This window comes from Paenibacillus chartarius (assembly GCF_042432825.1).
Classification (GTDB): Bacteria; Bacillota; Bacilli; order Paenibacillales; family NBRC-103111; genus Gordoniibacillus; species Gordoniibacillus chartarius.
The window spans coordinates 57,672-115,342 of sequence record NZ_JBHLWN010000025.1; the positions used below are offsets into that span (position 1 = coordinate 57,672).

Below are 57,671 nucleotides of genomic sequence, written 5' to 3' on the forward strand. Positions count from 1 at the left end.
GATTAAGTGCTAAACAACGTCAACTCGTAACACTAGGAGCCTTAACGGCTCAAGGGGGCTGCGAGCCTCAGCTGCACGTACATCTCCATGCTGCCGTCCGCGCAGGTTTAACGAGAGAAGAAGCGATAGAGGCATTATTGCAATGCTCGCCATACACGGGCTTTCCTAAAGTGTTGAACGCCATAAAAGTTGCGAAAGAGATCTTCGTAACCCATTAATTCTAACGTGAATGTTAGGTTTGATTGAATAGCACCCAGCTGGTGATCGGGGATAGAACTTCACCCGGTTTATGCTGAAATGTCAGTTAGAAAACGACTTGTCATTATCCCAATTATGGTGGTGTATCCTGTGGGAACTTGGGGATATGGGATCTTTGAAGATGATTTTACGCTGGATATACAAGACTATTATAGACAGTTCAGAAAAGAGGAAATTCCCGTAAAACAAATTGAAGCCAGGATCTGTAGAATATATTCCGATATAATCAATGATACTGATCTTGAACCTTTATTTTATATAGGTCTGGCTGCTACAATGATTATGTTTGGGGAATTAACTGACAGCATAAAAGCTAACGCAATTAGGCATATTGATCAAGGAAATGGATTAGAGCTATGGAGAGAAGCAGGACTTATTCCGTTGTTAAGAAGAAAGTTGGCTCTAAATCACTTTAAGAAGAAGTTGCTGAAAGCAACATGCATACTGGATACAGGTACAATTGATGAAGAAGATCTTATGGAAGACAGATTTGATCCGCAGAATCAACGTTATTTTGTTTATGAAATCACTTTTTCTTCCGGTAAAAAACTAATTGGCAATACAGCGCATAAGGAACAAAGAGCTATGTATTTTGAACAAAATCCATTGAAATAGCATTGCTTTGAACATCCGATTGCTCTTACGAAGAACATCAGTTCAAAGTTCTAGCTCTGCAATATGCCGAAAAAGCGGTATTCCTGACGACGTCCGGAGTGCCGCTCTTTTTGTTTCTATAAATATAGCTCCACAAGATACTTAGCCAAGATCAGGGGAAAAATAAAGCTGCAGCAGCGGTTCCTTAAGAACTTACGTTAGAACAAACCGGGGGGCCAGAACGACCGGCTGCATTTCATTTTAATAAGGGGCAGGAAAATTTGAATTATATCGTGAATATTTCCATAATACGTATTGTTTTGATAATTGAGCCGATTGAGAAGCAAATTCGCTGAAAAATCGATATACCAAGATTTTGGCGCGAAGAAGAGGAACATGTCTTCTCGGTGGGCGGTTACCGAGACCGGGGGGACATAGCCGGTCATTCTAAACATCCAAGCGCGAAGCGAGGCGTCAGGCGATGTTCAAACGGTGGAGAGCCAGCTTCAAAATCAAGCTGATGCTCGGCATTTCGGCGATCATCTTGTTTACGTTCTGCATAACCGGAGTCGTATCGTACCGAACGCACTTGCAGCTGTTCGAGGAAGAAGTGAGCGAGCAGTACCGGCGCTCGAACGAGCAGGCGATGGCACAGTTTGAGCTGCGCGTGAAGGAGCTGTACCGGATATCTAATTTCATCGTATTCAATCAGACGATTGAAGAGATTGTGACGAAGCTAGCTAGCGCGGACCATGTGCCTGCTGCGGAGAGATATTTTGAACAGGACCGCATCTTGACTGAGCTTCGGCAAATCAAGTTCGACGCACCGCAGGTGCTGTCCATGTACTTGTTCGACTTGAACGGAACGAATTATTACAACGGACTTATGCGGGAATCCGTGGAGCGAATCGGCGACGACACGTTCCGGGAAATTCGCGATAAAGTGAAGGCGTCCAACGGCGAAATGGTATGGATGAGGAAGCGGCTCGAGAGCGCCATCGAGAAGTCCGGCTACCGCGAAGTGACGATCGCTGCCCGCTGGATGCATAACAATACGCTGGGGATGTACGGGTTGTTGGTGATGGTGATCGATCAGGATTTCATGACCCGATCGTTCCGGGAGATTACTAGAGACGGGCACGGGGTGGTGTATTTGTTCGATCGCCACTCCTCCCTGTTATACACAAGCGATACGGATGTGCCGCTAACGAACGAACGGCTGCTGGCGGTACGGGACGGGACCAGAGCTACAATCGACGGGACGGGATATTATTATGCGAGGAACGATTCGAAGGAAATTGATTTCGTCCTGGTCAGCCGGATGTCGATGGCCCGTTTTCTGGAAAAGAGCCAGCTCATTCTCCGCATCAGCGTGATTTCGGGAGCGGTCAGTATCGCGCTCAGCGCTTTGCTCATCTTCCTGCTCAGCCAGCGCCTGCTGCGGCCGCTGCGGGAGCTGGTGCAGGCGATGAGAACGATGCGGGGCGGCAAGTTTGATACCCGGATCAAGCCGCGGTCAAGCGACGAGCTCGGATTTATCGCGGACAGCTTCAACTCGATGGCTTCGAATGTAAGCGCTCTGATTAACGAAGTGTATCTCCGCCAAATCAGTGAGCGGGAGGCCGAGCTGAAGGCGCTGCAGGCGCAGCTCAATCCGCACTTCCTATACAACACGCTGAACGGGCTGTACTGGAAGCTGTATTTGCAGAACGACCGGGAAACGGCAAGTCTTGTATCGTCGCTGTCCAGCCTGCTGAAATATTCGCTGGAGCGTGTCCGGAAGCGGACGACGCTGGCGGAGGAAATGAAGCAAATCCGAAACTACCTGCATGTACAGGAAGCGTTTGTGGAAAATAGCTTCGAGGCAGTGATCGAGATGGATGACGAGGTCGCGGAATGCACCTCGCTTCGTCTGATCCTGCAGCCCATCGTAGAGAATGTGTTCGTTCACGCGTTCCGCGAGCAGGAAACGCCCAAGCGGCTTACCATTCGGGCTTACCGGTCGGAATCGTATTTGAAAATCGAAATCGCGGACAATGGAAACGGCATGACACCGGAACAATTGAGCCGTGTTCTTGCCGAGGAGCCCGCCGGAGAACGAGCGCCGCTCGGCGTCCGCAGCGTGATGCGCCGCATCGACCTTACCTATGGGCCGCCATATCGGCTGGAGCTGGTTAGTGCTGCAGGTCAAGGAACGACGGTCCATTTGTATTTGCCGTTCGAGAAGGCGGAAGCGGACAAGGAGGCAAGCGCATGAACGGAACGCTGCTGATCGTCGAGGACCAATCGTATTTCCGCAAGGGTATTCGCAAAATGATCGAGGACCATCCCATCGGCTGGACCGTCGTCGGAGAAGCGGAGAATGGCAAGGAGGCGCTGGAGCTTATTCATCACAGGCGGCCGGATCTCATTCTTACCGACATCAGAATGCCGGCGATGGACGGGATTGAGCTGGCCGAGTATATTCACCGGAACAAGCTTGGTATTGATTTGATTATTTTGACGGGGTACGAAGATTTCAGCTATGCGCAAGCGGCGCTTCGTTACGGGGCGATCGATTTCTTGCTCAAGCCGTGCGACGAAGAGACGCTGATCCAAGTACTGCAGAAGGCGTACGGGCATGTTTCTGGCAAGCGTAAGGAGTTGCAGCGAATGAAAGCGGCGGAGAAGGCGAACGAGGAAGCGCTGCTGCGGGCGTTCATGCTGCGGCTGCCGCAACAAGCGGCAGACCTGGGAATGCTGACGGATCGCTTGCTGCATCGTCATCTAATGCTCGTTATAGTGAACAGCTTCTTCCCGGCCGGAAAGCGATACGAGCCGCAGGATATCGGGCTGCTGCAATTCGCTATGTTCAACATTATTTCCGAGCTCATGGTTCAAGGCGGATTCAGCTTTCAATCGATCCCGCTCGAATATGACCAATTCGCCTTGATCATCGAAGAGGGAGAGGCCAGCGTGCTCGCTGCAAGCGTCGAACAGCAAATCCGGAGCTGCTTAGGCATACAGGTTACCGCTGCCACGTTCGGACCGATACGGAAGACGGACGATGTGCGGGAAGCATACGAACGGATACGCGGCAACGCGCCTTACGGTCCGGCTGCGGCAGCATACCGCTTCGGCGCCGGCACGATGCCGCCTGGTTTGAGCAGGGAGGGAATCCCGTCGAAGGTGAAGGAGCTGCAGACGCAGCTCACCTCCGATATTGCGCTCGGCCGTCCCGATCAGCTGAGCAGGACTTTGGGCGCAGCAATCGAACGAATCGCGGCACTGCCGCTCGAAGACGCGAAGCTGGAAACGGCGGCGCTTGTTCTCGCGCTGAACGGCGCGGCGAAGCAATCGCTCGAAATGCGGGAGGAAGCGGCGGCGGCTTCACTCAGTGCCGTATTCGAACGTCTGCAGAGTGTCAAGACGACGGCAGAGGCGACGGATATGGCAAGCCAATGCAGCGCTGCGTTCGCAGCCGAGTACGACAGATGGAGGGCAAGCAAAAATCACAATATCGTCGGCAAGCTGCTCGACTATTTGGACCGGCACTATATGGAATCGTGTACGTTAACGGAGACGGCGGCCCGCTTCCATATCAGTACGGCGTACCTTAGCAAGCTGTTCAAGAAGGAGACCGGCGACAACTTTAGCAGCTACGTCACCAAGCTGCGCATGCGGAAAGCCGCGGCGCTTCTGCTCAATACGGATATGAAAGTGTTTGAGATCGCGCAAGCCATCGGTTATGACGACCCGAATTATTTTACGAATGTATTCCGCATGATCCATCAGTTGTCGCCGAGCGAATACCGTAAGCAGCACAAACCATAATGCGCCGCAGCCGTCCTGCCGTCCGGCAGGGCGGTTTCTTTGTGCGCATGGCAGCGCGATGACGCTGGAGCGTCGCAAGACGGCCCCAAATGGGCCGTCCTCTCGGCGCGGTGCCGACGGAGTGACGCAATACGGCCCCAACCGGGCCGTCCTCTCGGCGCGACGCCGCCGGAGCGACGCAAGACGGCCCCAAATGGGCCGTCCTCTCGGCGCGGTGCCGACGGAGTGACGCAATACGGCCCCAACCGGGCCGTCCTCTCGGCGCAACGCCGCCGGAGCGACGCAAGACGGCCCCAAACGGGCCGTCCTCCCGGCGCGACACCGCCGGAGTGACGCAAGACGGCCCCAAACGGGCCGTCCTCCCGGCGTTACGCCGCCGGAGCGACGGAAGACGGCCCCAACCGGGCCGTCCTCCCGGCGCGGTGTCGCCGGAGTGACGCAAGACGGCCCCAATCGGGCCGTCTTCTCAGCGCGACGCCGCCGGAGCGACGCAAGACGGCCCCAAATGGGCCGTCCTCCCGGCGCTACGCCGCTGGAGCGACGCAAGACGGCCCCAAATGGGCCGTCTTCCCGGCGCGACGCCGCCAGATCGTCGCAAAACGGCCCCAAACGGGCCGTCCTCTCGGCGCGACGCCGATGGAGCGACGCAAAACGGCCCCAAACGGGCCGTCTTTTCAGCGCGGCTCCGCCGGAGTGACGCAAAACGGCCCCAAACGGGCCGTCTTTTCAGCGCGACTCCGCCGGAGTGACGCAAAACGGCCCCAAACGGGCCGTCTTCTCAGCGCGACGCCGCCGGAGTGACGCAAGACGGCCCCAAACGGGCCGTCCTCCCGGCGCGACGCCGCCAGATCGTCGCAAAACGGCCCGATCGCAACGTGAACATGACAAATAATTCTAGATTCCGGTCATGGAATTCAAGGAAAACCCGGACGGAGACGCGGTATGATGAAGGCACGACCGGACAACATTTTCCCATAATCAACGAGGTGATCAACATGGCCGTACCTGCCGGCGGCGCAACCCGCGAAACGGCGCATTACCTTACGGGGCGTTCCCGTGCGAAGGCCGGACGAACGAAGCGAAACATCCCGCTGTATCTCATGTTTTTGCCCGGCATTTTGTTTTATCTGCTGTTCAAGTACTATCCGATGGGCGGAATTGTAATCGCATTCAAGGATTACAACTTGTACGACGGAATTTTGAACAGCCCGTGGGTCGGCTTCGATAACTTCCGCACCTTGTTCAATCAGCCGCAGACGCTGAACGTGATCCAAAATACGCTGCTGCTCAGCGTGCTCGGCATCGCGGCCGGCTTTCCCGCCCCGATCGCACTGGCCGTTATGCTGAACGAAGTTCGCCGCATGTGGTTTAAGAAGTCCGTTCAAACGCTCGTCTATTTGCCTCATTTCTTTTCATGGGTCATCGTGTCCGGCATTGTGCTGGAACTATTCTCGCAGGAATCCGGCGTCATCAACCATTGGATTCGGCAGTTCGCGGGCGAACCGTACCCGTTTCTTTATAAACCGATTTCGTGGATCATGATTTTCATCGGTTCGGGCATCTGGAAGGAGATGGGCTTCGCTGCGATCATTTATTTAGCCGCCCTCACCGCGATCGATCCGCATCTGTACGAGTCGTCCGCCATCGATGGAGCGAGCAAATGGCAGCAAATTCGCCATATCTCCATTCCGGGCATTATGCCAACGATCGTGCTGCTGCTCATTCTGAATGTCGGCAAGGTGATGGACGTCGGGTTCGATCCGGTTTACATGCTGTCGAACGAGAGTGTATCCGAAGTTTCCAATGTCATCAGCTACTATAACTACACGATAGGCATACAACGGGCTCAATTCAGCCTAACGACGGCAATGGGATTGTTCGAGAATGCGGTCGGGTTCATTCTGGTGCTCGGCGCCAATTATTTGGCCCGTCGCTCGAATCAGTCATTGTGGTAGGAGGTGGCGGAGATGAAGGCTTCATTCAGCGATAAAATGTTTTACACGTTCAACTACACCATGCTTACGCTCATCGGCCTCAGCTGCTTGCTCCCGCTGCTGCATATCGTATCGCTGTCGTTCAGCGAATCGCATGCGATCCATTCGGGCTTCGTCTCCATATGGCCGGTCGGGTGGGAGCTGGAATCGTATCGGGTACTGTTCGACAATACGCGAGTCATACCGGCGCTTTGGAACAGCGTCCAGATCACCGTCGTCGGTACGGTGCTGTCGATGATCGCGACGACGCTGACGGCGTATCCGCTGTCGCGGAACTATTTTTACGGCAGAAGGGTGTTCACGCTTGCAATGGTGTTCACGATGATGTTCGGGAGCGGTTTGATCCCGCATTATTTGGTCATGAAGCAGTATGGCTTGATCGATTCGTACTGGGTGCTGTGGCTGCCGTCGCTCATCAACACGTATAACGTGCTGGTCATGCGAACGTTTTTCGACAACATTCCGGAGGAGATCGATGAAGCGGGGCGGATGGACGGCTGCGGGGAGTGGACGCATCTGATTCGAATCGTTCTTCCTCTATCCATGCCGGTCATCGCCACGCTTACGTTGTTCAACGCTGTCGGGTATTGGAATTCATTCATGAACGTGCTCATCTACATCAACGATACGGAGAAATACAACCTGATGGTCATGATCCAGCAGATGATCAAGAAAGATTCCGTACTGTCGGAGGTGATGGCGCTTCAGCCGGGGGACATCGCCGATGTGACGGGCGAAGGTATTAAAGCGGCCGGTATCATGGTCGTCGTCATTCCGATGCTGATTATCTATCCGTTCCTGCAGCGGTATTTTGTGAAAGGGGTTATGCTCGGCTCGGTGAAAGGTTGACGGGCTGTCCCGCCGCGCCCCGCCAGGATTCAACCAGCATACCTGAAATACGAAGAGAACCGATTGAGAGGGGTATCCTGATGCCAGCTTATCGAAAATGGTTAACCGTGTCCACCGTCCTCATCCTTGCTTCCGCCGCGCTTCTTGCAGCCTGTTCCGACACGAACCGTGCAGCTCCGGGCGATACGGCGGCAAGCGGTGACGCAGCGGCTGTCAAGCCGGTTCGGCAACATATTTCGTCGACGGTGTACGACCGCTCGAACGTCCCGTCTACGGAAGGGTCGACGGAAAACAACCGCTGGACGAAGTGGCTGAACGAGAACGGGCCTGCGAACGTCAATTTCGTTGCTGTGCCGCGTTTCGAATCCCGTCAGAAGCTGAACGTCATGTTTGCATCGGCAAGCGCGCCGGACTTGATTTTCGAATACGACCCGTTCATCAAGAATCCGCTGTACGACCAGAAGATGCTGATGCCGATCGACGATATGATCGAAAAATACAGCACGGAGTATAAGAAGCTTCTGAAGCAGTATCCCGCACTGAAGAAGGTTGGCACGAAAGCGGACGGCAAGCTGTATGAGTTCGGCCGGCTGCAGGAAGTATTGCCGATCCATGCGATCCTGATCCGCGAGGATTGGCTCAAGAAGCTGAATCTGCAAGCGCCGACAACGACCGAGGAGCTGTACCAGGTCGCCAAAGCATTCGCCGAGAACGACCCGGACGGCAACGGCCAGAAGGATACGTACGGGATGGCGATCAGCTTGCAATCCGGATATGTCATTAACCAGGTGTTTCAAGCGACCAGTTGGGTCGTAAAAGACGGCAGCTTAACGAGAAACTTCGAGAACTTCAAGGCGGCCGCGGAGTTTAAGAAGCGTTTGTTCGATGAAGGCATCGTCGACAAAGATTATTTGAACGATAAGAACGGCGCTAAAGCGAAGCAGGATTTCATCAACGGCAAAATCGGCATTTACCCGCTCCAGATCGACTGGTACGGCTTTACGATCAATGAGCTGGCTTCGTTGAAGAAAAATGTGCCGGACGCCGCCGTGGCCCCGCTGCCCTATCCGCGAAGCCCGGCGGGACAATTCAATCCGGCTTATACGAATCCGGTCCAGGCTACTGCCGTCGTGAACGCCCATGCGAAGCATCCGGAAGCGATTATGAGCTATGTTGACTTCCTTGTGAAGCCGGAAACGATGAAGACGCTGAAATACGGGATCGAAAACGAGCACTGGAATCCGGGGCCTAACGGCTGTCCGCTCATTATCGACGCCGGCAAGCAGAAGACGGAGGTCAGCTATAACGGCGATCTGCAAATGCTGAGCTCGAGCATTCTGGACGCGAAGTGCGGCAAGATCGAAACCAAATTCAATCCGGACAATCCGATTGAAAAGGAAGGACTTGCTTTATTTAAGAAAGCGATGGACATATATACGGACCCTGCGAAGCCGTACGTGGAAATTACGCATCCCGAGCACCTGCCGCAGCTGCCGAAGGACATCGAAGCGATTTCCGTGAACTTGACGAAGCCGATTGACGACTTGTGGATTAAAGCGATTCTCGGCGGGAAGGGCTATACACCCGAGCAGGCGATGAGCGATGCGATGGCGGCATGGGAGAAAGGAAGCGGCAAGAAGGTCGAAGAGTGGTTCGCGAATTGGTGGAAGAACGACAGCAAGAACAGCTTCCTGGCCAAAGATATCATTGACATGATGAAGCAGCAAACCGGCAAGTAGTGAGCGTTCAGGCAGATAGAGGGATCAGGCACAGAATGAGGGGGGATGTGGGCATGTCGGGTTTCGGAACAGCATTGTCAGCCGAAGACTTGAACCGGTGGCATGAGGATAGGCTTCATCAGCTCGTTCATTCGATTCAGGATAAGTACGACCCGGAGCTCCGGTTGTACCGGACTCCGTTCAGCAGTCCGGGCTACCATACCCGGATTAAGCAGGCGGAGTACGTTCATGGCACGAATCCGAACACCATCTATGCTTTGGCGCTGCTAGACTCCGGTGTTCACGAATATACGCAGCGAGCCTGTGAAGTACTGGAAAGTATCGTATCTCTGCAGGATACGGATCGAAGCAGCGCTACCTTCGGCGTGTGGCCGTGGTTCTACGAAGAGCCGCTGTCCGAGATGGCGCCGCCGGACTGGAACTGGGCGGACTTTATCGGCAAGAACCTGTTACTCGCACTGAAGAGGCATGCGGAGCAGCTCCCCGGGCCGCTCCGCGGCTCGATGCGTCAGGCGGTAGCCCGCGCCGCCGATGCGATTGTGAAGCGGGATGTCGGCCCGAGTTATACGAATATCGCCATTATGGGCGCATTCGTTACTGTAATCGGCGGCGAGCTGCTGGAACGGGCCGATTACACGGCATATGGTCTGCAGCGTCTGGAGAAGCTCCGAACGTATACGACGGCGCTCGGCGCGTTCCAGGAATACAACAGCCCTACCTACGCGACGATCACGATTGTGGAGCTGTCGAAGCTGAGGCTTGAGACGAAGCTGGAGCCGGTAAAGGAGCTTTGCGACGATATGCTGGATATGGCTTGGAAAATGGTTGCCGAGCACTTCCATGCATCGACGGGCGAATGGGCGGGACCGCACAGCCGCAGCTACGGGACGCTGCTGAAGCATGAGATTAAAGCGTTCCTGCAGATGGCAACTTCCGGTACGGTTTATTATGCGCCTTGGCAGCAAATGCATTATTCGGCGGAATGGTACCGCTCCGGCGCCACATGCCCGGCCAAGTACGCAGCGCACTTCCGGGAGAGCGCCGCACGCACCGTATATGAGCGGTTCATGAAATACGAGAAAACCGGCATCGAGAAGTGGGCTTACTGCCACATCACGCCGCAGTTTGCGCTCGGTTCATTTACCCGGGAAATTATGTGGAACCAATGCCGCAGCCTGGTCGCTTATTTCACAAATAACGGTGCGGCAACGTATATGCATGTGCGGTTTTTGAACGACGGCGGCGATTTCTCTTCGGCGCTGCTTCACAGCTTGCAATCGGAAGGGCATGTGCTGTTTGGGCTGAACCTGTTTACGAACGGCGGCAATGCGCATCCCGTGCTGGATCCGACGAACGGTACGCTGGTGTCCTCGGATTTGCGGATTCGATTCGAGTTCGGGGGCGTCATGGATGGGGTCGAGGCTGACCTCGATGACGGTCGCAATGTTCGTGTGCGAATATCGGAGCTGACCGCTGCCATTCATTTGGCTTACAGTGCGTTTGAAGAAGAGCGGAATAGCGATGCGGCCATCCTGCATCCGCCGTATTGGGATATTCACCGCGAACCCGGCAAGCTTTGCGTCGATTATGTGCTATATGCCGGACAAGAGAAAAAGTTCGATCTGGGAAGCATCCAAAAAGCCGCGGCCATCTTCGCTTTATCCATAAGCCAAACGGGCGGTCCGCATATGACAGTCTCCGTATCTGAACAGCCTCATGGTGTCATAGCGAGTTGTCGTGTCGACAATCATTCATTATCCGTAACGATGCATGTGAAGCCTTGCGACGTGTAAAGAGCGGAGGTGTGCCGAATGCTCGGTTCGTGGCTGAAGCCTACGGTTCGCCTGCAAATTTGGCTCGGTGCGGTTGCGGTCCTGATCGCGGTACTATCCGTGACGGGATCAGCCGCTTACCAGCCGATCGCAGAGCTGCTGCGCAGCCATACCGACCGTTATGTGCATGCGTTAACGAGCCATATCCATTCTTCAGTGGAAGTGTCGTTAAGCAATGTCGATACGGTGACGTTTCAGCTGGTTGCCGACAGCAGCATGCAAGAGCTGCTCTACGCCATCAAATATTCGGAATCGAAGGAACCGACCGTCGAGCAGCGCATATCCGCGAAGCTGATGGTCGATGAGTTCCGTTACTACACCGCCTCGATCGTGTCCATCGAACTGTATGCGGGCGATAAGGCCGTATACCCTCTGCAATATGCATCGCTGCGCAGCCGTGTTGATCCGGAATGGATCGACGCGGCTGACCGGCGTCCCGGCGAACTTGTATGGATCGGCCTCGACCCGAAGGACGGGGAGACGCTGTTGTCCATAAGGCAAATCCGTCTGGAGAACGACCGCTTCAACGCGGGCGGGTATTTGGTCGTTCGCGTCAGCAAGAGCATAATTCCGTTCTACAGCGCAAATGTCCCCCAAATCCCGGACAGCTACATGTATGTGTTTGACAGCCATGGGCGAATGCTGGTGTCAACGCAAACGGATGTCAAGCAGACTCCGCCCGGTATATTTTCCAACTCAAACGTTGTCCGCATGAACGGCAATACGTATGTGCCGATCCGAATCCGGTCTTCCGTAACAGGCTGGACGCTCGTCAGTCTGGCACCGCAGCATTGGATTGCCGAAGGCATGGACGTCATCAAGGAGGCGCTGCTTTGGGCGGGGGCCATCGGCCTCGTTCTGTCGGTCGTGCTTGCGCATATGCTCTCGACGATGATAACGCGGCCGGTCCGCAAGCTTATTCGTACGATGCGCAGCGGCAAGGGCGGCATCCCGGACCGCAATCATGGAACGTTCCGCACATTGGAGCTGAGCGAGCTGAACGCTGCATACAACCGGATGGTTGACCGGGTCCGCGAGCTGGTGGAAACCGTTTACGAGCGGGAGCTTATGCAACATCAAGCGGAGATGCAAGCGCTCCAGGCGCAGATTAATCCTCATTTTCTGTATAACTCGCTGGAGACGTTCTATTGGCTCTTAAAGGAGCGAGGGCAGGAGGAGCTTGCAGGTACGGTCATCGCTTTATCCCGGATGTTCCGCTATGCGGTGAGAAGCCCGGCTTCCGGCGGGGAGTGGGTCACGGTTTCGGATGAACTGAACCATGTGAGCCAGTATATGTCGCTGATGCTCAAACGGTTTGACGACCGGTTAACCTGGTCGGTTGAAGCGGATCCGCGGGCGGTGAACGCCGTTCTGCCCAAGCTGCTGCTGCAGCCGCTCGTCGAGAATGCGGTATGCCACGGCATCGAGCCGGCCGGGCAAGGAGCCATCAAGCTGCGCATCGTTTTATCGGAGTCGGGCCGGGAAGTCCGCTTCGCCGTCGCCGATAATGGCTGCGGGATGGAGCAAGGGTTTGCTGAAGCGATACTCGCCGGCCATCCCGCCCGAAGCGGCGATTCGAAGGGCACGGGAATCGGACTTGTCAATCTCCACCACCGTCTCCGGTTGTATTACGGCGATGGTCATGGCTTGCAAATCAGCAGCAGGCGTGGCTCGGGTACGGCTGTTTCCTTTGAAATCCCTTATATCATAAGGAGCGAATAACGATGCACGGTAAAATCTTGATTGCCGACGACGAACGATTGACGCGCAACGGCATCGTGCGCTCGCTCTCCCGCTGGGCGGGAGACCGGTATGATGTGCTGACGGCCGAGAACGGCTGGACTGCGCTGCAGCTGCTGCGGGAGCATCGTTGGGCCGTCGATCTGCTGATCACCGATATTCGCATGCCGTCGCTCGACGGGCTCCAGCTGATTCGATATGCATGTGAAGAAGGAGCCCGGATACCGGCCATCGTGCTGACCGGCTATGCCGACTTCGAATATGCGCGTACCGCGCTGCGTTACGGCGCAGTCCGGTATTTGCTGAAGCCGGCCGAAGAGGAGCATATCGTACAGGCGGTGGAGGAAGGGCTGGAGCGTGCGTCTAGCGAGCAGCGTCAAGCCGGAGAACGTTCCGATGATTCGAACGCAGAGATGGGGCCGCGCGGGGCGGCCGCCGAAGGAAGAGCGGCTGTATCGAATCCGTTTATCCGGCAAGCGGTCGACTATATCGATCATAACCTGAACCGCATGCTGCCCGCGAAGAATGTCGCCGGCCTTGTACATCTGAACGTCAGCTATTTCAGCGTGCTGTTTAAGAACGAAACCGGTGTCAGCTTTAGCGACTACGTAACGAAGAGGCGGCTGCAGAAAGCGAAGGAGTTGCTGGTCCGAACGAATCTGATGGTTTATGAGATCGCCGAGCAGACCGGATACCAATCGGCCAGCTACTTTGTCAAAGTGTTTCAGGAGGCGGAAGGGATGACGCCGAAGATGTACCGGAACACCCACCGCTAACCAATGAAAGTGCTACAACACCCAATCGGAATGGCATGACGCTGCAAGCCCCTCACCCTATAATGAAAGCGTAATCATTCGATTCAGCTAATGGGGGAATGAAAGTGAAGACCAACTTTCGTGGTCATGTCGCACTGACGGCTAGTGTGCTGCTGGCAGCAGGCTCCATCCTGGCCGGCTGTTCGGACGGGAAGGAGCCGGCGCGGAACGAAGGAACGGCGGGCGGCACAGCCCAGGATTTCGGCGGATATACGGCTCCGTTCTCCGGAGGCAAGTACGACCCGCCGGTGACGATGACCTCTGTAGGCTGCTCCACAAGCTCAACCGACTTGAAATATAAGAACGGCGAAACGTTCGAGAACAATGTGGCGCTGCGCTGGTCCAAAGAAAAGCTGGGCATCGAAGTGAAATATATGTGGGTCGCCCCGCATGAATCCGGCGCATGCGCCTCCAAGCTGCGTCTGTCGCTCTCGGCCAACGAGCCGATGCCGGACGTGCTGCACGTGTGGGCGAACGATACGCAGAGCAAAAACCTGCTGCAAAACTTGATCGATTCCGGCCAATTTATGGATATCGGCGAAGCGTTCGAAAAGCACGCATCGCCTCAGCTGAAGAAAATCATGCAGGAGCATCCGGACGCTTGGGCGCTCACGACCAAAAACGGCAAACGGTACGGCATTCCGATCATGCAGCTCGCTCACAACAACGACAATATTTTGTACATCCGGGAGGATTGGCGGAAGAAGCTGAATGTGAAAGAGCCGAAGACGATCGACGACATCGAAGCGATGATGGACGCCTTCGTCAATCAGGACCCGGACGGCAACGGAAAGAAGGATACGCTCGGTCTCGCCGTCTCGCTCGAAACGTTCAACAACTGGATGGCCGATGCGAGCTGGATATTCGGAGCTTACGGCGCAACACCGGCCGTATGGGCGAAGTCGAAGGACGGCGGGCTGCAGTACGGCTCGGTTCAGCCGGAAATGAAAGCGGCGCTTGCCAAGCTGCGCGACTGGATCGCCAAAGGCTATATCGATAAGGAAGCGTCGCTGCACGATGTGACGAAAGCGACCGAGCTGATGACATCCGGGAAAGCGGGGATCATGCCGGCGCCGTTCTGGGGGATCAATTGGCCGATGGGCGACTTGCTGAAGAACGTGCCGGGCGCCGAGGTGAAAGCGTACGCGCTTCCGGCCGGTCCCGACGGCAAAACCGGACACTATTCGCTCGCCAAAGCGACCCACGCGTTCCTGATTAATAAGAACTACAAGCATCCGGACGCCGCCTTCCTTTACTTCAACAAGCTGCTCGACTTCGCGCTCGGCACGCCGGGCTCCGGCATGGAGAACGGTTTCGCGGAAGGCTACGACTATGCGATCGTCGACGGGAACGTAACGAAGGAAGCGGACAAAATTCCCGGCGGCCAATTCGACGTATACAAATTAACGTTAATTCCGGAAGCGCCGAACGATCCGAACCGCAACATCGATTCGTTCACGAGGCTGAGCAAGCTGAAGCCCGGCGAGAAGCCGACAGGACCGGTCGATTCCGGCAACTACGACTGCTGCAAAAATGCAATCGACTATGCGATGCTTGCCTTTGCCTCGAAGGATACGGCTTACCGCGACCTGTTCATCGGCGGCGCAACGGATACGATGCGCTCCAAGGGCGACATGCTGACGAAATTGGAAAACGAGACGTTAACGAAAATCATCCACGGCCGTTCGCCGGTCGAGGAGTTCGACAAGTTCGTGGAACGGTGGAAGCAATCCGGCGGCGAGCAAATATCGAAAGAAGTCAACGTCTGGTACCAATCCGTCAGCGGAAAATAAGGAGGTAGCCGGAATGCGCTCCGACTCTACATCCAGGCTGCGGCAAGCCTCGCACTTGAGGCGCTCTTGGCCTCTGCATCTCATGATGATTCCGGCTGTCCTGCTTACCGCGCTGTTCGCCTACTTGCCGATGGGCGGTCTCGTCATGGCGTTCCAAAGCTATAAACCTTGGCTTGGCTTCACCGGCTCGCCATGGGTCGGGCTCGATAATTTCAAGGGGCTATTCATGCAGGAAGACAGCGTCCAAGTGATCTGGAACACGGTGATCATCTCTGTGATGAAGCTGCTTGCGGGTATCGGCGTGCCGCTCGTCTTCTCGCTTCTGCTCAATGAAATCCGGCATCTGGCTTACAAGAAAGCCGTCCAAACGCTCGTGTATTTGCCGCACTTCTTGTCGTGGATCATCCTCAGCGGCATATTAATCGACGTGCTATCCATCAAAGGGATTGTGAATCAGGCGCTCGGGTATGCGTTCGATATCCAGCCGATATTTTTCCTCGGTGATGGCGATTGGTTCCGGGTTTCCGTCGTCGTCACCGATGTGTGGAAGGAGTTCGGATTCGGCACGATCGTCTATTTGGCCTCGCTGGCCGGCGTCAATCCGGCGCTCTATGAAGCGGCCGAAATCGACGGGGCGAACCGGCTGCAGATGACGTTCCATGTGACGCTGCCGGCGATCGCGCCGATTACCGTCGTCCTCGCAACGCTTTCGCTCGGCAACATTTTGAACGCGGGGTTTGATCAAATTTACAATCTGTATACCCCGCTCGTCTACGACAAGGGTGACATCATCGACACCTACGTGTACCGGGTCGGGCTGCTGTCCGGCGACTTCAGCTTCGCTACGGCTGTCGGCTTATTCAAGTCAATCGTCAGCTTCGCGCTCATCGCCGTATCGTACCGGCTGGCGTACCGTTTGGCGAACTATCGCATTTTCTAAAGAGCTTGAGGGAGTGGTTCCGCTTGTATCACAAGTCGGTTGGCTATCGTTGGTTTTACGCGTGCAATATCGCTTTAACGGGGCTATGCGCGCTGCTCTGCGTGCTGCCGCTCCTTCATATATTGGCGGTTTCGTTCAGCGGCAAAGCGGCGGCGGGGGCGAATCTCGTCACCTTCTGGCCGGTCGACTTCAATGTCGAGGCTTATGCGAAGACGCTGGGCAACGATAACTTCGTGCAGGCGCTGTTCATTTCCGTGAAACGGTCGATCATCGGTACCGCGCTGGGTATGGCGGTAACGATTTTGACGGCATATCCTCTGTCCAAAGAGGAAGCGGTATTTAAAGGGAGGTCGATCTACACCTGGTACTTGATCGTTACGATGCTCTTTAGCGGAGGACTTGTTCCAACCTACGTCGTCATGTCGAGGCTGGGGCTGATCAATTCGTTCTGGGCGCTGATCTTGCCGGGGCTGGTGGCTGTATTCCATATCGTACTTCTGCTCAACTTTTTCCGGGGGGTGCCGAAGGAGCTGGAGGAAGCGGCCTATATGGACGGGGCATCGCATTTGCGCACGCTGACGGATGTGTTTCTCCCGGTTTCTCTGCCTGCGCTGGCCACACTCGTACTGTTTCAACTGGTGACCCACTGGAATGCGTGGTTCGACGGCATGATCTACTTGACGAAGCCGACGCAGTGGCCGCTTTCCACACTGCTGCAATCGATCATCGTACAGGTCGATTTTACCAAGCTCTCGAATCCGCAGGAATTCGCCAACATATCCGACCGCACGGTGAAAGCGTCGCAAATTTTTATCGGCTCGCTGCCCATTCTTCTCGTGTATCCGTTCCTGCAAAAGTATTTCGTCAAAGGTCTCGTGCTCGGCGCTGTGAAAGAGTAACCATCAATCTTACGAATAAAGGAGAGAGTTGGATGAAGTTGAAAATGCTGCTCGCCATGCTGGCGATGCTGTCGACCGTTGCCGTGCCTGCCGGAATAGCTTCCGCCGCAGACGAAAACAAAGGTATTGAGGATAGGCACCCGGACGGTAAAGAAAAGAAAAAGGTTCACATTTCCGCTGATGCCGCCGCGTCCATTCGCGTCTTTGATGTGACTAGCTCGGTCTATGGCGCGAACGGAAGCGATACGGCCGACGATACCGCTGCGATTCAGAAGGCGCTCGATGCGGCCGGCACGACGGGCGGCGGGATCGTATATTTTCCGAAGGGAACGTACGTGACGAGCAAAGATCTGAAAGTATATTCGAACACAAAGCTGCTCGGCAGCCAGGCGAAGATCAGCAAAGCCGACGTTGGGGACAGCTATGCCGTATTCGCGATTCAGCCCGGTCAGAGCAAGATCGTGTTCGAGGAGCTGTGGATTGAGAACAATAAGTCGAGCGGAAGCATCGGCATCGACTTCGGCATGAATTCCAGCGATATCGATGTTCAAGACAACCGGTTTACGGGCCGGTATGCCCAATCCGTTAACATTAATGCAACAGGCGTCAAGCATATCGAGGTGACGGGAAACCATTTCGAAGAAGTGAATTACGCTGTGCTGACGAACCATCAAGCGACCGATGTCCGCGATGTGCGGATCGTCAATAATGAATTCATCAATATTTATAGCGATGCGATTGAGCTGAATCATCCGGGTTCGACCTATACGGCGGGAGCGAACATCATTATCGCCGACAATTACTTGTCCGTTCCTGCGGCATACGGCTCCGGTACGGCAGGCGGTTTCGGGATCGGTGTCGCCGGCGCTACGCACGTATCGATTACCGGCAACATCATCGAGAATGCACGATACGAAGCGATCCATATCGAGGACGAAGCGAAGCATATCTCGATCGTCGGCAATATTATTAACGGGGTGGAGAACGATCCGGATTTGGTGCTGAACTCCGGTATTTATGTGATCGACGGCGACTACATTACGGTATCGGGGAACAGCATCCGGGGGGCGAACGATTACGGCATCCATCTGGAATATGCGCAAGGGACGCAGGCGACGAATACGACGATCACAGGGAATACCGTTACCGCCAGCGGCGGAGGGATTAAGGTGAGCGGCGACGGGAAGGCAGATATTATCGTCAGCGATAATATCGCAACAGCCAACCAGGGACACGGACTGCACGTCGTCGGTTCGCCGCACAGCCTGAAGGTGACCGACAACATCAGCCGCGACAATACGGGGTATGGCTTGTTCGTCGACGGCCAGAGCAAGGGCTGGTACATTTCCGGCAATTCGCTGTTCGACAACGGCTCGGGCGACATCGGACTGAATGCGACGGTCACTTTGCCGATTCCGCTGCGCGATCAATCGCGACTGCTCAGCGGCACGGTCGCATCGAGCTATACGCCGTGGCTGGACGCATTCTCTCTCGGCAAAGGCGCGGAAGGCTTGCTGTACGTCACGGCTACCCGCGACAACGCCAGATCCGTATCGATCTACAAGGTAAGCTGGAACGGCACGGCACTGACGATCTCGCAAGTAGCTAACGAAACGTTCGGAACGCTCGGACTCGACACGCCGAAGATGAACGGCTCCAAGATCCAAGTGCATGCGTACAGCCCGTCGCCTAACGGCAGTACCGTGCAATTCGACGTCCAATTTGAAGGATTGATTATGCACAAGTAATTGGGTGAGCCCGTGTTTCATCGGCATAGCGCCGGTGGGTGCGGGCTTGCTTGCTGTTCCGGTAGTCCATAAGGAAAAGATCGAACCGTAGAGAACGATTGATTGGGTAATCTCCGGTTGAAGGCAGTAAATCATTTTTGTACGGCTGTGGCGGTAGCTGTTGAGCACCTGTTTATGCCGGATTCGCGGTATTTTATGCTCACGAGGGACATTTGAGGGGGTGCGGCAGCTAGTTTTCGATCGTTTGTTAACTCGGCTTGGCTGCTTCGGGAGAACGGTAGTTGGGGATTGGGGGGGAGGATCTGATAGCTTGCTGGAAATGTTACGCTTACATCGGGAGAATCGCCGAGATTGTGAAAAATAACTGGAATGGCTCCGCTTACATTTGTATATTTCCCGGTACAATGGCGTTTTTGCAGAAACTAGATGGAGCTTTTCCCGCTAAATTATTTTTATTGAAGAATGTAGCTGAATTAGCGGGAGGAATTCCGTTTAGCCGTTGATCTTCGGTTCGTTGAAAACAATTCCAGCCAGAGCGGACCGGTTTACCCCCATTCGGGAGATAGGCTAGCGAATCGATGTCCTGCACAATCCGTTTCCCAAGAGGCGCAAGCCGAGAGCACAGACATCGAGCTATCCGATCTGCAACAAGAGCTTTCCGAAACCTCGATGCAAGAGGTCAATGGAGGAGCAGCCATCGTGCGGGGAAATCGTACGTACCAGACCGCCGATTACTCCAAATCCAGAGCCGTCTCAGGTCGTTTTGGTTAAGCAGACACCTTCATGACGGTACGATAACAATTTTGACCGTTATGCTTGAAATGACAACAGGGTTTATGTAAGCCACCATGTGAGCGCAATGGCTCAATAAGGCGGCTTAGCTCTGATCGTAGCCCCTGACCTTACTCCTCTTTCGCGGAAAAGTTCAGGAACCTCTCAGTATATTCAGTGATGTTGACTTTCTGTATTTACGCTAGACTATCTATTGCATAGCAAAGGCCACCGATGTTGACCCCCGGCGGCCTAATTAGTATTCAGCTCTTGTATTGGATCAGACCGAAACGTATACCCTGTGGATCATACAAATAGGCAAGGAAAAAATCACCGAAGTCCATTTTATCCGTATCTTGCTTTGCACCGTTTTCTACGGCTTTTGAAATGATTTCATCAATGGACTTCACTTGAATGGTGATTTGTACTCGTTGTGCAACATCCTTCGGGGCTCGTGAAATACCACCGTCAATGCCAGGTAAATCACTCGATCCAGTCGTTACAGGCCAGTAATCCCAATTGGGTTTCCCTATGTTCCAATCAAACACTTTGGCATAAAACTGTTCTGCCCCTTCCGGATCTTGCGAACCCAGATCAAACAAAATGACACGGTTCATATTTTCACTCCTTTATCAAGTTCCTACTAAAAATAGTACATAGGTTCCAGCAATAGGGGGTCAAATGTTGGCTTTCCAGTTAACGAACTTTCGATTTGAACCGAGAGAGAATGCAGGTTATCCCCATTGATAAAATTCTAAAATAAAAACTTTGGCACCAACATCAAAATAAACCTGATCCCATGCAAATTCATCTTCGCCATGAGGAGGATTCGTTATTAGCTTCAACTTGTTATTCATTTTATAGCTTCATCTCCAGGGCAACAATAAAAGGTGCGGACTTAAATGCTACACATATTCAACGTTATCCCTATCTTCGGTTCTTTCAAAACGAATCCAACTCATTTCATTAAGATTCAGTACATTCTTGAAGCGGTCAATAGCATCAAATTCCCTATTTAAGTATGTATCTGCGGATAATAATTGGTGTAACTCGTCGATACTTTCTTCATTAATACCAAATAATTGGAAATCATCGGCGCATACGGTTTCAAAATGTTTTCTTACCTCACGTTCGAACACAACTGGGTCCCTTAACTCAGCTTGAATTTGCTCGTAGGCGTCCTGACCCTCTTTGCTGTTAAAAAGAAATCCCGCTATTTCTCCTTTATCCGGAAATCTATCTCTAGCAATATCGAATAATAGTTCAGACTCAAGGTCGTATGAGAAATGACATGAGGACATCAAATCACCTTGATGTAATATCTCAAAGCCCCAAAAATGATCTTCTAAATTATAAAAGTATAAAATAGGACAATGTTCCGAAAGCTTCTTCACAAAGTCAGACGATCGTTGTTCACCGTCTTCTTCGGTAAAAAATGCAAGCCACTCATCATTCAACTGAATATAGGGAGTCCCGGCGGAAAGATATTTTAGCAATAGTGTTTTATTTTCAAAACGAATTAAGTTTCCATAAGTAAATTCGCTCATGTGATCCTCCTTAATTTAAGTTAATATTTTTACTTATGTCTATGCGCAAGGATGTTGATCAGCTTGCCGAACGGGTCGCGGACATAGAAACGCCGTACTCCCCAAGGCTCATCTGCAGGTCCGTACTCTATCGTAAATCCAGCACTTTTCATGCGTTCAAGCGCAGCATCGACATCGTCAACTTCAATCGACAGTTCAGGCGTAGGGGTGTTGGAGCCGCCTTGAGAAGCGAAGCTGATTTGAACTTGCTCCACCTCGGGTGAGCCGTATGTCCTGATCCAATCATGATCCATCAGTATATCGAGTTCGAGCACGTCCTGGTAAATGCTTTTAGCTGCTGTAATATCCTGAGTATCAATGTTTGCGACAATTCGTTTTACCTTCATGGTTCAGCCTCGATTCTATGAATAGACTACTTACAAATAAATTAACTGACATATTTCACAATAAACCATTGCGATATGTCATTCAACTAGGCCAGACAAATCCCCCTTTACAAATTGGAAAGAATTTTGTATAGTATGAAACACATAAGTTTGATTGCGGAAGTGGCTCAGCGGTAGAGCATCGCCTTGCCAAGGCGAGGGTCGCGGGTTCGATTCCCGTCTTCCGCTCCAACTGCATGAACCGAAGCCAGAGGCGCGCCTCTTGGCTTTATTTGTTTTATATGGCCCATTCCTAGTATGATGTTCGATATCTAATATGCTGATTGAGACCATGTACCGATAACATGCTGCAAGTCATACACACCCATTACAATGAAGAAATCGGACCGGACCAGGCACGGCTTAGGCCGATTCATACGGAGGTATACACCGAATGCAACAACAGCAACAGCAACAGCAACAGCAGCAGACGGAGAGCCGGCTTCATCCGCTTAGCCCGTCTCCCAAATCCGTCTACATCCACATCCCGTTCTGCACGAATAAATGCCACTATTGCGACTTTAATTCCTATGTGCTGAAAGGTCAGCCGGTAGCGGATTATTTGGATGCGCTGGAGCGGGAGATGGAGCTGACGGTCCGGCAAATACCGCCGCAGGACATCGAGACGATTTTCGTAGGAGGAGGCACGCCGACGGTGCTTCTGCCGGACCAGATGGAGCGGTTTCTGGCGATGGTGCGTCGTTATTTCCCGAGCAACGGGAATGTGGAATTTACGATGGAGGCGAATCCCGGTACGACGGATGAGGACAAGCTGGCGGTCATGAAGGCCGGCGGCGTGAACCGGATTTCGTTCGGCGTCCAGTCGTTCAACAACGAGCTGCTGCAGCGCATCGGGCGCATTCACAGTACGGACGACGTATACCGGAGCCTGGAAAATGCGAAAAAGCTCGGCTTCGATAACTTGTCGATCGACCTTATGTTCGGCCTGCCGGGGCAAACGACGCAGCACATGAGGGAGTCGCTGGAGGCGGCGCTGAAGCTCGATCTGCAGCACTACAGCTTGTACAGCCTCAAGGTGGAGGAGAACACGCTCTTCCACACGTTATATCAGAAGGGACAGCTTCCGCTGCCGAGCGAGGAAGAGGAAGTCGAGATGTTTCTGATGATTATCGACAGACTGCAAAAGGAAGGGTACCGTCACTACGAAATCAGCAACTTCGCGAGACCCGGCAAGGAAAGCCGCCACAATACGACGTACTGGCGCAACGAAAGCTACTACGGCCTCGGCGCGGGAGCGCACGGCTACGTCAGCCGGCAGCGGCACATCAACGTCAAAGGGATCGCCGAATATATCGCCGCGGCGGCGCAAGGGCTGCCGGTACTGGAGACGGAAACGGTCTCGGAGAGCGAAGCGATGGAAGACTTCATGATGGTGGGGCTGCGATTGCTGGAGGGCGTAAGCAAGGAAAATTTCGCTGCGCAGTTCGGCGGAGCCTCGCTCGACGTCACATTTGGGCCGAAGCTGAATACATTGCTGAAGGCAGGGCTGCTGGAGACGACGGAGGCGGGCTACCGCTTGTCGGAGAAGGGCCTTTTGCTGGGCAATGAAGTGTTTGCGGAGTTCGTCGGCGCTTTGTAATTTTTTCTTTTCAAAATATACGAACTGTTGTATATTTATTCATAGGTCCCCGGCGAAACCGTTGATAGCGGCATATGGCGTACGGGGCTGCATTTTTTGTAAAGACAGGTGGGTGCTCCGGTGACAACTCAGACGGTAGCTTGCCGCAAGGCAACGGAATCAGACCTCGATACGCTGTATCGTATTATACAAGGCTATGCGGAGCAGGGGATTATGCTGCCGCGCTCGAAGGAAACACTGCAGGAGCAGTTGGATACGTTCATCGTGGCCGAAATCGATCAAGAGCTCGTCGGCTGCGGAGCGCTCACCCGGCTCGGGCCGGATCTCGTCGAGATTCGCTCGCTTGGGGTTACCGATGGCCATAAAGGGCTCGGCATCGGCAAAGAGCTGATCGCCGCATTGGTGAAGGAAGCGGAGCTGCAGGGCGTAGCCAAAGTCATGGCGCTCACCTACGAAGTGTCCTTCTTCCTGCGCAACGGCTTCACGATCATGCCGAAGGACGTATTTCCGGAGAAAGTTTGGAAGGACTGCAATCACTGTAAAAAACGGTACGCCTGCGACGAAATCGCCGTTCTCCGGCGGACCGACATATAGAGCTTCAGCGGGTGACAAACGGCGGTATATAGCGCCCGAAACGGTGCGAACCAACTTGACAACAGGCCTTCGGGTCTGTTATTTTTGTGGTAGCGGTTAGCACTCATCTTAACAGAGTGCTAACGAATCAGAGAAGGAGGCGGTCATGCCCATGTTGTCGGAGCGTCAGCGTATGATTTTAAGTGCCATTGTCGATGATTATATTCGTTCCGCAGAGCCGGTCGGCTCCCGCAGCATTTCTAAACGCGGCAACGTTGGGTTCAGCCCCGCCACGATCCGTAACGAAATGTCCGATTTGGAAGAGATGGGGTTTCTCGAGCAGCCGCATACATCGGCGGGCCGTATCCCGTCGCATAAAGGCTATCGCTACTACGTCGATCATTTGATTCAGCACGGTACGCTTCAGCCGCAGGAGCTGGACGTCATCCGGCTGTTTTTTGCCGAGAAGATCGACCGGATGGAGCAGGTCATCCAGCATGTGGCTTCGGTGCTGTCGAGCTTGACGAATTACACGTCGATCGTCGTCGGACCCGAAGTGCTCAGCACGACGCTGAAGCATGTACAGCTCGTTCCGCTGAACGATACGCAGGCGGTCGCGATTATCGTGACCAATACGGGGCAAGTGGAGAATAAGACGTTTACGATCCCGCCCGGCTTGACAATGGGTGAGCTGGAGAAGGTCGTTAATATATTGAATGCAAGGCTGCAGGGCGTGCCGCTCATTCATTTTCGCACAAAGCTGTACACCGAAGTAGCCTCCGAGCTCAGCCGCTACGCATCCGGACACGACCGGCTGCTGCGCGAGCTGGAGAAGGTCGTGAGCCACGACGAGGAGGACCGCGTCTTCTTGAGCGGAACGACGAATATGCTGACTCAGCCGGAGTTCCGTGACGTCGACAAGGTAAAGAGCTTGCTCGATCTGCTCGACGCCCCGCCGTCGATCATCCGCCTCGTCCACTCCGAGCAGCAGAACGGCATTCAGGTGAAGATCGGCACCGAAAACAGCATGGAGGCGGTCAACGATTGCTCGTTGATTACGGCGACGTACTCGATCGGCGATCAATATTTGGGCACGATCGGTATTTTGGGCCCGACCCGCATGGAATATGCACGAGTGATGACGCTGCTGGATCACGTTTCGAAAAATTTGGCCGTCGTCCTCAGACGCTGGTACGGCTAACGGTTATTAAAGAAGGGAGGAGTGGCGCGGATGTCGCAATGGAAGCCCGGATCGCCGGACGGTGAAGACCAGTATGCTACGCTTCGCAACAATGCGGCCGCCGTTCGCGCCCTCTGCTCCGCCGTTGAAGGGACGCTTGGGCCGAAGGGACTCGATACGATGCTGGTCGGCGGACCCGGCGGCAAGGTCATCATTACGAATGACGGGGTCACCATTCTCGAGCATATGGATGTGTCGCATCCGGCGGCAAGGCTGATGATTCAGGTCGCCCAGTCGCAGCAGGAGCATATCGGTGACGGCACGACGACGGCGACGGTGCTCGCCGGAGCGATGGTCGCCGAAGGCGTCGACCGGGTGACGCGGGGCGTTCCCGTCGCCAAGGTCGTCGCCGGCCTGCAGCAGGGCGTCGCCCATGCGGCAAAGCTGCTGCGCGAGCGGGCGCGGCCGCTCGCGGGTGTGGACGATCCGCTGCTGGAGCGGATCGCCTACACGGCCGGGCGCGAGCAGAGCGACATCGCCGCGCTCGTCGTGGAGGCGGCGCGCCGCGTCGGCGCCGCGAGGCTGAGCGAGGCGGGCTTCCGCCTCGCCGACTGCGTCCGCGCCCATGAGGGCGCGGACAGCGAGGTGTGGCCCGGCCTGCTGCTGCGCGGGCAGCCGGGCCACACGGGCGAGCCGCCCGCCGCCGGGGCGGGCGTGCTCGTGCTCGCCGATGCGCTCGAGCCGGAGCGCATCGAGGAGGAAGCCCTGGCGAGCGAAGCGGGCTTCCGCCGGTACGTGGAGCTCCGCGAGCGATTTGCGGCCGACCTCGGCAAGCTCGAGGAGCTTGGTGTCGGCCTGATCGCGGCGGAGCGGGGCGCCGGCCCCGAGGCGGAGCAGTTCTGCGCCGACCGGGGCATCGTGCTCCTCCAGCGCGTGACGCGCAAGGAGCTCGCGGCGCTGGCCGCGTACACCGGCGCGCGGCCGGTGAAGCGCACGGCGCTGCGGCGCAGCGCCGCCGAGCTGGCGCCGCTGCTCGGCGCGGCACGCAGCGTGCGCTACGACGAGCGGCTGCGCCACGTGCGCATCGCCGGCGGGGCCGGCGATGCCGTGACGCTGCTCGTCGGCGCGGCGACCCGCGATGCGGTCGGCGAGCGCTCCCGCATTGCGCGGGACGCCGCCGCGGCCGTGCAGGCCGCCGTCCGCGGCGGCTACGTGCCCGGCGGCGGCGCTGTGGAGATGGCCGTCGCCTACGAGCTCGACCGGCTGCGCGACACGGTCAAGGGCATGGAGGGTTTCGGCATCGACGCTGTCGCCGCAGCGCTCAGGAAGCCGCTTGCGCAGATCGTCGCCAACGCCGGCTTCAACCCGCTCGAGAAGGTGGAGGAGCTGAAGGCGGCGCAGCTGAGCGGCCGCACCGACGCGATCGGCATCGATTGCGACAACGGCTCGCTGGCCGATATGATCGAGTCGGGCGTGCTCGACCCGACCGAGGTGAAGCTGCACGCGCTGCAAGCGGCGGGCGAAATCGCCGCCGCCGTGCTGCGGATTCATACCGTGATCAAAATGAAATCGCCGTCCGCCGGCGAAGAGGCTTGAGCCTCACCTGAATTGGGAACAATGGTTACGGATGCTCTGCGCCCGTGACCTTGTATATACAGCGAACTAATTTAAGGGGGTGAACACATTGAGTACGGATCAAAAGCGTGAGGACGCTACATACGAAGCGGAGACGGCACAAGCGTCCGAGCAGACTGAAGCTAATGAGGCGGCACAGACGGACGAAGCTGCGGCCGAAGCCGCACCCGAAGCGACTGCAGAAGCTACCGATAACAAGGAGCTTGACGAGCTGCGCAAGCAAGCGGACGACAACTACCAGCGTTTCCTGCGCACACAGGCCGATTTCGATAACTTCCGCCGCCGCGCGCGTCAGGAGAAAGAGGATTTCGCCAAGTACGCATCGCTGAAGCTGATCGAACAGCTCCTGCCGGTTGTCGACAATTTCAACCGGGCGCTGTCGACGAGCAAGGAGACGCGGGATTTTGACGCGCTGCTCAAAGGCATCGAAATGACGTACCGTCAGCTCGACCAGGTGCTCGTGCAGGAAGGCCTGACCCCGATCGAAGCGGTCGGCCAGCCGTTCAACCCGGAGCTGCACCAAGCGGTTATGCAGGTGGAGTCGGAGGAGCATGGCGAAGGCATCGTCGTCGAAGAGCTGCAGAAGGGCTACATGCTGAAAGATAAAGTCATTCGTCCGGCCATGGTCAAGGTCAGCGTTTAATAAAGGACGCGGACGCCAACAGCCGTGCAATTATATAAAGGAGGATTAACCCCATGGGTAAAGTGATAGGCATCGACTTAGGGACAACGAACTCTTGCGTAGCGGTCATGGAGGGCGGCGAACCCGTCGTCATCCCGAACGCGGAGGGCAACCGCACGACCCCTTCGGTCGTCGGCTTCAAGAAGGACGGCGAGCGCATCGTCGGTGAAACGGCAAAGCGCCAAGCGATCACGAATCCGGATCGGACCATCATCTCGATTAAGCGTCATATGGGTACAAACCATAAAGAAACCATCGACGGCAGCAACTACACGCCGCAGGAAATTTCCGCGATGATTCTGCAGAAGCTGAAGGCCGATGCGGAAGCTTACCTCGGTCAGCCGGTTACGCAGGCGGTCATTACGGTTCCTGCATACTTCAACGACAGCCAGCGTCAAGCGACGAAGGACGCAGGCAAGATCGCCGGTCTCGAAGTGCTCCGTATCGTCAACGAGCCTACGGCTGCTGCGCTGGCGTACGGTTTGGACAAAGACGAAGGCAAGGATCAAACCATTCTCGTTTACGACCTCGGGGGCGGTACGTTCGACGTATCGATTCTTGAGCTCGGCGACGGCTTCTTCGAAGTAAAGGCAACGAGCGGCGACAACCGCCTTGGCGGCGATGACTTCGACCAAGTCATCATCGATTACCTCGTAGCTGAATTTAAGAAGGAGCAGGGCATCGACTTAAGCAAGGATAAAGCGGCCGTACAGCGTCTGAAGGATGCGGCGGAGAAGGCGAAGAAGGAGCTGTCCGGCGTTCTGACGACGACAATCTCCCTGCCGTTCATCACTGTCGTAGACGGCGTACCGCAGCACTTGGAAGTGAACCTGACTCGCGCCAAGTTCGAAGAGCTCAGCGCTCATCTTGTCGAGCGCACGATGGGTCCGACGCGCCAAGCGCTGTCCGACTCCGGCTTGTCGCCGAACCAGATTGACAAAGTCGTACTCGTCGGCGGCTCCTCGCGGATTCCTGCCGTACAAGACGCAATCAAGCGCCTGCTCGGCAAAGAGCCATACAAGGGCGTGAACCCTGACGAAGTCGTGGCCATCGGCGCTGCGGTTCAGGCCGGCGTTCTGACCGGCGACGTGAAGGATGTTGTTCTGCTCGACGTGACTCCTCTGTCGCTCGGAATTGAAACTGCAGGCGGAGTCTTCACGAAAATGATCGACCGCAACACGACGATTCCGACCTCGAAGTCGCAGGTGTTCTCGACATACGCGGACAATCAAACGAGCGTAGAGATTCACGTGCTGCAAGGCGAGCGCTCGATGGCGGCCGACAACAAGACGCTGGGCCGCTTTATGCTGGGCGACATTCCGCCTGCGCCGCGCGGTATCCCGCAAATCGAAGTTACGTTCGACATCGACGCCAACGGCATCGTAAACGTATCCGCTCAGGATAAGGGTACCGGCAAGGTGCAAAAAATTACGATCACGTCCTCCGGCGGCCTGACTCCGGAAGAGATCGACCGCATGATGAAGGATGCCGAGGCTCACGCCGAGGAGGACCGCAAGCGCAAGGAGCTTGTGGAAGTCCGCAACCAGGCGGATCAGCTCGTATACACGACCGAAAAGACGATTAAAGACCTTGGGGATAAGGTCGACGCATCCGAGATCGACAAAGCGAATGCGGCGAAAGATAAAGTGAAGCAAGCGCTCGAAGGCAACGACCTGGATGCGATCAAGAAAGCGACGGAAGAGCTGACGGAAATCGTGCAGCAGCTGTCCGTGAAGCTGTATGAGCAGGCCGGGGCCCAGCAAGGCGCGGCAGGCGGTGCAGCCGACGGCGCGGGTGCGGGCGCAGGCGAAGCGCCGAAGCGCGACAACGTGGTCGACGCCGACTATGAAGTCGTTGACGACAAGAAATAATCCGTGTAAGGTACAAGGTAGGGCCGCGGGCAGCCGCGGCTCTTACTCTACGCGAACAGGGCGAACGAAACCGCACATGCGCGTAACCATTGGGAGTGGAGACTTAGCATGAGCAAACGCGATTATTACGAGGTGCTTGGCCTATCCAAGAACGCCTCGGCTGACGATATTAAGAAGGCTTACCGCAAGCTGGCCCGCGAGTACCATCCGGACGTGAATAAAGCGGCGGACGCCGAGACGAAATTCAAAGAAGTGAAGGAAGCGTACGACGTACTGAGCGACGATCAGAAGAAAGCGACGTACGACCGTTTCGGCCACGTCGATCCGAATCAAGGAATGGGCGGCGGCGGAATGGGCGCCGACTTCGGCGGCTTCGGCGACATCTTCGATATGTTCTTCGGCGGCCAGCAGCGCCGCAACCCGAACGCGCCGCAGCGCGGCAGCGACCTGCAGTATAACTTGACGATCGAGTTCAAGGAAGCGGTGTTCGGCAAGGAGATGGACATCCATATTCCGCGTACCGAGACGTGCGACACTTGTCACGGCTCCGGCGCCAAGCCGGGTACGCATCCCGACACATGCTCCGTCTGCCGCGGCACCGGCCAGCAGGAGGTCGTGCAGAACACGGCGTTTGGTCGCATCGTCAACCGCCGCGTCTGCTCGAACTGTAACGGCCAGGGCAAGATCATCAAGGACAAGTGCGGCACTTGCCACGGTACGGGCAAAGTGAAGAAGCAGCGGACGATTCATATCAAGATTCCTGCCGGTGTCGACGACGGCGCGCAATTGCGCGTTTCCGGCGAAGGCGAAGGGGGAACCCGCGGCGGACCTCCGGGTGATTTGTACGTTGTCATTCGCGTGAAAGCGCACGACTTCTTTGAACGCGAAGGGGACGATATTTATTGCGAGGTGCCGCTGACGTTCGCGCAGGCCGCCCTCGGCGATGAGATCGAAATTCCGACGCTGACCGAGAAGGTCAAGCTGAAGATTCCGGCCGGCACGCAAACGGACACGTACTTCCGCCTTAAGGGCAAAGGGGTGCCCCGTCTGCGCGGCTACGGCTCCGGCGACCAGCACGTGAAGGTCGTCGTCGTGACGCCGACGAATTTGACCGAGCATCAGAAAGAATTGCTCCGCGAGCTGGCCAAAGACAGCGGGGAGCATACGCACGAGCAGAGCCAATCGATATTCGAACGGATGAAGAAAGCGTTTCTAGGGGAATAGTTATTTCAGATAAAGCTTGGCCTCCTTGCAGCCCGGTTACGGGAAGCAGGGAGGCCTTTTTGGCTTTTGCTGATGACACTGGCATAATTTTCGCGGGTCTACAGACACTAGATGTATTCTTAGCAAAGAAGGAGTGTTTCCGAATGAGCGACAACAACCGCGAACTGCCGATCGGCAAAAACGAAGACGTCGAGTTTGCCAAGGATATGGCCGATGAAGACGATTTGGAAGCGTTGGAACGAGCGCATGAAGCGGATGCTCGGCAAGAAAACCCGTAGGAGGTGGAAGCTGACGTGAGCGAACGAGCGATTTTGGCCTATTTTCAAAGTCCGGAGCAAGCGGAAGGCGTCGCCTCCAAGCTGAAAGCGTTGCGGGTGGAGACGATTCAAATCGACCGGATCAGCCCTTATCCCAGCGAAAGCGATATGGGCGTCGATCATGTGATGAATCCGCTGACGAGCGATTTTCCCGGCCTGGGAGCATTGACGCTGAATGCGAATTTCAATTCGCGGGACGCAGCGATTCTCGCCGCCGCTTCGCCGGCCGCTTCCGGCATGAGCGACGGCGGCGCTCATCCGGTCACCGGCCGCGATATTCTGCTGACCGCCGTCGTCAACGAGTCGGTTTATGAGCAGGCGATGAGCGTAATCGAGCAAAGCGGCGGGATGACGTAATCATACCAACACATTGGAGGTAACGATCAGATGCCTATTGCTCATGTGAATGGGACGGAGCTCCACTATCATGCGAAAGGCTCCGGCGTACCCGTCATCTTCATCCACCCGCCGCTGCTGAATTCGGCGATATTCCGGTATCAGCAAGTGCAGCTCTCCGATGAATATAAAATCATTACGTTCGACATCCGGGGGCATGGCTACAGCGCCCATTCGGACGAAGAAGTAACGATCCCGCTCGTCGTATCCGATATGATCGCGCTGCTGGACAAGCTGGACATCGATCAAGCTTATGTATGCGGTTATTCGGCCGGCGGCGCGATTGCGCTTGAGGCGCTGCTTGAGGCGCCGTCGCGTTTTATCGGAGGCGTTGTCGCAAGCGGTATGTCCGAGGTCAGAGATATCAGTCTGAAGTCAAAGCTGATTGGCGCCGAGTTCCTGTCCATGCCGCTGTTTATCCGGCTGCTGAACCTTGGCGTCAGCTACGGCAATGCGGACATGGGACTCACGTTCAAAAATTTGTACCGCCACGCAAAGCACGGTAATATCGATAATATCCGCCAATATTACCGGGCCAGCCATCTGTTCAACTGCACCGACAGGCTGCACTATATCTCCAGCCCGCTGCTGGTTATGTACGGCGAGCATGACGAGCTTCACCGTAAATATTCGGAGCTCATCCTGCGCCGGTTGCCTCTGGCGAAGCGCGCCGTCATTCGCGACGAAGGCCACTATTTATTCACGAAGGGCGCTTCCAAGACGAACGAGGTGCTGCGGGCATGGTTCAAGTATGCCGAGGAGCAGCAGCCGGACAAGCCGGTGTACCGCGGGCACCCTTCGGTCGAAACGCCCGCGATCGACACGGTTGAGCCGGAGCACACTCATGTATGATCGATTCCGTTTACGATCCCGGTCCGCTGGTTAGCGGGTCGGGATTTTCTGTGCGTGAAGCTGTTTCAAACAGCTTATTCCAAGGTACAAAGACCTAGCGGGCTTCCGGTCGTTAACCGTTCAGTTTTCTATCATATTAATTTTTCTTCACATTTCATAGACCTCGCTCTATTCAATTGACCGTCGGAAAACCCTCGCCCAGCAACAATTTCCACCATATCCCAGCGTTATGACCTTCACGAAAACTTCATAAAAGCGTCCGTTTCGTCCACAATTCTTTTAGAAACCTCTAACATTGTGCTAATAGTTGAGAGTTACTTTATTAGGGAGATGATGGAAGTCGATCCGTCGGGAAGTCGAGCTGGAATAAAATAGTACACTTGGCTTATGTTCATCCGAGTTACAAAATTTATATAATCGTCATTGGCTGTAAAAAAGACCTAAATATACACATTATGGGAGCGAGGGAAATGACGAATTCACGCATGTATTCGTGGTTTCCGGGTGCGGAACCACGCACTTCGGCGAAGCTGCGGTTATTTTGTTTTCCATATGCCGGTGCCGGGGCATCGGTGTTTCGCCAGTGGCGGAGCCATCTGCCGCATGACATCGACGTTATTCCCGTCCAGCTGCCGGGCCGCGAAAGCCGGGCTCTGGAGGCGCCGATCGAATCGCTGAACACGGTCGTTCAAACGATTGCCCGGGAGATCACTCCGCTGCTTCAACTGCCATTCGCTTTCTTCGGCCACAGCATGGGCGCCCTGATCGCATTCGAGACGGCCCGCAGGCTGCGGTACACTCACCACGTCAGTCCGGTACATCTTATCGTATCAGGCAAGAGCGCTCCTCAGCTTCCCTCAACCAGACCTCATCTTCACAATCTGCCTGAAGAACAATTCATTGAAGAAATTCGCAACATGCAAGGAACTCCGGAGGAAATATTGCAAAACCGCGAGCTGATGCAGCTGCTGCTGCCGCGCCTTCGCGCCGATTTCTCCGTTTGCGATACGTATGCCTTCGCTCCGGGTGAGACGCTGCCTTGTCCGATTACGGTACTTGGCGGTACGGAAGATTCGGGTGTGAGTCCGGAATCGCTGCAAGGCTGGAAGGAGCATACGAAGGAAGCTTTCCAAGTCCGCATGTTCCGGGGCAACCACTTTTTCCTGAACGATCAAGTTCCGGCTGTGACGGAAGCCGTCTTGGACGCGATCCGTACGCAAACCGGCCGGCAGCCTGCAGTCGCTGCAGCTTCCGCTGCTGCAAGAGAGCTCGTCTAACGACCCGGTAATATTTACTGCCATATAAAGAATAGGAGTGGTACTTGATGAACACCTTCGAGAGACTGGAAGCCAACGTACGATCGTATTGCCGGTCGTTTCCGGATGTATTCGTGCGGGCCAAGGGGGCGCAGCTCTTTTCGCAAACGGGCGGAGCGTTCGTCGATTTCTTCGCGGGCGCCGGTGCGCTGAATTACGGGCATAACAACGACTATATCAAAGGCCGGTTGATCCAGTATTTGGAGGAAGACGGCATCAGCCACGGTCTGGATATGTATACGTCGGCGAAAGAGGCGTTCCTGCAAACGTTCGAATCGCTCATTCTGGCTCCGCGCGCTTTGGATTACAAAGTGCAGTTTTGCGGTCCGACCGGCGCTAATGCGGTGGAAGCGGCGCTGAAGCTGGCCCGGAAAGTGAAAGGACGATCCGGCATCTTTGCGTTCATGGGCGGCTTTCACGGCATGTCGCTCGGCGCATTGTCGGCTACCAGCAATCTGTTTCACCGCGAAGCTGCCGGCGTCGCTCTTCACGACGTCACGTTCATGCCGTTCCCCTGCGGCGGTCCCGGCGCTGACTTCGATACGATCCGCTACATCGATTCGATTCTTGAAGACGATCATTCGGGCGTTTCGAAGCCGGCTGCAATAATCGTGGAGACGATCCAAGCCGAGGGCGGCTTGAACTTCGCTCCGGTCGAGTGGCTGAAGCAGCTGCGGGCGTTGTGCGACAAGCATGACATCCTGCTCATCGTCGACGATATTCAAGTCGGCTGCGGCCGCGTCGGTCCGTTCTTCTCCTTCGAGCCGGCCGAGATCGTACCGGATTTGGTCGTACTGTCCAAGTCGATCTCCGGCTTCGGCTTGCCGATGTCGCTCGTTCTGTTCCGCAGAGAGCTGGATGCATGGCGGCCGGGCGAGCATACCGGGACGTTCCGGGGCAACCAGCTTGCCTTCGTCGGCGCGAAGGCCGCCTTGGAATACCGCGAGGAAGTTCTGCTGGAAGCCGAGACGCTGCGCAAGGGAGCGTGGGTCGAGCGGTTCCTGCAGGAGGAAATCGCACCGCTGAGTGATCGGATTGCCATCCGGGGTGCAGGCCTGCTATGGGGTGTCGACGTGTCCGCCGCCGGTCCGCATGAGCTGTCCAAAGGAATCGCTACCCGCTGCTATGAACTCGGCCTTGTCATTGAGCGGGTAGGCCGTCACGACAACGTTCTGAAGATCATGCCCCCACTGACGATTTCGGATGCCGAGCTCGAGACCGGCTGCCGCATTCTCAAACAAGCCGTGAGTGAAAGCCTGGAGAAGCTCGGAGCGCTGGAGCCTGCTCTCGTATAAGCGCATAACCATTTTCGAGGAGAGTGTCTGTTTTGAAGAAAAAAGCCGTATTCCTGCTCTTGTCGCTGCTGCTAATGCTGTCTGTCGCCATTACGCCGGCTTATGCCGCCGCCCCCAACCCCAACTTGTCGAAAGTGCCGGGTACGTGGGCGCCGGGCGCTACTCCTCCGAACTTGAACCCGAATGCTCCTATCGTATTGTTCGTGCAAGGCTTAACAAGCTACGCCGGTATGTGGTACAACGAGAGCGACATGTACCAAACCGCCTATAACAACGGATATCAGACCGCATTCGTCGAGCTGTACGATTCCGCCGGCACGCCGAAAAGCATGTGGGATAACGGGAAAATATTGGCCGACCGCATCGTCGAGATTTCCAAGCATTACAATAAAAAAATCGTCGTTGTCGCTCACAGTAAAGGCGGCGTCGATACGCAAACAGCACTTGTTCATTACAACGCATATCCGTACGTATCCAATGTGATTACGCTTAGCTCGCCGCACTACGGCTCCCAGCTCGCCGATTTGGCGTACAGCTCCTGGGCCGGCTGGCTCGCCCAGCTGATCGGGTACCAGAGCGACGGCGCGTACTCGATGCAAACGTCGTACATGAAATACTTCCGCTCGATCACGGATTCGCATGTCAACGCAAGCAAGAACAAGTTTTTCACGTTCGCGGGAAATGACTGGAATGCCGGTACGGCAGCGCATTTTGCCGGCGGCCTGTACTTATCGTTCTACGGACCGAATGACGGTGTCGTGACTGTCGCCAATTCTTACATTCCGAAAGGCACGATGGTACGTGTCGGTGCATGGAGCCACCAGACGATCCGTAACGGCTCCAGCACGTTCAGCTTGTTCAAGCCGTATTTGACGACGAACACCCTGGCGCTTGCCCCGGCGGCGAAGGACGACGGCCGTGCGGTAGCGATCGCGGCTGCAGACGTCGAATCCTCGGCAAGAGCGGAGGCTTCGGCGGCGGAAGAGGCGAGCGATGTGCTCGTACGCGGCGGCAGCCATAACGGTCAAGCGGTAGAGAAGTTTCTCGTCGAGAACGATGTGCGAAGCATCAAGCTGACGTGGATGAGCGATCAGCAGCTGTCCGAGCTAGAGCTGACCGACCCGGACGGCAAAACGCGGAAAGTCAAAGTTTCCGCAGCTCAGGATCAGGAAGGCATCTTCAAAGGCGCATGGATTCATACTGCTGAAGTGAAGAAGCCAAAGTCGGGTGAGTGGACTGTCCAAGCAACGAGCGAACGATCCGGCGCATACCTGCTGACGGTTCAGTATGATTCCGATCTTGGCCGCAGCCTGAAGCTGAAGCCGAAGAAGGCCGGCAGCAATGATAAGGTGCAAGTGGAGATGAAGGGTCTTGCGGCACAACAGACAAAGCTGCGTTACTCCGTCAGCTTGGCGCCTGCGCAAGACAACAAGCAGAAGGGTAAAACGCGTAATCTGGTCGTAAACGAAACAGCGAACGCGCAGGATGAGATCGGCCTGCCTTCCGGACACGGCAGCGGCGTATATAACGTGACCGTTGATGTGGCCGGTCAAACGCCGCAAGGCGTACCTTTCGAACGGACACTGATTCGTTCCATCTATGAGGATGAGAAGGGTGAGCGGTATTGAGCGTCAGTCTGCTAGCTGTCTCTTTATCCCCAAACCGCAATTACGACGAGTTCGATAAACTGCTTGAGGCAGCGTCCCCCGAGAAGAAGGCGAAGGCGGCGGCGTTCCGCTGCCGGGACGACGCTTGGCGGACGCTCGTCGGCGAAGCGCTGGCCCGGACCGCGGTCGGCGAACGGCTTGGCATCGCTCCGAACCGCATCGAATTCGGATCGAGCGCTTATGGCAAGCCGTATGTGGTGGGTGCGCCGGAGCTGCATTTCAACGTGTCGCATTCGGGCTCGTGGGTCGTGTGCGCCGTTGCGAGACAGCCGGTCGGCGTCGATGTGGAACGGATGCAGCCGGTCGACTTGTCGGTGGCGCACCGCTTCTTCAGCAGGCAGGAGCAGCGGGATCTCGCCGATAAGCTTCCACATGAACAGGAAGAGTATTTTTACGATCTGTGGACGCTGAAGGAGAGCTACATTAAGTGCCATGGACACGGCCTGTCGCTGCGGCTTGACAGCTTCACCGTGCGCGTCGAACCCGGCGGTCAGGTGACCGCCTGGATGCCGCAAGGAGAGCCGCCGTACAGCTTCCGCCGGTATGCGTTCGTGCCCGGCTACAAGCTCGCGCTTTGCTCGGGGGAATCCGAGCTCCCGGAGCGCTGGCAAACGGTAAGTGTGCAACAAATCGTAGAAGAGCTGCTTCGGTAGCTCTTTCTTTTTTTGCTTGGGCAGATAGTGTACAATAGGCGGAGTTGCATGTACATATAGGAGGCTGTGTAGATGAAATGGGTTGAGATTACCGTCCACACGACCGAGGAAGCGGTCGAGATGGTTTCGAATTTTTTTCACGAGCTCGGGGCCGGCGGCGTCACGATTGAAGAATCGGGTACGCTGAACAAGCCGCGCGATACGTCGCTCGGTCAGTGGTATGAGACGCCGCTGAACGACATTCCGGAAGGTGAAGCCGTCCTGCAGGGCTACTTCCTGGAAGGAACGGACATTGATGAGGTGCTGGCGGAGCTGAAACGGCGCGTGGCTGAGCTGCCGGACTACCAGATCGATATCGGGCAGCCGGAATATTCGGTTCGCGTCGTAGACGAGCAGGATTGGGCGAATTCGTGGAAGCAATATTTTAAGCCGCTGCGGGTAACGGACCGGTTGACGATTAAGCCTACCTGGGAGCCGTATGAGCCGTCGGAAGGCGAAATCATCCTGGAGCTGGATCCGGGAATGGCATTCGGCACCGGTACGCACGCCACAACGTCGCTGTGCCTGAAGACGCTGGAGCAAGTGATCCGGCCCGGCGATCACGTCATCGACGTTGGTACAGGTTCGGGCATTCTTGCGATCGCCGCGGCGAAGCTGGGAGCCGGTCATGTACTTGCGCTGGATCTTGATCCGGTAGCGGTGTCGAGCGCAACGGAGAACGTGCGGCTCAACGGCTTGGACGATGCGGTGACGGTGCGTCACAGCGATTTGCTGCAGGCGCTCAAGGATAGCGGCGAAGGAGAAGGCGTCGGCGTGAAGATGCCGGTGCAGGTTGTCGTGGCGAACATTCTCGCCGAAATTATTTTGCTGTTCATCGACGATGTCGCCCAGGTGCTGCCGAGCGGGGGCAAGTACATCGTGTCGGGGATTATTACGGCGAAGGAAGCGGTTATTGAGGAAGCCCTTAAAGCCGCGGGGTTTGAAATCGAGAGCAAGCACACCGATTCGGATTGGGTCGTGTTCGTTGCCGTTAAGAAGTAGGTGAGCCGCCGTGTCGTTGGAAAATTTATTCGCCTTCCCGCTGGACCAGCTCCCATTCATCGTTCTCGTGCTCATTATTGCGTTTACGGTGCATGAGTTCGCACATGCTTACGCAGCATACAAGCTTGGCGATCCGACCGCGAAGCAGCTGCGCCGTGTAACGCTCAACCCTGTCGAGCACATCAGCTTGCTCGGGATGATCTTGTTCGTAATTGCCGGCTTCGGATGGGCGAAGCCGGTTCCCGTCAATCGGGCTAATTTCCGGAAGCCCCGGCTTATGAGCATCATAACGACGGCGGCGGGACCCGTAAGCAATCTGGTGCTCGCCTTCGTCGGCATTGCTGCAGTGTTCGTCATTAATGAGTTTCATATGTTGGAGCATTCCAGCGACGGTGTCAATATGGCCGTGATGACGTTCCTGAGATATCACATTTACACCAACATCATTTTGTTCTTATTCAATTTACTGCCGATCCCTCCGCTTGACGGATACCGTATTTTATATGACGTCGTTCCGGAGCGTGCGTCCCGCAGTTTCGGCAAATTCGAGCAGTGGGCGCTTTACATTTTCCTATTATTTATTTTCATTCCGCCGCTTTCCCGCTATACGCTAGGGCCTTTGTTCATGCTGCGCTATCCGATTGCGGAATGGCTCAGCTGGCCGTTAGAGCAGCTATTCGGATTTCAGATCATCTGGCGTCACTTCTTTTAGTCCAAGCGAGTTCGCCGATCGGGACGGATTTGGAATGAACTATGGTGAAAGCTGCCGACTTGACGATTTATAAATAATAATAGACGGCTCTGCCGCTTCATTGAAGCCGGGGCCGTTTTTGTTTTATACATATCCTGCAGTAACATATGTTGGGGTGCGGTAGCATTTTGCTCGAAAATGCAGTATGATAGACGTTGATTTATTTCGAAACATGAAGGTAGAGAGCAGATGCAGCGATATTTTGTAGACCCGCGGATGTGGGTTGATGATATGGTTTCCATAACAGGTGACGACGCTCACCATCTAACGCGGGTTATGCGCGCGGAGGAAGGCGATGTCGTTATTGTCAGCGACGGGCTTGGCCGGGAAGCGAAAGCGAAGCTGGTGTCCTTCGAGAAGTCCGAGGTGAAGGCTGCCGTACTCGAAGCGCTCCCGCTCGAAGCCGAGCCTTCCGTTGACGTCTGGATCGGGCAAAGCTTGCCGAAGGGCGACAAGATGGAAACGGTCATCCAGAAGGGAACGGAGATCGGTGCCGCACGGTTTGTGCCGTTCTTATCGGAGCGCACGGTCGTGCAGTACGATGCCCGCAAAGAAGCGAAGCGCACGGAGCGCTGGGGCAAGATCGCCAAAGAAGCGGCCGAGCAGGCGCATCGCAACCGGATCCCGGCGATTGAGCCGGTGCGCTCTTGGAAGGAGCTGCTTCAGCTGGCGCGTGAAGCGGACGCCGCATGGCTATGCTACGAGAAGGAAGATGCAGTCGGGCTGAAGGACGCGCTGCTTTCCTGGAAGGCGGAGCGTGGCGGCAAGGACGGCTTGAAGCCGAAGCTGCTGCTGCTCGTCGGGCCGGAAGGCGGCTTCAGCGAGAAGGAGGCCGCGGAAGCGGAAGCTGCGGGCTGCCGGGTCGTTACGCTGGGCAAACGGATTTTGCGCACGGAGACGGCGGCGATGGTCGGTTTGTCGTGCATTTTATATGAAGTCGGAGAGATGGGAGGGCAATAAGAGATGGCAACAGTTGCATTTCATACGCTAGGCTGTAAAGTGAATTTCTACGACACGGAAGCCATTTGGCAAAAGTTCAAGGCTGCCGGCTACGAGCAGGTGGACTTCGAGCAGACGGCGGACGTGTACGTGATCAATACATGTACGGTAACGAATACGGGTGACAAGAAGAGCCGCCAGATGATCCGCCGCGCGGTGCGCCGCAATCCGGATGCGATCGTCGCGGTGACGGGCTGCTATGCCCAGACGTCCCCTGCGGAAATCCTGGCGATTCCGGGCGTTGATCTCGTTATCGGGACGCAGGATCGCGAAAATATTATCCCGCTGGTGAAGCGGTTCGAAGCGGAACGCCAGCCGATCAACGCAGTACGCAACATTATGAAGACACGGCAGTTCGAGGAGCTGGATGTACCGGATTTTGCCCATCAGACGCGGGCGTTCTTGAAAATTCAGGAGGGCTGCAACAATTTCTGCACCTTCTGCATTATCCCTTGGTCGCGCGGCCTGATGCGCAGCCGGGAGCCGGAAAGCGTGCTGAAGCAGGCGCGGCTGCTCGTCGATGCGGGCTATCAGGAAATCGTTCTGACGGGCATTCATACCGGCGGCTATGGCGAGGATCTTGAAGATTATTCGCTTGCCAAGCTGCTGCGAGATCTCGATCAGGTCGAAGGGCTGAAGCGGATCCGTATTTCTTCTATTGAAGCGAGCCAAATTACCGAGGAAGTGCTGGATGTACTGAACACCTCGGACAAAATGTGCCGCCACCTGCATATTCCGCTGCAAGCGGGCTCCGATGAGGTGCTGCGCCGCATGCGCCGCAAGTACACAACCGCAGAATTCGCCGAGAAGCTGCGCCGCATCCGCGAAGCGATGCCGGGCGTAGCGATTACGACCGACCTGATCGTCGGCTTCCCGGGTGAAACCGAGGAGCTGTTCCGCGAAGGCTATCAGTTTATTGAAGCGATGAATTTTGCCGAGATGCACGTGTTCCCGTACTCAAAGCGTACCGGTACGCCGGCGGCGCGGATGGACGACCAGATCGACGAGGAAGTGAAAAACGTTCGCGTCCACGAGCTGATCGATATGTCCGAGCGCAATCAGCTGGCTTACGCTCAGCAATTTGTCGGGCAAGTTGTGGAAGTCATTCCGGAGCGTGACCAGAAGGGGGCCCTGGAGGCCGGCATGCTGATGGGGTATTCGGACAATTATTTGCAAATCGTATTTGAAGGCGGCGAAGAGCTGATCGGCAAAATGTGCCGTGTCGAGCTGACGGAAGCGGGCGTTAACGAAAATCGCGGCCGGCTTGTCAACGTTGAGGAGAAGGCTCCTGCAGTTCCTTCAGCTGCACCGGCAGCGGCAGCTAACTGGTAATTTAAGTATGGTATAATGGATTTTATCCCGGCGTTCTGCTTGTACAGGCGAGAGCCGCCGGGTAAAATCCTTTGTTTGTTTGCAGGAAGATTAACCCCAACTACATAGGAGAAGGTGATACCGATGACAGTTGATCCGAAAACGTTAGCGGCTTACATCGACCATACGCTGCTGAAGCCGGATGCACGCCGGGAAGCGATTGAGAAGCTTTGCTTTGAAGCAAGAAAATACGGATTTTACAGTGTTTGCGTGAACGGCCAGTGGGTGTCGCTTTGCAAGGAGCTGCTCGACGGCACTCCGGTTAAGGTTGCCGCCGTAGTCGGCTTTCCGCTCGGGGCCGGAAAAAGCGAGGTGAAGGCGTTCGAGGCGGCGGAAGCCGTTGAGGATGGAGCGAGTGAAATCGATATGGTGCTGCCGATCGGCTCCCTGCTCGATGGGGATTACGACGCGGTTCGCAATGATATCGCGCATGTCGTTGAAGCGGTAAGCGGCTCGGCGATCGTTAAGGTCATCATGGAAACCGGGTTCTTGTCGGACGAGCAAATTGTAGCGGCGTGCAAGCTGTCGGAGGAAGCCGGCGCTCACTTCGTAAAGACGTCGACAGGCTTCGGACCGGGCGGCGCAACCGTGGAGCATATTCGTCTGATGCGGGCTTCCGTCTCCCCGTCAATCGGCGTGAAGGCGTCCGGCGGCGTGCGCGACGCGCAGGCGGCGCAGGCGATGATCGAAGCGGGGGCAACACGGCTAGGCACCTCGTCCGGGGTTGCCATCATAAACGGAATTCAAGGTTCTTCCACTTATTAAGATAGCAGAGCGGCAGTGCAAGCACGGAGCAGACGATATTGAACAGCGTTTGAGCGCGGGCGATTTGGGCGGCTTCGCCGGCGGTCATCCACGCGGTGATATGGAACAGCAGCCCGATTAGAGGGAAGAAGAGGAGCGTACCGCCGACATTCAGCAGGATGTGCGACCACGCCACGTACCGGCCTGCTTTCGTACCACCGACAGCCGCGATCAGCGCGGTAACGCAGGTGCCGATGTTGGCGCCCAGGACGATGGCGATGCCCAATTCGACGGACACCGCTTGAATGGAAGCGAGCGACATCGTAAGCGCAATCGTTGCCGCACTGGAGTGGACGAGCGCAGTGACGCAGGCGCCGGCAACGACGCCCCAGAGAAGCGACTGCTGCGCCGCGGCGACGAACCAAGCGAATAAGCCGCGCTCGCGAAGCGGGGCTCCGATGGTTTGCATGATCTCGACACCGAGCAGGACGAGCGCGAAGCCGCATAAGGCAAGCGAAGCCCAGCGTACGTTCAGGAGCCAGGCTCGTTTGGCTGCGGCGCTATTGGACGGCAGCCAGGAGGCGAGCCATACTGCGCTGGAAACGAGAAGGATCGGCAGCCCCATGCCTTCGAGGCCCAGCCCGATCAGTTCCGTAGACAGGCAGGTGCCGATGTTCGTGCCGAGGATGACCCCCAGTGTAGAGGCAAAGCTGAGCACGCCAGCATTCACGAGGCCGATCGAAATGACGGTCACGGCGGTCGAGCTTTGCAGCACGGCGGTCAGCGCCGTTCCGGCCAGCAAGCCGCGGATCGGCGTACGGGTGAACATTTGCAGGATGTTGTGCAAATACGGGCCGGCCCACTGCTGAAGGGCGCTCTCCATCAGCTTCATCCCGAAAAGAAATATACATAAGCCTGCACAAACAGGAAGAATAATAGAAGTTATTATCATGCTGCGGGCTCCTTCTTGGCTGAACTGGGAAATGCGGGGCTTGTCCGTCAAAGCGGCGGGCAAGCCTCGTTCCAATGTATGCGAAGATCGGCTTGGGCATGTCAAATGGAAGGAAGACCGGAACATGGCAGCTGTTATACTGACTCGCAGCCGCAAGAAGCGGCTGGAAGCCGGACATCCCTGGGTGTTCGGAACGGAAATTGAAACGGTGGAGGGCGAGCCGCAGCCGGGTGCCGTCGTCGGCGTGTACGACCATGCGAGACGTTTCGTCGCTTCAGGCTATTACAATGCGGCATCGCAAATCCGCGTTCGCGTCGTTGATTATAAGCCGGTCGGGGAGCTGGATACCGCGTGGTTCCGCGAGCGCTTCGAGCGCTGCCGCGCGCACCGAGACCGCTTCGTGCCGGGTGCCGACGCTTGCCGGCTCGTCTACGGCGAAGCGGACCTGCTTCCGGGACTCATCGTCGACCGGTTCGGGGACGTGCTGGTCGTTCAAATTTTGACGCTCGGTATGGATGTTCGGCGAGAATCCATCGTGACGGCACTGGTCGATGTTTTCGGGCCGAGCGGCATATTCGAGCGCAGCGACGTCCACGTGCGCGAGCTGGAAGGACTGGAGCAGAGAACGGGCGTGCTGTACGGCGATTGTCCGCGGCATGTGCGGATTACGGAGAACGATATTCAGCTTGAAGTCGACATCGTTGAAGGACAGAAGACCGGCTATTTCTTTGATCAGCGCGAGAACCGGGCAGCGCTCAAGCCGCTCATGACCGGTTGGGGCCGCCGCAGCGGTATCGAGCTGCGCACGATAGCCGATGCGGACGGCGTGGAGCGTACCGTTCCGGTCAACGCTTCGGGCAAAGAGGTCACATTCCCGTATTGGGACGGAGCGACGGTGCTCGAATGCTTCTCCCATACCGGCTCGTTTACGCTGCACGCCTGCAAGTATGGGGCAAAGAAGGTGACGTGCCTGGATATTTCCGAGCATGCGATCGACAGCGCCCGGCGCAATGTGGAGCTGAACGGCTTCGGCGACCGCGTCGAGTTCGTCGTCGCCGATGCGTTCGACTATTTGCGGAAGCAGGTGCAAGGGCTCGACGAGAGGCGCAAGCGGAGTCAAGCGGGAAGCGCCGGTGCAGGCGGCAAAATCGATACGTCCAAGCCGCTCGCCAGCGAAGGGCGTACATGGGACGTCGTCATTCTCGACCCGCCGGCATTCGCGAAAAACCGGCAGGCGGTCGAAGGGGCGTGCCGCGGGTACAAGGACATCAACCTGCATGGCATGAAGCTGGTCAACGAGGGCGGATATCTCGTGACGGCGAGCTGCTCGTACCATGTACGTCCGGATTTGTTTCTGGAGACGATCCATGCGGCGGCGAACGATGCGGGCAAAATTCTTCGGCTCGTCGACTTCCGCGGCGCCGGGAAAGATCATCCGCAGCTGCTTGGGGTCGACGAGGGCAACTACTTGAAGTTCGCGGTTTTCGAGGTCAGAAGCAGACGGTAGATGTTCGGCGTAAGCATCCGCAAAGGCATAGGCATATCGGCATAAAACCGCTCCCCGAGGCTCAAGCTAAGTTTGTCATCAGCGACAAGACGAGCCTCGGGAGGAAGCAAATGATGAAGAAAGGCTTTGCAGCATTAACCGGAGCACTGCTGGTATCGGCCGCTTTCGCATTGCCCGCCTATGCAGATACACCGTATGACAGCGGTACGACCGGCACGACCCAAGGCGTGAGCAGCGGCATGCCAAGCGGCTTCGGCTCGACGGATGTGCGGGCGAACGGATCGAGCTCGGGTGTCGGCGTGAAGGACAATGCGGCCGCTGGCAGAACGGGGAGCGGGACGGCAGGATCGCTCAGCTCGGGTGCCGGAGCAGCCGGCGGGACGGCAGGAACGTCCTATACGGGAGGCAGTTCGACAAGCGGGATGAATGTATCGTCCAATACCGGAGGCGGAGCGACGAGCGGGACGACCGGCACGCGTAATGCCGTCACATCCGACACTTCGGGCACGACCAATCGTGCGCCGGGCACATCAGGCGTTTACGGCAAGACGCCGAGCGGCATGCCGGGCTCCGATATCGGATCGGACCCGACGGACGCAGCCGGCTCGACCACGCCGGGGATCGGGGCGACGGGGACAGGCTCCAACACCGACGGTACGCGGGGCCAACTGAATCCCGGTTCGTCGTTCACGGGCACGTCCGTCAGCGGAACGGACAATTCGAATGCGGTGCGCGTCTCCTCGCTTAGCCATCCGGAGCGTTCGTGGAGCTGGCTTGGCTTCGTCGGGCTGCTTGGGCTGATCGGTTTTGCCGGGCGCAGGGAAATCGTGCGGGAAGATTAGCCGGATGGAGCGGCGTCAAGCGCGATCATCTTACTACCGATGAAAACCATCGGTAAGCTGCTCGATCATGCCGCCGTCCAGGGAGTTAACGATGTAAAATATCGTTAACTGGCAGTAGTCAACGAGGGTCCGCCGCCTTTACCGGGGCGCTATAATGCCGAACAACAATCTCGTCTCTTTGGAGGCGGGATTTTTTATTTCCTAGTAAAATGGTAAAGTGGAAAAAAGTTTGATTAACCGGCTGCAAATGTCGATTGGCCTGAGCGCGCCAATTCTCCAGCCTGTTCAAAGGAGCGTCACTATGAGTCCTGCAGACATCAACCGGGTTATCCGTTTATTTCCTTTCCTTTCATCGCTCGCTCCATCGGATTGGCGGGAAGCTTCTTTACAGCGTGTACATCCCGGCGAGAAAACAAAAACAAGAGGAGATGAGCTGAACCACGCCATCCTCGTTGTCGCCGGATCCGTTCGCGTGTTTCGGATCAGCGAAGCAACAGGCAGGGAAATTACGCTGTATCGCGTTCGGAGCGGAGAGGTTTGCATTTTGATGATGGCAAGTATTTTGGGACAGACGGTTTACGGAGCCTCAGCCGAGGTCGAAACGGAGTGCGAGCTGCTCATCGTGCCGAGAGATACGTTCGAGAATTGGGCCCATCGGCATGAACATATTTCGCGTTATTTATTCAGCCAGGTCACCCGCAGAATGGCGCAGATGTCACAGTTGATCGATCAGGTGACCTTCATGCCGATCGGATACCGGTTGGCCGAGTTTCTTCTCCTCAAAGGTGAAGCTGACGGATCGCTTGCAATGACGCATGACCGGCTCGCCGTCGAACTCGGAACGTCCCGCGAGGTCGTCAGCCGCGGCTTGAAGGAGATGGAACGCGCCGGACTGCTCAAGCTGGGCCGCGGGAAAATCGAGCACATTGATCTCGGCGCATTGGACCGGATCCGGAGAGGGTATCAATGAAAAATGTCGGAGGAGCGGACAGGGTCGCTCGGTCGTTATACAGGCATGATTCGGGAAGCCATCCTTTGCATCGAGGGTGGTTTTTCTTATTGCTTTGACTATCCGGCATGAAAAATAATGCTTGCGGGTGACGTTACGTAACCCGATATAATCAAGCAAGAGAGGAGGGACGCTGTGAAAGGACTGGAAGGGTATGTCACGACAGGACAAATTGCCAAGCGGACGGGAATAACGGTTCGTACGCTGCGGTATTACGATCAAATCGGGCTGCTGACGCCCGCCAAATACGATCCGGCTTACGGAAGGCTGTACAGCAACGACGATTTGATTCGCCTGCAGCATATTCAGACGTTGAAATATATCGGGCTTAGCCTACAGGAAATTCAATCGGTCGTGGAGGATGAGCGGCAGCCCGGGCAAAGCTTCCGCAGCTCGCTCATGGCGCAGCGGGACGCGATTCGCCACAAAATCGCCAAGCTCGAAAACGTGCATACGGCGATTCACCGGACGATCGACAGTATCGATGCCGGTCAGCAGCACGCCGATTGGACGGTGCTGGCGGATTTGATTCAAGCCGTACATGAGGAGCAGAGCTGGCTTGAACAATACCAGACGGCAGCCCGCCTTCGTACGAGAATCGATCTGTACGACCGTTTCAGCGTCAATCCGATCGGCTGGCACCGCTGGGTGTTCGACCATCTCCTAAGCCTTCCCGGCAGTGCGGTGCTGGAATTGGGCGGCGGGGATGGAGCGCTCTGGACTCGTAATCTGGAGCGGGTTCCTGCCGATTGGAAGGTTAGCTTCACCGATTTGTCGAGGGGGATGGTGGCGGAGGCGCGCAGCCGGATCGGTCACGACCGCCGGTTTACGTTCTTGACCGCCGATGCCCAGGACATCCCGTTTCACGACGCAGCCTTCGATATCGTGATCGCTAACAACGTACTGTATCACGTGCGGAACATTCCGGGAGCATTAGCCGAAATTCGTCGGGTACTCAAGCCGGGAGGCACGTTTTGCACGTCGACGATGAGCATGCGGCATTTGAGAGAGGTAGAGCTTATCGCGGCTGGATTCGATCCCGCGGTGCAGGTGTTGGATCGGGTCATCGAACGCTTTCATCTGGATCATGCTCCGGACCAACTGGCGCCCTATTTCCGGCAGGCGGAGGTTCATCGGTATGACGACGAACTGCAGGTGACCGAGGCGCAGCCGCTCATCGACTACATCCTGTCGACCCCGATGAATGCCCGGGAGCTGCTCAGCGGGGAAAGGCTAACGGATTTTACGCGATACATCAAGGCCCGATTGCAGCAAGAAGGTAAGCTGATCATTACGAAAGATAACGGAATCGTTATGGGGAGGAACCTATGAACAAAGTGCGGAGCCGGCATCAGCCGACTATCAACATTGTGGAAGAGAAGCTGCTGTCCGATAATTGGTATATCCTGAAAAAAATCACGTTCGAATACATAGGCAGGAATGGAGAAGCGCAAATCCAGTCCCGTGAGGTGTACGACCGCGGCAACGGGGCTGCGATACTGCTCTACAACCGGCAAAAGCAAACGGTGGTGCTGACACGGCAATTCCGGATTCCTACTTACAAGAACGGCAACGACACCGGCATGCTGATCGAAGTGTGCGCGGGGCTGCTGGACCGGGACGATCCGGATACTTGTATCATGCGGGAAGCCGAGGAGGAGACAGGCTACCGGCTGCGCGAGCTGGCCAAGATGGGCGAAGCTTATATGTCGCCGGGCTCGGTGACGGAAGTCGTCCATTTGTACACAGCGGAATATGATGAGGGCATGCTGGTTGGCACAGGTGGAGGTCTTGAAGAGGAGAACGAGAACATTGAAGTGCTTGAGCTTCCTTTCGTCGAGGCACTGGACATGGTACGAACCGGGGAAATCCGTGACGGCAAAACGATCATGCTGCTCCAGTACGCGCAAATTCACGGGCTGCTCGTCGATCATGCGAAGCCGATGCATATTCTCGTTGCCGGACCGTACCGGTCGGGGACCGGGGATGACCCGGAATTCATTGAGCACAATGTTCGGTTCATGAACGAAATCGCGCTTCAAGTGTATCAGACGGGGCATATGCCGGTGCTCGGAGAATGGTACGCGCTTCCGCTGATCGCAACAGCCGGCTCGCGCGAAATCGGCGATGACGTGTTCAACGCCATATTCCATCCGTCTTCGATCAGGCTGCTGGATTATTGCAATGCGGTGCTGCGGGTCGGCGGCCCGTCGCAAGGAGCGGACGAGATGGTGAGGATCGCCGCTGCGAAAGGGAAACGCATTTATCATAAGCTGGAGGAGCTGCCGAAGGTGAAGCTGTAGCAGAGGGTGCAGAGGGGTCAGCCGCTTCCTGCGTGATCGGCGGTTTATAGCAACTTTCTCGCTCTTGAAGACGTAGATAGTTATTATCGTCCGAAGTGGAGGGATGAAAGGTGGCATTCTCATTCATGACCGGCGTAGTCCAGTTGCTCTCTCTTCTTATGTTTTTCCTGACAGTGTATGCACTCATCAGCGTAATCAACTATGTGAACTGGAAGAAGCGGCATGACATTCAAATGGAAAAGAAACTCGACAGCCTGTTGGAACATCTTGACAAAAGGCAGTGACGGCAAGTTTTGTGGGCCATTCGCAGTGGATGGCTCTTTTTCCATATAGCGATTAATTTATTTTTTCCTTTCGTAATGAAGCAGGACGTTTCCGGAGTCGAACGACTGGGTCCCCTTCAGTCTTTCATTTGCCGGACAACCTCTATTGGATGATCGCGATTGATCTCGGTGTTATCCCAACTCGATTCTTGGATAGTTCGAGAGAAAACAACCTTGGTCATTTGCGTCAGTTCCTCGGCAGTCTCTTTCAAATGCGGTTGTGCATGGGGATCCTTGAGAGCCGGAACCCGGAAGCGTTCAAACAATCGGTAAGTGGTGCCCCTTAACAAGACCGTTTCCATTTTACCGCCTATTTCGTGTGCCGCGGCATCTACCTTCGGATCATGGATAAACCAACCCGTCCCCAAACTCGCAGCATCTGATCCGGCGAAATAACCATCAATGGATAACCGGTTAACATTTTTACCTTTCTCATATCCCGACATCCCTTCTATAGTCGTCATGCTTGCTCCCAAATAGCGCCCAAATTAACGAGTACAACCTCGATAACGTCTTCTACCATCGATTCCAAGGAGCGGGCTTGAGCGTCTCTGCTCCACTGTAGGGCTGTCCCGAATACGCCCCAACTGGCGACAAGAGCCGTGGTTTCCAGCTTTTCTTGCGGGATGCTCTGATTGGCTGCCAATTTCGACCATTGAAGCAGGAGCCGATACACTTCCTTTTGCATGGCCTTTTCAAGCATCGGCTCAAACTGTTTGTCTCCCGGCGTGATGTACTGTCGAAACCGCAAAAGAAATTGAAAGATGGTTTGAACAAGGACTCTCAGATTGTCCTGACTGAATACGGAATCATCCGGCAGCCTTTTGTTGATAATGATGTGAAACTTCTCCGTCATCCAGTACTCGAGAAAAGCAAATTTATCTTGAAAATGGGCATAGAAGGTTGCGCGGTTGACGGCCGCTCGAGTCGCGATGTCGTGCACGGAAATGGAATATATGTTTCTCTTTTCATCGAGCAGATCATTAAAGGTTTGTATTAACAACTGACGGGTTCTTTTCACACGGGGGTCGTTGGGATTTACCGGCATGCTTAACCACGCTTTCTACGGATCTTAAAACAGACAGATCGGCGATTGTGTTGGGAACACAACGAAAACGGCTTATTGCTGATTGTTCGCAAGGCGCTAACCTTTTATCTTTGTCTTATGCACTATATGGTTGCACAAAACCGTATCGTAAGCAAATTCTTTAGTGTAGAGAGGATGAAACGGCATGATCATCGTTACGGGAGCAAGCGGAAAATTAGGCAGGGGCGTGGTCGAGCAGTTGCTTAAGCGTCACCCGGCCGAGCAGATTGGTGTCAGTGTCCGGGACGTGAATAAGGTACAGGATTTACAGGATCGTGGAGTCCGTGTTCGTCATGGCGATTTCGATGATGCGGACAGCTTGCTATATGCTTTTGAAGGCGCATCGAAGGTTCTCCTGGTTTCCTCTGGCACTTTGGGAGAAGCGGGGATTCGTCAGCATCAAACCGCGATTTGCGCCGCAAAGAAGGCAGGCGCCGGCAGGGTGCTGTACACGAGTCACATGGGCGCTTCCCCGACGTCGCCCTTTCCGCCTATGCCCCACCATGCTGCGACAGAAGCGCTGCTTCAAGAATCGGGCATGCTCTATACAGCTCTTCGCAATGGTTTTTACGCCTCCTCATTGATTGGATTAATCGGCGAAGCAATCAAGACGGGAGAATTGATCGTTCCCGAGGACGGTCCGGTTGCGTGGACGACGCACACGGACTTGGCTCAAGCCACGGCGGTCATTCTAACCGAACGGAGTTGGGACGGCCTGAGCCCGAATCTGACAGCCTCTGAAGCGATTGATATGGGGGGAGTTGCGGCGATGGTATCGGATATAGCCGAGCGGCCTATCCGCCGAAAAGTCGTATCGGACGAAACGTACCGGGAGTATCTGCTTGCTCATGGTTTTCCCGAAGCGCGCCTTGAGATCATCTTGGGTTTATTTCGGGCCAGCCGCAATGGGGACTTCGCGCAAACGAGCACCGCTTTAGCTGACCTGATCGGTCGGCCTCCGATGAAGGTCAGGGATTTTTTGAAAGAGTCTATATCTCTATAAATGGCATTCGAGAGCTGAGAAAGCTAATTTGTACCGTATGTGACACAATGGTAGGGGGACTTTTGCTTGCAGTAAGCAGAAGTCCCCCTCTGCCATATGGGCGGTAAGCGGACAGTTCATCGTAAGCATAACAATTTCCTGGAAAAATGAAACCTCACACTACTATTGTGCATCTAACATGTGTCTGAAAGGAAGGGGGGAGAGATGTTATGGATATGGAAAAGGAAGTGAAGAAGGCTCAACGAGGCAATCTTCAATCCTTTGAGAATCTCATTCATATGAATAAAGCGGTCATGTATAAGGTGGCAAAAACGATACTTACCAGTGATGCAGATTGTGCGGACGCAATTCAAGAAGCAATCTTAAAAAGTTTTGAAAAAATCAAGACCTTGAAACAGCCTGCCTATTTCAAAACTTGGCTTCTCCGAATCGTGATCAATGAATGCCATCAAATTCATCGACAAAGCAAGAAGATCATTGAGTTTAATGAGCTGACGACACCTTCTTCCCTTGAGACCGGATTCGATCAGGTTGAACTGGAGCAGCTGCTAGACACACTTCCGGAGGAAGATAGCCACTTGCTCAAGCTTTACCATATCGAAGACATCTCGATCAAAGATATATCCGAAATTTTCCAAAAGCCCGAAAACACCATAAAAACTTGGTTGAGGCGTGCACGTGAAAATGCTCGATTGATGTGGGAAGAACAGGGGGGATATCAATGGAAAAATGGGAGCAGGGGATAACAGATCGAGTGAATTTACCTATACCCAAAACCGTCGATGAACGCATCCATTTAACACTCAAACAAATAAAAAGAAATGACAACAAACGATTAAAGCTTCGATATGGCATAGCAGCGGCAGCAGCAGCCATCGCTTTCATGTTTGGCATGTCTTCGCTATCTCCGGCTTTTGCTCAGGTTATGAGGTCGCTTCCGGTTGTCGGGTCTATTTTCGAATTGGTTGGCAATATTGGGGTTAAAAAAGGAAGTCAATTACAGTTGGCCACAAAATTGGGTCAGCAAGTGGTGATCGGAGATCATGTGGTCACGTTTACTGAAAGTCTATTTGACGGCTCCAATATTAACCTTGGCGTGATTTCACAATCCAATGTCGACGATTCCCCGTTCTTTCTAAATGACGTAATATTTACAGTCAACGGGAAGGATTTATCCGGCTACTCTCAGGGGGCCAGCGGAAAAAAGCTGGAAAAAGGGACATATGCAGAAACCTATAGCATTCATGTAGATGACGAACTGCCGGACACCTTTGCTCTTGGCATCAAATCTCGCGACGAAACCAAAACATTTGTGGAGATCCCTGTTGTGCGTAAAGGTAAAAATCAATCCTTTCCTATCGGTCAAACAAGGACGTGGCAACGGATTGAAATGAACTATCAAGAGCTTGCTTTATTCCCTACAACTACGAAAATAACGGTCCAAATGCCAAACCGCGAGGATATCAGAAGCTTGAAGTACCATGTCTATGATGAACAGGGCCGTGTTCTGCAGCCTATAAGCGGACATGGTAGAGGGTCTTCAGACGGCAGCCAAGTTTTTACCTATTACTTTGAGCCTTTCGATACAATCCCGGAGCAGGTAACGATCAAACCTTATTTGAGCGCAATGAATTCCGATACGAAAGTTGACGGTGAATGGAAGGGAAAGCCGATCACCCTTTCGCAAGGGGAAGTCGGATCCGTCACCGTTGTAGATGAGAAAGTGGAAAATAACAAATTAACGCTTATCTACGAAGTTGCAGGAGATCGCCTTTTCGAACAGGTTTACCATATTTGGCTTGAAGATCGGACGGGGAAAATTTTCTACAAGGACGATACACCGGTTCGAATCCAAGGCAGCAGCAATAGGTATCAAGCAACGTTTTCCAATATTAGCAATACCGATTCCATCTATATTTGTGCTGCTACGTTTAATAAACCTTACTATCTTGATGATCTCGCAGTCACCGTAAATGTGAAACAGCCAGCCGCTGTCGATAACTGAGTAACCTTTTGTACTACGGATGGCACTTGGTAGGTAGGACGCAGATACAAAGGAGGTGCAGGAGATGCGACACTGGATAGAAAAAGCGAAGCTTGGCGATCAATGCATATATTGAGCAATGGATAGCGGAAAATCAAAAAAGAACCTGGTCGGTTGTCCAGGTTCTTTACTATTGCACATAAACAGACGCGATGATATAATCGGAATACGACTGTGCGCGTTTTATTGGATCAGAGCACAGTTTATCCATTCTACATCTTAAGTGTAACACGCCGGTAAGCTCTTGTCAAATGTTTTTCTCATTTCACTGATTAGGAGAGATGTGCATTGAGTACTTTGGTTCTCGGTTTTCAAGAAATGGAAAAAACGCAGCTGTTGCTCGTTGGCGGAAAAGGGTTACATTTAGGAGAATTATCAAAAATTCAAGGGATCCGAGTACCGGAAGGCTTTTGTGTTACAACAGCGGGATACCAAAAAGCCATCGGACACAACGACACGTATCATGCTTTGCTCGACCGGCTAACCAAGCTTAAAGCTGAGGATCGAGATCAAATTGGCGAAGTCAGCGGGAAGATTCGGCAAACCATCTTGGAAACAGAAATTCCATCCGATGTTGTGAATGCAGTCGCTCTCTATCTCTCCCGGTTCGGCGAGGAGCATGCTTATGCAGTGCGGTCCAGTGCGACTGCCGAGGATTTGCCGCACGCTTCTTTTGCCGGTCAGCATGACACCTACTTAAACATCATCGGAAAGGAAGCGATCCTGCAGCATATCAGCAAATGCTGGGCATCCCTTTTTACGGATCGCGCGGTCATCTATCGCATACAAAACGGATTTGACCACAGCCAAGTTCAATTATCCGTTATCGTGCAGAGGATGGTGTTCCCGCACGCTTCCGGGATTTTGTTTACCGCCGATCCGGTTACTTCCAACCGGAAGCTGTTATCCATCGATGCCGGGTTTGGACTTGGAGAAGCGCTGGTCTCCGGCTTGGTATCCGCCGATTGTTATCAAGTACGGGAAGGAAACATCGTCGATAAGAGGATCGCAACCAAAAAATTGGCTGTCTATGGACGTAGAGAAGGCGGAACAGAGACGCGGCAAATCGATCCTGAGCAGCAAAATACTCAGACGCTTACGGAACAACAAATCTTACGGCTGGAAAGCATCGGAAGACGGATCGAAGCTTATTTTGGCTGTCCGCAAGATATCGAATGGTGTTTGGCAGACGATACGTTTTATATCGTGCAGAGTCGTCCAATCACGACGTTATACCCGATTCCGGAGGCGAATGACCAAGACAATCACGTTTACGTATCTGTCGGACACCAGCAAATGATGACCGATCCCATTCAACCGCTGGGCTTGTCTTTCTACCTGTTAGTTACTCCGGCGCCTATGCGTAAAGCCGGTGGGAGGTTGTTTGTCGATGTTTCACCTAGGCTGGCTACACTTGCCGGGCGGGAATCTTTATTGAATGCCTTGGGATCCGATCCGCTCATCAAAGGCGCACTGATGACCATAATCGAGCGAGATTTTATCAAATTGTTATCCAATGATCAACCGGCACCGATTCCGAGCATTAGTAATACAGATATGCTGGCACAATTCGAGAATGATCCGACCATCGTCTCCGATTTGATGAAGCGTAGTCAAACATCGATAGAAGAGTTAAAACAAACCATCCAAGCGAAATCGGGATCGGATTTGTTTGATTTTATTCTGGAAGATATCCAGCGATTAAAGAAGATCTTATTTGACCCGCAAAGTACGGCTGTGTTTATGGCGGCTATAAATGCTACAACTTGGATCAATGAAAACATGTATGAGTGGTTAGGCGAAAAGAACGCAGCAGACACGCTTGCTCAATCGGTACCGAACAACATTACTTCGGAAATGGGTTTGGCGCTATTGGATGTCGCGGACGTGATTCGCCCTTATCCGGAAGTTATCGAATATTTACGACATGTTCAAGAGGATAGCTTCTTGGAGGAACTGGTTAAGATGGATGGCGGACGGGAAGCCCGTGACGCGATCTATGAGTTTCTCGGCAAATACGGAATGCGGTGTACCGGAGAAATCGATATCACCAGAACTCGTTGGAGTGAAAACCCGGCTATACTGATCCCCATCATTCTTGGTAATATAAGAAACTTTGAGCCTAATGCCAGCAAGCGGAAGTTTGAGCAAGGGCGTCAGGAAGCTTTGAACAAAGAACAAGAGCTACTGGTTCGTTTGAAGCAATTGCCGGATGGCGAACAAAAAGCCAAAGAAACAAAACGCAGGATCAACCTACTCCGGAATTTCATCGGCTACCGGGAATATCCGAAATACGGGATGGTGAACCGCTACTTCATATACAAGCAGGCTTTGCTGAAAGAAGCCGAACAGCTCGTACAAGCGGGTGTTATTCGTGAAAAAGAAGATATATACGCTCTCGCATTTGAAGAGCTTCACGAAGCCGTTCGCACAAAACAGCTGGATTATCGGATCATCAGCAAACGGAAAGAGGAGTACAAATTATATGAAAAACTAACACCGCCACGTGTGATCACGTCTGATGGTGAAATCATTGCAGGGAAGTACAATCGGGAAAATCTCCCGGCCGAAGCGATTGCAGGTCTGCCGGTTTCTTCAGGAGTTACGGAAGGGCGGGCACGCGTCATCTTCAACTTGGAAGATGCCGACCTGTCAGATGGAGATATATTAGTCACCTCCTTTACCGACCCCAGCTGGACACCGCTGTTTGTATCGATCAAAGGGCTAGTCACCGAGGTCGGCGGATTAATGACCCATGGAGCCGTGATCGCCCGCGAATACGGCTTGCCGGCGGTTGTCGGCGTGGAAAATGCCACCAAATTGATAAAAGACGGGCAGCGAATTCGCGTGCATGGAACGGAAGGGTATATCGAAGTCTTGTAATGGTTTCACAGAGATCAGGGCCATCCGCGGAGGATGGCTCTTTAGCGTTCCTCAATAGATAACACGGTGACCGTATCATGTAAAAATGAAACATATTCCATGCTGAGTCATTTGATCTTGGTGTCGATCGGGGCGCTCACCTGGGTATGGCTTCTCGAGCGAGGAGGGTTTGGCAGCTCTGCGGCCAATTCGCTCACGATTGCGTACATCGGTGTGGTCTGGGGGATCGGCATGCTGTGCCTGGTTCAAGCGCTGCTTGCGTTTAGCCAAGCGAGGAAGGAATAAGTCCGCTGCTGTGCGCCATCCGTTTCCAGCCTCTACCATTCCTCCTCCAGCCTTCATCTATGTTAAAATGAACTCTATCAATCTATCGAAGAAATTAACGATAGAAAGGCGAGGTAGGCTATGGGAGTAAGGTGGATCATAGGCAGAGCGGGCAGCGGCAAAACGCAGCGCTGTCTGGACGAAGTCAGGCAGCGGCTGGTGGAGGAGCCGGACGGGCATCCGCTAATCCTGCTCGTACCGGAGCAGGCGACGTTTCAGGCGGAGTATGCATTGGTCGGCGGCGAGGGACTGCAGGGCATGATTCGCGCGCAGGCGATTTCGTTTCACCGTCTGGCGTGGCGAATCATGCAGGAGGAAGGCGGCACGGCGCGGGTGCCGATCGACGAGGTCGGCAAGAAGCTGCTGCTGCACAAGCTGTTACATAAGCATCGCGGGGAGCTGCGGTATTTTCATAAAGGCATGGATAAGATGGGCTTCGCCGGCAAGCTGAACGAGCTGGTGACGGAGCTGAAACGGTACGGCGTGTCGGCGGAGCAGCTGGAGTCGTTCGCGGAGCGGGAGAAGCGGCCGGAAGGCGGCTGGCTGGAAGACAAGCTGCACGACGTGCGGCTCTTGTACCGGGGGCTGGAGTCAGAGCTAAGCAGGCAGTATTTGGACGGCGAGGACGTGTTGGAGCTGCTGATCAGGCAGACGCCGCATTCGGAGCTGATTCGCTCGGCGGACATATGGATCGACGGCTTCCATGGGCTCACGCCGATGGAGCTGACGGCCGTCGAGAAGCTGATGCAGCACGCCCGCAGCGTGACGATGACGCTGACGCTGGACCGTCTGTACGAGGCGGGGGAACCGATCGACGAGCTGGAGCTGTTCCACAAGCCGGCGAGGACATGTGTGGAGCTGCAGCAGCGGCTCGCTGCAGCGGGCGTGAAGATAGTGGAAACGGTGCGCCTGCCGGAGACTGGAGGGGTGTCGCCCCGTTACCGGGCGGCTCCGGTGCTGGCTCATCTTGAGCGGAATTTCGAGCACAGGTTCGGCCGCCATGCTCCGGCGTATCCGGCGCCTTCGGCCGAGGAGCGCGAGCAGCTGGTCATTCGGGCGGCGGCGAACCGCCGGGCGGAGGTGGAAGGGGCCGCCCGAGATATGATCCGGCTTGCCCGCGAGCACGGCGTGCGCTGGCGCGATATGGCGGTTATGATCCGCGACACGGAAGGGTACAAGGATCTGATCCAGACGACGTTTACGGACTACGGGATCCCGTTCTTTATCGACGAGAAGCGTCACGTGCTGCACCATCCGCTCGTCGAGCTCATTCGATCCGCCATGGAGGTAACGCTGCGGGGATGGCCTTACGACGCCGTGTTCCGCTGCGTTAAGACTGATCTGCTGCTTCCCGAGGACGCTGATGGGAAGGCATTTGAGCCGGACGAGCTGCGGGCAGGCATGGACAAGCTGGAAAATGTCGTGCTTGCCTATGGCGTATATGGCTCCCGTTGGACGGACGGTCTGCCG

The 57,671-nt window shown here is 55.1% G+C and carries 52 protein-coding genes and 1 tRNA gene (2 of these 53 cut by a window edge); 46 read left to right on the top strand and 7 right to left on the bottom strand.

The genetic code is table 11. The features are described 5' to 3' along the window. The 14 genes from ACFFK0_RS06040 to ACFFK0_RS06105 form a co-directional block, all read left to right on the top strand. On the top strand, positions 1–218 hold the end of the coding sequence (locus ACFFK0_RS06040) for a carboxymuconolactone decarboxylase family protein (RefSeq protein ID WP_377469071.1). Its footprint begins 553 nt before the window's first position; 218 of the gene's 771 nt are visible here — the last part of the coding sequence; its start codon lies off the left edge, out of view; it ends in the stop codon at positions 216–218. 130 nt (positions 219–348) lie between these two features. Then, positions 349–873 carry a hypothetical protein gene (locus ACFFK0_RS06045; RefSeq protein WP_377469072.1) on the top strand — a complete coding sequence of 175 codons (525 nt, stop codon included), beginning with the start codon at positions 349–351 and terminating at the stop codon, positions 871–873. A 460-nt stretch (positions 874–1,333) separates the two neighbouring features. Beyond that, a complete protein-coding gene (locus tag ACFFK0_RS06050; protein ID WP_377469073.1) occupies positions 1,334–3,109 on the top strand; it encodes a cache domain-containing sensor histidine kinase in 1,776 nt (591 codons plus the stop codon). After that, entirely contained in the window at positions 3,106–4,665 is a 1,560-nt protein-coding gene (locus ACFFK0_RS06055; RefSeq protein WP_377469074.1) for a response regulator transcription factor, read from the top strand. The genes ACFFK0_RS06050 and ACFFK0_RS06055 overlap by 4 nt, the downstream gene beginning before the upstream one ends. 995 nt (positions 4,666–5,660) lie before the next feature. After that, positions 5,661–6,620, top strand: coding sequence for an ABC transporter permease (locus ACFFK0_RS06060; RefSeq protein ID WP_377469075.1), 960 nt, complete (start codon positions 5,661–5,663; stop codon positions 6,618–6,620). Between the two features lie 12 nt (positions 6,621–6,632). Continuing rightward, positions 6,633–7,508 (top strand): carbohydrate ABC transporter permease, encoded by an 876-nt coding sequence (locus ACFFK0_RS06065; protein WP_377469077.1) that lies wholly within the window; start codon positions 6,633–6,635, stop codon positions 7,506–7,508. An 80-nt stretch (positions 7,509–7,588) separates the two neighbouring features. Continuing rightward, entirely contained in the window at positions 7,589–9,247 is a 1,659-nt protein-coding gene (locus tag ACFFK0_RS06070) for an extracellular solute-binding protein (RefSeq protein WP_377469079.1), read from the top strand. A gap of 53 nt (positions 9,248–9,300) precedes the next feature. Next, a complete protein-coding gene (locus tag ACFFK0_RS06075) occupies positions 9,301–11,040 on the top strand; it encodes a DUF8769 domain-containing protein (protein ID WP_377469080.1) in 1,740 nt (579 codons plus the stop codon). 18 nt (positions 11,041–11,058) lie between these two features. Beyond that, entirely contained in the window at positions 11,059–12,801 is a 1,743-nt protein-coding gene (locus tag ACFFK0_RS06080; RefSeq protein WP_377469081.1) for a sensor histidine kinase, read from the top strand. A gap of 2 nt (positions 12,802–12,803) precedes the next feature. Continuing rightward, positions 12,804–13,595 (top strand): response regulator transcription factor, encoded by a 792-nt coding sequence (locus ACFFK0_RS06085; RefSeq protein ID WP_377469082.1) that lies wholly within the window; start codon positions 12,804–12,806, stop codon positions 13,593–13,595. Between the two features lie 104 nt (positions 13,596–13,699). Beyond that, positions 13,700–15,427: an extracellular solute-binding protein gene (locus tag ACFFK0_RS06090; RefSeq protein WP_377469083.1), complete on the top strand. Its 1,728-nt coding sequence runs from the start codon at positions 13,700–13,702 to the stop codon at positions 15,425–15,427. A gap of 13 nt (positions 15,428–15,440) precedes the next feature. Then, positions 15,441–16,367: an ABC transporter permease gene (locus ACFFK0_RS06095; RefSeq protein WP_377469085.1), complete on the top strand. Its 927-nt coding sequence runs from the start codon at positions 15,441–15,443 to the stop codon at positions 16,365–16,367. A gap of 23 nt (positions 16,368–16,390) precedes the next feature. Then, the gene (locus ACFFK0_RS06100; protein WP_377469086.1) at positions 16,391–17,266 is read left to right on the top strand and encodes a carbohydrate ABC transporter permease; all 876 of its coding nucleotides are present in this window, start codon (positions 16,391–16,393) and stop codon (positions 17,264–17,266) included. Between the two features lie 32 nt (positions 17,267–17,298). Further along, entirely contained in the window at positions 17,299–19,014 is a 1,716-nt protein-coding gene (locus ACFFK0_RS06105) for a right-handed parallel beta-helix repeat-containing protein (RefSeq protein WP_377469088.1), read from the top strand. A gap of 1,034 nt (positions 19,015–20,048) precedes the next feature. On the opposite strand, the gene ACFFK0_RS06110 is transcribed toward ACFFK0_RS06105, so the two are convergent. The 4 genes from ACFFK0_RS06110 to ACFFK0_RS06125 form a co-directional block, all read right to left on the bottom strand. Beyond that, positions 20,049–20,402 (bottom strand): VOC family protein, encoded by a 354-nt coding sequence (locus ACFFK0_RS06110; protein WP_377469089.1) that lies wholly within the window; start codon positions 20,400–20,402, stop codon positions 20,049–20,051. 117 nt (positions 20,403–20,519) lie between these two features. Beyond that, positions 20,520–20,642, bottom strand: a complete 123-nt coding sequence (locus ACFFK0_RS06115; protein WP_377469090.1) for a hypothetical protein — start codon at positions 20,640–20,642, stop codon at positions 20,520–20,522. Positions 20,643–20,690: 48 nt separating this feature from the next. Then, on the bottom strand, positions 20,691–21,332 hold the full coding sequence (locus ACFFK0_RS06120; protein WP_377469091.1) for a hypothetical protein: 642 nt from the start codon (positions 21,330–21,332) through the stop codon (positions 20,691–20,693). Positions 21,333–21,361: 29 nt separating this feature from the next. Continuing rightward, the gene (locus ACFFK0_RS06125) at positions 21,362–21,718 is read right to left on the bottom strand and encodes a VOC family protein (RefSeq protein ID WP_377469093.1); all 357 of its coding nucleotides are present in this window, start codon (positions 21,716–21,718) and stop codon (positions 21,362–21,364) included. Between the two features lie 156 nt (positions 21,719–21,874). On the opposite strand from ACFFK0_RS06125, the gene ACFFK0_RS06130 reads away from it, so the two are divergent. The 20 genes from ACFFK0_RS06130 (at position 21,875) to deoC (ending at position 41,945) form a co-directional block, all read left to right on the top strand. Beyond that, positions 21,875–21,949 (top strand) — tRNA-Gly (locus ACFFK0_RS06130). A 202-nt stretch (positions 21,950–22,151) separates the two neighbouring features. Further along, positions 22,152–23,357, top strand: a complete 1,206-nt coding sequence (gene hemW / locus ACFFK0_RS06135) for a radical SAM family heme chaperone HemW (RefSeq protein ID WP_377469094.1) — start codon at positions 22,152–22,154, stop codon at positions 23,355–23,357. A gap of 120 nt (positions 23,358–23,477) precedes the next feature. After that, complete coding sequence (locus tag ACFFK0_RS06140; RefSeq protein WP_377469096.1) at positions 23,478–23,951, top strand: N-acetyltransferase; 474 nt, start codon at positions 23,478–23,480, stop codon at positions 23,949–23,951. 151 nt (positions 23,952–24,102) lie between these two features. Further along, entirely contained in the window at positions 24,103–25,131 is a 1,029-nt protein-coding gene (gene hrcA / locus ACFFK0_RS06145; protein WP_377469166.1) for a heat-inducible transcriptional repressor HrcA, read from the top strand. A 30-nt stretch (positions 25,132–25,161) separates the two neighbouring features. Further along, positions 25,162–26,706, top strand: a complete 1,545-nt coding sequence (locus ACFFK0_RS06150; RefSeq protein ID WP_377469098.1) for a TCP-1/cpn60 chaperonin family protein — start codon at positions 25,162–25,164, stop codon at positions 26,704–26,706. An 88-nt stretch (positions 26,707–26,794) separates the two neighbouring features. Further along, on the top strand, positions 26,795–27,388 hold the full coding sequence (gene grpE, locus ACFFK0_RS06155) for a nucleotide exchange factor GrpE (RefSeq protein ID WP_377469099.1): 594 nt from the start codon (positions 26,795–26,797) through the stop codon (positions 27,386–27,388). Positions 27,389–27,441: 53 nt separating this feature from the next. Beyond that, positions 27,442–29,298 (top strand): molecular chaperone DnaK, encoded by a 1,857-nt coding sequence (gene dnaK, locus ACFFK0_RS06160; protein WP_377469102.1) that lies wholly within the window; start codon positions 27,442–27,444, stop codon positions 29,296–29,298. Between the two features lie 108 nt (positions 29,299–29,406). After that, entirely contained in the window at positions 29,407–30,522 is a 1,116-nt protein-coding gene (dnaJ, locus tag ACFFK0_RS06165) for a molecular chaperone DnaJ (protein ID WP_377469103.1), read from the top strand. A gap of 143 nt (positions 30,523–30,665) precedes the next feature. Further along, positions 30,666–30,800: a YfhD family protein gene (locus tag ACFFK0_RS06170; protein WP_377469104.1), complete on the top strand. Its 135-nt coding sequence runs from the start codon at positions 30,666–30,668 to the stop codon at positions 30,798–30,800. Positions 30,801–30,815: 15 nt separating this feature from the next. Then, positions 30,816–31,196 carry a hypothetical protein gene (locus ACFFK0_RS06175; RefSeq protein ID WP_377469105.1) on the top strand — a complete coding sequence of 127 codons (381 nt, stop codon included), beginning with the start codon at positions 30,816–30,818 and terminating at the stop codon, positions 31,194–31,196. A 30-nt stretch (positions 31,197–31,226) separates the two neighbouring features. After that, entirely contained in the window at positions 31,227–32,087 is an 861-nt protein-coding gene (locus ACFFK0_RS06180; protein WP_377469106.1) for an alpha/beta fold hydrolase, read from the top strand. A 470-nt stretch (positions 32,088–32,557) separates the two neighbouring features. Further along, positions 32,558–33,364, top strand: coding sequence for a thioesterase II family protein (locus tag ACFFK0_RS06185; RefSeq protein WP_377469107.1), 807 nt, complete (start codon positions 32,558–32,560; stop codon positions 33,362–33,364). Positions 33,365–33,411: 47 nt separating this feature from the next. Further along, the gene (gene ectB / locus ACFFK0_RS06190) at positions 33,412–34,698 is read left to right on the top strand and encodes a diaminobutyrate--2-oxoglutarate transaminase (protein WP_377469108.1); all 1,287 of its coding nucleotides are present in this window, start codon (positions 33,412–33,414) and stop codon (positions 34,696–34,698) included. Between the two features lie 32 nt (positions 34,699–34,730). Then, the gene (locus ACFFK0_RS06195; RefSeq protein WP_377469110.1) at positions 34,731–36,326 is read left to right on the top strand and encodes an esterase/lipase family protein; all 1,596 of its coding nucleotides are present in this window, start codon (positions 34,731–34,733) and stop codon (positions 36,324–36,326) included. Further along, the gene (locus tag ACFFK0_RS06200; RefSeq protein ID WP_377469112.1) at positions 36,323–37,018 is read left to right on the top strand and encodes a 4'-phosphopantetheinyl transferase family protein; all 696 of its coding nucleotides are present in this window, start codon (positions 36,323–36,325) and stop codon (positions 37,016–37,018) included. The genes ACFFK0_RS06195 and ACFFK0_RS06200 overlap by 4 nt, the downstream gene beginning before the upstream one ends. Before the next feature lie 72 nt (positions 37,019–37,090). Continuing rightward, positions 37,091–38,059: a 50S ribosomal protein L11 methyltransferase gene (gene prmA, locus ACFFK0_RS06205; protein WP_377469113.1), complete on the top strand. Its 969-nt coding sequence runs from the start codon at positions 37,091–37,093 to the stop codon at positions 38,057–38,059. Between the two features lie 10 nt (positions 38,060–38,069). Continuing rightward, positions 38,070–38,771, top strand: a complete 702-nt coding sequence (locus tag ACFFK0_RS06210; RefSeq protein WP_377469114.1) for a site-2 protease family protein — start codon at positions 38,070–38,072, stop codon at positions 38,769–38,771. 228 nt (positions 38,772–38,999) lie between these two features. Beyond that, positions 39,000–39,770, top strand: a complete 771-nt coding sequence (locus ACFFK0_RS06215; protein ID WP_377469115.1) for a 16S rRNA (uracil(1498)-N(3))-methyltransferase — start codon at positions 39,000–39,002, stop codon at positions 39,768–39,770. A gap of 3 nt (positions 39,771–39,773) precedes the next feature. Beyond that, positions 39,774–41,141: a tRNA (N(6)-L-threonylcarbamoyladenosine(37)-C(2))-methylthiotransferase MtaB gene (gene mtaB / locus ACFFK0_RS06220; RefSeq protein ID WP_377469117.1), complete on the top strand. Its 1,368-nt coding sequence runs from the start codon at positions 39,774–39,776 to the stop codon at positions 41,139–41,141. Positions 41,142–41,264: 123 nt separating this feature from the next. Next, the gene (gene deoC, locus ACFFK0_RS06225) at positions 41,265–41,945 is read left to right on the top strand and encodes a deoxyribose-phosphate aldolase (RefSeq protein WP_377469118.1); all 681 of its coding nucleotides are present in this window, start codon (positions 41,265–41,267) and stop codon (positions 41,943–41,945) included. Here the strand turns inward: deoC and ACFFK0_RS06230 are convergent. Continuing rightward, positions 41,911–42,876, bottom strand: coding sequence for a Na/Pi cotransporter family protein (locus ACFFK0_RS06230; RefSeq protein ID WP_377469120.1), 966 nt, complete (start codon positions 42,874–42,876; stop codon positions 41,911–41,913). The two genes, deoC and ACFFK0_RS06230, sit on opposite strands and share 35 nt — an antisense overlap. Before the next feature lie 124 nt (positions 42,877–43,000). On the opposite strand from ACFFK0_RS06230, the gene ACFFK0_RS06235 reads away from it, so the two are divergent. The 6 genes from ACFFK0_RS06235 (at position 43,001) to ACFFK0_RS06260 (ending at position 48,821) form a co-directional block, all read left to right on the top strand. Beyond that, entirely contained in the window at positions 43,001–44,383 is a 1,383-nt protein-coding gene (locus ACFFK0_RS06235) for a class I SAM-dependent rRNA methyltransferase (RefSeq protein ID WP_377469168.1), read from the top strand. Positions 44,384–44,493: 110 nt separating this feature from the next. Continuing rightward, positions 44,494–45,225 carry a hypothetical protein gene (locus ACFFK0_RS06240; RefSeq protein ID WP_377469121.1) on the top strand — a complete coding sequence of 244 codons (732 nt, stop codon included), beginning with the start codon at positions 44,494–44,496 and terminating at the stop codon, positions 45,223–45,225. A 301-nt stretch (positions 45,226–45,526) separates the two neighbouring features. Further along, positions 45,527–46,195 carry a Crp/Fnr family transcriptional regulator gene (locus ACFFK0_RS06245; RefSeq protein ID WP_377469122.1) on the top strand — a complete coding sequence of 223 codons (669 nt, stop codon included), beginning with the start codon at positions 45,527–45,529 and terminating at the stop codon, positions 46,193–46,195. 174 nt (positions 46,196–46,369) lie between these two features. Continuing rightward, the gene (locus tag ACFFK0_RS06250) at positions 46,370–47,566 is read left to right on the top strand and encodes a MerR family transcriptional regulator (RefSeq protein WP_377469123.1); all 1,197 of its coding nucleotides are present in this window, start codon (positions 46,370–46,372) and stop codon (positions 47,564–47,566) included. Beyond that, on the top strand, positions 47,563–48,537 hold the full coding sequence (gene nudK / locus ACFFK0_RS06255; protein ID WP_377469124.1) for a GDP-mannose pyrophosphatase NudK: 975 nt from the start codon (positions 47,563–47,565) through the stop codon (positions 48,535–48,537). Before ACFFK0_RS06250 ends, nudK begins: the two co-directional genes overlap by 4 nt. Positions 48,538–48,662: 125 nt before the next feature. After that, positions 48,663–48,821, top strand: coding sequence for a hypothetical protein (locus tag ACFFK0_RS06260; protein WP_377469126.1), 159 nt, complete (start codon positions 48,663–48,665; stop codon positions 48,819–48,821). A 116-nt stretch (positions 48,822–48,937) separates the two neighbouring features. Here ACFFK0_RS06260 and ACFFK0_RS06265 read toward each other — a convergent pair whose 3' ends face one another. Beyond that, positions 48,938–49,324 carry a dihydrofolate reductase family protein gene (locus tag ACFFK0_RS06265; RefSeq protein ID WP_377469127.1) on the bottom strand — a complete coding sequence of 129 codons (387 nt, stop codon included), beginning with the start codon at positions 49,322–49,324 and terminating at the stop codon, positions 48,938–48,940. Beyond that, entirely contained in the window at positions 49,321–49,908 is a 588-nt protein-coding gene (locus ACFFK0_RS06270; RefSeq protein ID WP_377469129.1) for a TetR/AcrR family transcriptional regulator, read from the bottom strand. Before ACFFK0_RS06270 ends, ACFFK0_RS06265 begins: the two co-directional genes overlap by 4 nt. Positions 49,909–50,092: 184 nt before the next feature. Between ACFFK0_RS06270 and ACFFK0_RS06275 the strand changes: the two genes are divergently transcribed. From ACFFK0_RS06275 to addB, 6 genes are all read left to right on the top strand, one after another. Then, positions 50,093–50,950: an SDR family oxidoreductase gene (locus tag ACFFK0_RS06275; RefSeq protein WP_377469131.1), complete on the top strand. Its 858-nt coding sequence runs from the start codon at positions 50,093–50,095 to the stop codon at positions 50,948–50,950. A gap of 209 nt (positions 50,951–51,159) precedes the next feature. After that, positions 51,160–51,696: a sigma-70 family RNA polymerase sigma factor gene (locus ACFFK0_RS06280; protein ID WP_377469132.1), complete on the top strand. Its 537-nt coding sequence runs from the start codon at positions 51,160–51,162 to the stop codon at positions 51,694–51,696. After that, positions 51,672–52,955: a DUF4179 domain-containing protein gene (locus tag ACFFK0_RS06285; RefSeq protein WP_377469133.1), complete on the top strand. Its 1,284-nt coding sequence runs from the start codon at positions 51,672–51,674 to the stop codon at positions 52,953–52,955. The genes ACFFK0_RS06280 and ACFFK0_RS06285 overlap by 25 nt, the downstream gene beginning before the upstream one ends. Before the next feature lie 327 nt (positions 52,956–53,282). Continuing rightward, positions 53,283–55,877, top strand: coding sequence for a phosphoenolpyruvate synthase (gene ppsA, locus ACFFK0_RS06290; protein ID WP_377469134.1), 2,595 nt, complete (start codon positions 53,283–53,285; stop codon positions 55,875–55,877). Positions 55,878–55,976: 99 nt separating this feature from the next. Then, complete coding sequence (locus tag ACFFK0_RS06295; protein ID WP_377469135.1) at positions 55,977–56,162, top strand: hypothetical protein; 186 nt, start codon at positions 55,977–55,979, stop codon at positions 56,160–56,162. Between the two features lie 120 nt (positions 56,163–56,282). Further along, positions 56,283–57,671, top strand: the beginning of a protein-coding gene (gene addB / locus ACFFK0_RS06300) for a helicase-exonuclease AddAB subunit AddB (RefSeq protein WP_377469136.1). The gene runs 2,178 nt beyond the window's last position; only the first 1,389 of its 3,567 coding nucleotides appear in the window; it begins with the start codon at positions 56,283–56,285; its stop codon lies off the right edge, out of view.

Coding starts and splice junctions, on each gene's coding strand:
- ACFFK0_RS06050 (WP_377469073.1), top strand. CDS start 1,334: ATGTTCAAACGGTGGAGAGCCAGCTTCAAAATCAAGCTGATGCTCGGC.
- ACFFK0_RS06055 (WP_377469074.1), top strand. CDS start 3,106: ATGAACGGAACGCTGCTGATCGTCGAGGACCAATCGTATTTCCGCAAG.
- ACFFK0_RS06060 (WP_377469075.1), top strand. CDS start 5,661: ATGGCCGTACCTGCCGGCGGCGCAACCCGCGAAACGGCGCATTACCTT.
- ACFFK0_RS06065 (WP_377469077.1), top strand. CDS start 6,633: ATGAAGGCTTCATTCAGCGATAAAATGTTTTACACGTTCAACTACACC.
- ACFFK0_RS06070 (WP_377469079.1), top strand. CDS start 7,589: ATGCCAGCTTATCGAAAATGGTTAACCGTGTCCACCGTCCTCATCCTT.
- ACFFK0_RS06075 (WP_377469080.1), top strand. CDS start 9,301: ATGTCGGGTTTCGGAACAGCATTGTCAGCCGAAGACTTGAACCGGTGG.
- ACFFK0_RS06080 (WP_377469081.1), top strand. CDS start 11,059: ATGCTCGGTTCGTGGCTGAAGCCTACGGTTCGCCTGCAAATTTGGCTC.
- ACFFK0_RS06085 (WP_377469082.1), top strand. CDS start 12,804: ATGCACGGTAAAATCTTGATTGCCGACGACGAACGATTGACGCGCAAC.
- ACFFK0_RS06095 (WP_377469085.1), top strand. CDS start 15,441: ATGCGCTCCGACTCTACATCCAGGCTGCGGCAAGCCTCGCACTTGAGG.
- ACFFK0_RS06105 (WP_377469088.1), top strand. CDS start 17,299: ATGAAGTTGAAAATGCTGCTCGCCATGCTGGCGATGCTGTCGACCGTT.
- ACFFK0_RS06110 (WP_377469089.1), bottom strand. CDS start 20,402: ATGAACCGTGTCATTTTGTTTGATCTGGGTTCGCAAGATCCGGAAGGG.
- ACFFK0_RS06115 (WP_377469090.1), bottom strand. CDS start 20,642: ATGAATAACAAGTTGAAGCTAATAACGAATCCTCCTCATGGCGAAGAT.
- ACFFK0_RS06120 (WP_377469091.1), bottom strand. CDS start 21,332: ATGAGCGAATTTACTTATGGAAACTTAATTCGTTTTGAAAATAAAACA.
- ACFFK0_RS06125 (WP_377469093.1), bottom strand. CDS start 21,718: ATGAAGGTAAAACGAATTGTCGCAAACATTGATACTCAGGATATTACA.
- hemW (WP_377469094.1), top strand. CDS start 22,152: ATGCAACAACAGCAACAGCAACAGCAACAGCAGCAGACGGAGAGCCGG.
- hrcA (WP_377469166.1), top strand. CDS start 24,103: ATGTTGTCGGAGCGTCAGCGTATGATTTTAAGTGCCATTGTCGATGAT.
- ACFFK0_RS06150 (WP_377469098.1), top strand. CDS start 25,162: ATGTCGCAATGGAAGCCCGGATCGCCGGACGGTGAAGACCAGTATGCT.
- dnaK (WP_377469102.1), top strand. CDS start 27,442: ATGGGTAAAGTGATAGGCATCGACTTAGGGACAACGAACTCTTGCGTA.
- dnaJ (WP_377469103.1), top strand. CDS start 29,407: ATGAGCAAACGCGATTATTACGAGGTGCTTGGCCTATCCAAGAACGCC.
- ACFFK0_RS06170 (WP_377469104.1), top strand. CDS start 30,666: ATGAGCGACAACAACCGCGAACTGCCGATCGGCAAAAACGAAGACGTC.
- ACFFK0_RS06180 (WP_377469106.1), top strand. CDS start 31,227: ATGCCTATTGCTCATGTGAATGGGACGGAGCTCCACTATCATGCGAAA.
- ACFFK0_RS06185 (WP_377469107.1), top strand. CDS start 32,558: ATGACGAATTCACGCATGTATTCGTGGTTTCCGGGTGCGGAACCACGC.
- ectB (WP_377469108.1), top strand. CDS start 33,412: ATGAACACCTTCGAGAGACTGGAAGCCAACGTACGATCGTATTGCCGG.
- prmA (WP_377469113.1), top strand. CDS start 37,091: ATGAAATGGGTTGAGATTACCGTCCACACGACCGAGGAAGCGGTCGAG.
- ACFFK0_RS06215 (WP_377469115.1), top strand. CDS start 39,000: ATGCAGCGATATTTTGTAGACCCGCGGATGTGGGTTGATGATATGGTT.
- mtaB (WP_377469117.1), top strand. CDS start 39,774: ATGGCAACAGTTGCATTTCATACGCTAGGCTGTAAAGTGAATTTCTAC.
- deoC (WP_377469118.1), top strand. CDS start 41,265: ATGACAGTTGATCCGAAAACGTTAGCGGCTTACATCGACCATACGCTG.
- ACFFK0_RS06230 (WP_377469120.1), bottom strand. CDS start 42,876: ATGATAATAACTTCTATTATTCTTCCTGTTTGTGCAGGCTTATGTATA.
- ACFFK0_RS06235 (WP_377469168.1), top strand. CDS start 43,001: ATGGCAGCTGTTATACTGACTCGCAGCCGCAAGAAGCGGCTGGAAGCC.
- ACFFK0_RS06240 (WP_377469121.1), top strand. CDS start 44,494: ATGATGAAGAAAGGCTTTGCAGCATTAACCGGAGCACTGCTGGTATCG.
- ACFFK0_RS06245 (WP_377469122.1), top strand. CDS start 45,527: ATGAGTCCTGCAGACATCAACCGGGTTATCCGTTTATTTCCTTTCCTT.
- nudK (WP_377469124.1), top strand. CDS start 47,563: ATGAACAAAGTGCGGAGCCGGCATCAGCCGACTATCAACATTGTGGAA.
- ACFFK0_RS06260 (WP_377469126.1), top strand. CDS start 48,663: ATGACCGGCGTAGTCCAGTTGCTCTCTCTTCTTATGTTTTTCCTGACA.
- ACFFK0_RS06265 (WP_377469127.1), bottom strand. CDS start 49,324: ATGACGACTATAGAAGGGATGTCGGGATATGAGAAAGGTAAAAATGTT.
- ACFFK0_RS06270 (WP_377469129.1), bottom strand. CDS start 49,908: ATGCCGGTAAATCCCAACGACCCCCGTGTGAAAAGAACCCGTCAGTTG.
- ACFFK0_RS06275 (WP_377469131.1), top strand. CDS start 50,093: ATGATCATCGTTACGGGAGCAAGCGGAAAATTAGGCAGGGGCGTGGTC.
- ACFFK0_RS06280 (WP_377469132.1), top strand. CDS start 51,160: ATGGATATGGAAAAGGAAGTGAAGAAGGCTCAACGAGGCAATCTTCAA.
- ACFFK0_RS06285 (WP_377469133.1), top strand. CDS start 51,672: ATGGAAAAATGGGAGCAGGGGATAACAGATCGAGTGAATTTACCTATA.
- ACFFK0_RS06295 (WP_377469135.1), top strand. CDS start 55,977: ATGCTGAGTCATTTGATCTTGGTGTCGATCGGGGCGCTCACCTGGGTA.